The organism is Nocardioides astragali (assembly GCF_024436375.1).
Lineage (GTDB): Bacteria > Actinomycetota > Actinomycetes > Propionibacteriales > Nocardioidaceae > Nocardioides > Nocardioides astragali.
Window position 1 is genome coordinate 276,311 of sequence record NZ_JAFMZM010000001.1, and the last position, 55,281, is coordinate 331,591.

Here is a 55,281-nt window from a genome sequence, read left to right on the forward strand (position 1 = left end):
GCCTGCCTCATCGGTGTGGGTGCCGCGATCCTCGCCGGCGCGGTCAACGCCTTCTTCGTCGTCGTCATGGACGTCTCGTCGTTCGTGGTGACCCTGGGCACCGGCACCCTGCTGGCAGGCATCGCCCAAGCCATCTCGGGCACCAACATCGTCTCGGTCAACAGCCCCGCCCTCGCGAGCTTCGCGACCCAGGACGTGCTCGGCATGCCCATCTCCTTCTACTACGGCATCGCGCTGGCCCTTTTCCTGGCCTACGTCCTGGCCTGGACGCCGATCGGTCGCAGCATGGTCTTCGTCGGCTCCAACCGGGAGGTGGCCCGACTGGCCGGCATCCGGGTCCAGCGGATCCGCTTCGGTGCCTACATCGCCGGCGGCCTCCTCGCCGGGCTCGCCGGCCTCCTCCTGGTGGCCACCGTCGGTGGCTTCGACTCCGCGTCCTCGGCCAGCTACCTGCTGCCCGCCCTGGCCGCGGTGTTCCTCGGCACCGCCGTCGTGCAGCCGGGTGCGTTCAACCCGATCGGCACGATCGTCGCGATCTACTTCCTCACGACCGGCATCTTCGGACTCCAGCTCCTGGGCTACCAGGGGTGGATCCAGAACGCCTTCTACGGCGCCGGCCTGGTCGCCGCCGTCACCCTCGCCAAGGTCGTCCGCGACCGCTCGAAGAAGGGCTGAAGCGATGCACGAGACCCGCGCCCACATCGCCGCGTCCGCGGCGGCGCTCCGGGACGAGCTCGTCCCGAGCGACGACCTGAGCCGCCTCAGCGACCGAGCCGCGGACATCCTCCGCGAGTCCGGCGGCATGCGGTTGCTCCAGGCCAAGGACCTCGGCGGCTTCGAGGAGCACCCCAACGAGTTCTTCGACTGGGTCATCCAGGTGGGCACCGAGCACCCATCGGCCGGCTGGATCGCCGGGGTCGTGGGTGTCCACCCATGGGAGATCTCGATCATGCACCCACTCGTGCAGGAGGAGATCTTCGGCAACGACCCCGACGCGCTCACCGCCTCGCCGTACGCCCCCTTCGGTCGCGCCGTACGTGTCGACGGTGGCTTCCGGTTCTCCGGACGCTGGCCCTACTCGACGGGCACCGACCACGCCGGCTGGATCATCCTCGGCGGCATGGTCGCCGACGAGTCCGGCGTCCCCCTCAGCCCGCCCGACGTACGCCACTTCGTGCTGCCCAAGGGCGACTGGACCATCGTCGAGGACTCCTGGGACGTCATGGGCCTGCGTGGCACCGGCAGCAAGGACGTCGTCATCGACGACGTCTTCATCCCCGACCACCGCGTCAGCGAAGCACCGAAGATGTACGACGGGAGCTACGCCCGTGAGCGTCGCCCCGGCTCGCCGCTCTACCAGATGATGTTCGGCCTGATGTTCCCCGCCGCGATCGCCGCCGGCACCTTCGGGGTGGCCCGGCACGCCATCCGGGCCTTCGGCGACGCCATGGCGGGCAAGGTCTCGGTCACCGGCAACGCCGCCCGGACGAGTGCCATCCAGCTCGAACGGCTAGCGTGCGCCGAGGCCGACATCGAGGCGAGCGTCGCGCACTTCCGCGCGTCCATCGCCGACCTCTACGCCTTCGTCGACGACGGTGGCGAGATCACCCTCGACCAGCGTCACCGCTTCCGCCGTGACCAGGTGCGAGCCACCGGCCGCTGCGTCGAGGCGATCGACCGGCTCTTCCTGCACTCGGGCTCAACCGCGATGGGCGACGCCCACCCGGTCTCCCGGGCATGGCGGGACCTCCACGTGGCCAGCACCCACGTCTGCAACAACAGCGAGCTGACCTACCAGGCGTGGGGCGCTCACCGGTTCGGCGGGCCCATCCCGCCGGGCGTCGCGTTCTGACACCCACCCGACCAGCCAACAAGCCAGAGAAGAAGGAGGAGAGCCCCATGCACGAGGTTCTCGAGAACATCAGCGAGTCCGCCAAGGTCCTGGCCGACGAGGCGGTGCCGAGCGACACGCTCGGCCGACTGACCGACACGATGGCCACCACCCTGAAGGAGACGGGCTTGGTGCGTCTGCTCCAGCCCGTCGAGCACGGTGGCTACGAAGCGCATCCCTGCGAGTTCCTCGAAGCCGTGATGAACGTCGGCGTCGCCGCTCCGTCTGCGGGCTGGGTCGCCGGGGTCGTCGGGGTCCACCCCTGGGAGCTCGCCATGATGGACCCGCGTCTGCAGGAGGAGATCTGGGGCGAGGACCCGGACACCTGGACCGCGTCGCCCTACGCGCCGTTCGGGCGAGCCACCCGCGTCGACGGCGGCTTCCTCTTCACCGGCCAGTGGCCCTACTCCACCGGCACCGACCACTCCGAGTGGGTGATCCTCGGCGGCTTCGTGCTCAACGAGGACGGCGAGATCGGCGGTCCGCCGGACATGCGCCACTTCGTGATCCCACGCTCCGACTACGAGATCGTCGAGGACTCGTGGAACGTGATGGGCCTCCAGGGCACCGGCTCCAAGGACGTCCGCATGACCGACGTCTTCGTCCCCGACCACCGTGTCGTCGAGGCCATGAAGATGGTCGAGGGCGTCTACGAGGACCGCCAGGCCGGCAAGCCGCTGTACGGCGTCAAGTTCCCGATCATGTTCTCCGCGGCCATCGCCGCCGGTACCCAGGGCATCGCCCAGGGCGCGCTCGCGGTCTACCACGACTACATGACCACCCGCGTGTCGGTCGCCGGCAACGTCGCCAAGAACGACGCCGCTCACCTCGTCGTCTATGGCGAGACAGCCGCCGACGTCGCCGCCAGCCGGTCCCACCTCCTCAACTCGATGAGCGAGCTTTTCGACCACGTGTCCCGGGGCGGTGAAGTGACCTACGACCAGCGGCTCGTCTTCCGGCGCGACCAGGTCCGCGCCTCACGCCGGGCCGCGGACGCCATCGACCGGATCTACAAGATCAGCGGCGCAAGCGGCATCCGCACCGACTTCCCCAACGAGCGCTACTGGCGCGACCTCCAGGTTGGCCTGAGCCACGTGTGCAACGTCGCCGAGAACATCTACGCCGCCTGGGGTGCCCACGACCTCGGTGGCGAAGCCGCCCCTGCCCTCTACGTCTGACCCCCACCACCGAAGGAGATTGCCATGATCAAGTCACTGGCCTACGTGGGAGTGAACTCCCCCCGAGCCGAGGAATGGCGCCGCTTCGGCACCGGTTTCCTCGGCGGCGAGCTCGCCCCCGACGGCCCCAACGGCGCCGTACGAGTGCGCGTTGACGACGCCGCCTGGCGCCTCGAGATCCGTCCCGCCGAGCAGGACTCGGTCGCCTTCTTCGGCTGGCAGGTGGACCACGAGGAGGACCTCGACGTCGTCGTCAGCATGCTTTCGGTCGCGGGCGTCACTGCGGAGCGCGGGTCGAGGGAGCTCGCGGACGAGCGCAACGTCGACCGCATCATCACGTTCACCGACCCGTGGGGCTTCCCCCACGAGGTGATCTGGGGCCAGCACCTCTACCCCTCGACGTTCCGCCCCGGCCGAGCCAGCTCGGGCTTCGTCACCGGCGACCAGGGGCTGGGACACATCCTGCTGCTGATGCCCGACATCGAGGCCGGCCACGAGTTCTTCTCCGGCGTCCTCGGCTTCGAGCTCTCCGACAAGATCATCGTGCCGGGGGCGCTGAACTCGCGGTTCTACCACGTCAACAAGCGCCACCACACGCTCGCGCTGGGCCAGTGCCCGCCCGGCGTGGCCGGCTTCAACCACCTGATGCTGCAGGTCAAGGACATCGACGACGTGGGCATCGCCTATGACATGCTGGACGAGTACGACGTCCCGCTGACGCTGTCGCTGGGGCGCCACACCAACGACAAGACGTTCAGCTTCTATGCCGCGACGCCGTCGCTGTTCAACGTCGAGGTCGGCTACGACGGCATCGAGGTGGACGGCGCCTGGGTCCCGCAGGTCTACAACCAGACCGCCATTTGGGGCCACAAGCTCGACCCCGAGGCCAAGAACCGGCCGCCGGGCATCATGCACCCGCTGGCCGACTGACGGCTGACGAGAACCGCCCCGGAGGATCTCCTCCGGGGCGGATTCTGTGTGTGGGCAAAGCTCGCATCAGGCTCACATCGGGAAGTCGGCGTCGTACCAGGCCCGGTAGTCGCGCAGAGCGTCCCGGCCTCCCGCAGAAAGCTGTCGCTCGACTGCCCGAGCCGACTGCTGGACCGTCGCGATCCACGCCTCGACCTGGGCCCCAGTCGCCTCCTCGGGAAGCTGCGTGACGCGCAGGACCATCGAGATGTCCCCCTCGGGGTTGCGCACCGGCACGACGATGCCGCCGACCCGGTAGTCCTCGGTGGGCACCAGGTCCCGGTCTTGGAAGAAGCACGCCGTGTTGGCCAGCAGGCTGCGGAACTCACGCTCACGAGCGGGAGTGAGCTCGCCGGTGCCGTACTCGCGAAGGGCGGCGCCGAGCTGTTCGTACTCCACCGGACCGTCGCCACCGAGGAACGAGATGCCTGCGCCACGCCTCTCGACCGAGGCCAGACGCGTGCGGTACTGCTCGACCAGCTCGGGGTCCTTCGGGTTGACCTTGGAGAGCCAGTGCTCGACGACCTCGGGGGCCGCGCCGGCGACGTACGCCTCACCGATTGGCGGGATGAGCGGGATCCGCTGTCCGAGCGCCTCGACCATCTCCGCCGTGCCGCCGTAGGCGCTGAAGGCGGTGGTGAGCTCGTCCGGGCCGACCCCGACGAGCACCGCCGCCTCGCACCTCAGTCGCCGCGCCAGGCGCTCGACCTCGTGGCGGGCAGTGTCGGTCAGCCGCAGGGCCGCGATCAGGTCGGCATCGCCACGGGCGGCCATGCCGGCCGGTGAGAACCCGCCGTAGCCACCCTGGAAGAACAGCAGGGGAGTGACCGGCCGGGCGACCTCCAGGCCCTGCACGCGGCACAGCACGATGTAGTGGTCCCCGGCCTCGATCTCCTGCTCGGGCGTGCAGTGCACCTGCGCCACGGCGTCGTCAAGAACGGGCGCGCCGATGTCGGAGCGGTGCCACGCGACACCTGCGAACTTGTCGTCACCCGGCGTGGCCATGGTCCGGCAGAGGTCCTGCTGGTCGTGGGCCAGCACGTTGATGCAGTACGCCGTCGCGCCGGCGAGGCGGGCGTAGGTGCCCGACCCGGTGGTCGGCATGAACGCCACCAGGGGCGGGTCGAGGGACACGGCGGTGAAGGTGCCGACGACCATGCCGATCGGTTCGTCCTCGACCAGGGCCGTCACCACGGTGACGCCGGTGGGGTAGTGGCCGAGCACCTCGCGGTAGAGCGCGGGATCGATCTCGGGAGCGGCGGTGAGCGCGGTCGGACTGGTCATGACTCGATGATGCGCTGTGCCGGACCGCCCGGGAACCGATGTGTTCCGGTCACCGGGAAGCCGGGTGATCGTGCCACCGTGCGGCACCGGCCGCTGTGCTGCCAAGGCGCTGCTCGGAGAGGGTGTCGCCATGACCTCCACCAAGACGGTTCCTGCCCGGGCCTTGGCCGAGGCGGCCGCCCGTCTCCGTGCCGCGCAGGAGACCGGCACGCCCTGTGCCCCCGTGCGTGATCTGATCGGCGACGACACGACGGCGGCGTACGCCGTGCAGCGGGCCGCCATCGCGCGCCGCGTCGAGGCCGGCGCCACGATCGTCGGCCGCAAGGTCGGCCTGACCTCCCCGGCCGTGCAGGCCCAGATCGGCGTCGACCAGCCTGACTTCGGCGTGCTCCTGGACGACATGGGGCACCCTGACGCCGCGACAGTCCTCACGCACGGGCTGCTCCAGCCGAAGATCGAGGCCGAGGTCGCGTTCGTGCTCGGCGCCGACCTGGCCGAGGGCGAACTCGACGAAGCGCAGGTGCGATCGGCTGTGTCGCAGGTCGTGCCCGCCCTCGAGATCGTCGACAGCCGAATCGCCGGCTGGGACATCACCTTTGCCGACACCGTCGCCGACAACGGATCGAGCGCCCGCTACGTGCTGGGTACGGCGTCGAAGACCCTCGACGAGGTCGAGCCGGTTGACGTCGAGATGAGCATGACCCGCAACGGCGCGGTCGTCTCGATCGGCAACGGCGCCGCCTGCCTCGGCGACCCGCTCAACGCGCTGGCCTGGCTGGCGCGCACCGCTCGTGATCTCGGCGAGCCGCTCCGAGCCGGGCAGGTCATCCTCTCCGGCGCCCTCGGCCCAATGGTCGCCGTCACCGCCGGCGACACGTTCGCGGCCGAGATCACCGGACTTGGCTCGGTGTCCGTCTCCTTCGCCCCCACCTCCGACGTAAGGACCCCCGCATGAAGACCAAGGTGGCCGTCATCGGCTCCGGCAACATCGGCACCGACCTGATGATCAAGGTCCTTCGCCTCTCCGAGACCCTGGAGATGGGCGCGATGGTCGGCATCGACCCCGAGTCCGACGGACTCGCCCGAGCCGCCCGCCTCGGCGTGCCGACCACCCACGACGGAGTCGACGGACTCATCGCGATGGACGGCTTCGACGACATCGCCATCGTCTTCGACGCCACCTCGGCCAAGGCCCACGAGGCCAACGCCCGCAAGCTGGCTCCGTACGGCGTCGTGATGGTCGACCTCACCCCGGCCGCGATCGGTCCCTTCGTGGTGCCGGCGGTCAACCTCGACGACCACGAGGGTGCGAGCAACGTCAACATGGTCACCTGCGGCGGCCAGGCCACCATCCCCGTGGTGGCGGCGATCTCCCGGGTCACCGCGGTGCCGTACGCCGAGATCGTGGCGTCCATCGCCTCAAGGTCGGCTGGGCCTGGGACCCGTGCCAACATCGACGAGTTCACCGAGACCACCTCGAAGGCGATCGAGGACGTCGGGAGAGCGACCCGCGGCAAGGCTGTCATCATCCTCAACCCGGCCGAGCCGCCGCTGATCATGCGCGACACCGTGTTCGCCCTGATCGGCGATGCCGACGACGCCACCCACGACCGCATCCGCGCCTCCGTCGAGGAGATGGTCGCCGCGGTGGCGGCATACGTCCCGGGCTACCGGCTCAAGCAGTCTGTGCAGATCACGCCCGTGCCCGAGGACCAGCCCGTCCACACGCTGGCCGGCGACGCACCGGTCACGCACCAGGTGTCGGTGTTCCTCGAGGTCGAGGGCGCCGCCCACTACCTCCCGGCCTACGCCGGCAACCTCGACATCATGACCTCGGCCGCCCTGCGGACCGCCGAGCGTCTCGCCACCACGACTCCTCGAGAGGCCCTCGTATGACCACGCAGCTGTTCATCCAGGACGTGACCCTGCGCGACGGCATGCACGCCGTGCGGCACCGGATCACCCCCGACAACGTGGCACGTATCGTGCGAGCCCTCGATGCCGCCGGCGTCGACGCCATCGAGGTCGCGCACGGCGACGGCCTCGCGGGGGGGTCCCTCAACTACGGCCCGGGCTCCCACACCGACTGGGAGTGGATCGAAGCCGCGGCGCAGAACATCTCTCGTGCCCGACTGACCACGCTCTTGCTGCCCGGGATCGGCACGATCGAGGAGCTCAAGCACGCTTGCGGGCTGGGCGTGCGCTCGGTCCGGGTCGCCACGCACGCCACAGAGGCCGACGTCTCCGCGCAACACATCACCACAGCCCGCGAGCTCGGCATGGACGTCTCGGGGTTCTTGATGATGAGCCACATGGCTCCGCCCGCCGAGCTGGCGAAGCAAGCCAAGCTCATGGAGTCGTACGGCGCGCACTGCGTCTACGTCACCGACTCCGGCGGCCGGCTCACCATGAATGGAGTCCGAGAGCGCGTCACGGCCTACCGCGACGTCCTCGACGACACCACCGAGATCGGCATCCACGCCCACGAGAACCTTTCGCTCTCCGTGGCGAACTCGGTCGTGGCTGTCGAGGCCGGCGTGACCCGGGTCGACGCATCCCTCGCTGGGCACGGGGCAGGGGCGGGCAACTGTCCCATCGAGCCGTTCATCGCGGTGGCCGATCTCCAGGGCTGGAAGCACGGGTGCGACCTCTTCGCCCTGCAGGACGCCGCCGATGACATCGTCCGCCCGTTGCAGGACCGACCGGTCCGGGTCGACCGCGAAACGCTCACCCTCGGCTACGCCGGCGTCTACTCCAGCTTCCTGCGTCATGCAGAGACCGCCTCGCAGCGGTACGGCGTCGACGTACGCGACATCCTCGTCGCAGTGGGGGAGCGCGGGCTTGTCGGCGGGCAGGAGGACATGATCGTCGACATCGCCCTCGACCTCGCGTCCACCACCCAGCCCGTTGTCTGACGCAGAGGTCTGATCGCGGACGCGCCGAGTGCCGGTCAGAGGTGCGCCTGCCACGTGCTCGCCTGAGTGCCCTGGGTGAGCGCGTATGGCCGAGAACCCAGCGGATACCACTAAGTCAGCAGAAACGAAGTCCGAAGACCGTCGAGATGTTCCGATGCGATGAGGTAGCGTCGACGGCCAGAAGCGATCAGATCCCTTGCAGGGCTGCAGATCGAGCGGTCTTGGGTCGAGAGCCATCGAGATTCGTCGAGGACTCCGGGAGCCCCGTCCTTCAGAGAAGGTCAGTGGTTCGGATCCCCTCAGCTCCACCACAGTGATCTCGCATGAGATCCCGGACAGCCCGGACCCACTTCAGGGTCCGGGCTGTTGCTCATTTCCGGGGTCGGACGGGTCGGAGCCCGTCACATCAGACGTCGGCGACTGCCAAGGGGTGCGGCGGTTCTGGGTACGCGCGCGTCGCGCCTGTCTGCGCGTCGGGTTCTCCGACGCGCCCTGCGTGCCGCCGAGCGGGCCATGTCGGCCGCGCCGATGAAGCCGGCCTCCGGCCCCAGCGCCGCCACGACGATTTCCGGTTCGGTCCGGTGGCCGCGTCCAGTGAGTGCCTTTGAGAAGGCCAGACGAGTAGGACCCAGCAGCAGGTCGCCGGCATCGGACAAGCCGCCGCCGATGACGATGCATGACGGGTCGAACGCCGCAGTCAAGCCTGCCAGTCCCACGCCCAGCCACTCCCCGATGTCGCTCAGCAGCTCGAGCGACAGCGGGTCACCGTTGCGCGCCTCCTGGGTGACCTGCGGACCGGTGAGTCGGGCAGGGTCGCCGTCGACGAGCTCCCGAAGCCGGTGAGCGAGCGGCGAGCCGTTCGAGATCAGCTCGCGTGCGTCGCGCAACAAGGCCGTCCCGGAGGCGTACTGCTCCCAACACCCGCGGTTGCCACATTCGCAGCGGTGTCCGGTGGGCACCATCTGCATGTGGCCGAACTCTCCGGCCATCCCGTTGCTGCCCCGGAACACTTTGTTGTCGATGATCAGTGCGCCCCCGATGCCCGTGCCGAGCGTGATGCACACCACGAATCGATGGCCCCTGGCAGCCCCGTAGAGGCACTCGGCGACCCCGGCCGTGTTCGCATCATTGTCGACCACGACGGGAAGACGTACTCGCTCCGCGATAGCAGATTGGAGGGGCTCGCGGCGCCAGTTCAGGTGGGGGGAGAACATGACCACCCTGCGAGTCGCGTCCACGAATCCAGCGGCACCGATGCCCACCGCTGCGATCTCGTGCGTACGCCGAAGGTCCTGGACGACGGACACGATCGAGTCTTCGACCAGCTGGACGTCGTGGCCCGGCGTGGGAACCTGGCGCCTCGCCAGCACCTTCCCGTGGGGGTCGACGACGCCCGCGAGGATCTTCGTCCCCCCGATGTCCACCCCGATGGTCGACGCCTCCGCGCGGAACAGGATGGATCGGCGAGGAGGGGTCTCTGGCACGGCGATCAGCCTAGTCCGCACGCTCGCGCGGCGCTCAGCGCTCGACCAGGGTCACCTCGAACGAGTACGACTCCGGGCGGTAGCAGTGGTCGCCGTACTCGATGGCCAACCCGGAGTCGGCGTACGCCGTCCGCTGCATCGTCAGCACCGCGTCGTTCTTGCGGCGGCCGAGCAACCGCGCCTCGTGCGTCGTCGCGCCGCGGGCGCCGATCCGCTGTCGGGCGATCTGGACGTGCGTCCCGGCGTCCCGGATGAGCTGGTAGAGCCCGCCGCCCTCGAGCTCCTCATCGGTCGGCGACACCACGTTCGCGGGGAGCCAGTTGCGGAGCACCGCCAGGGGCTCGTCGTCGGCCAGTCGGAGCCGCTCCAGGTGGAGCACCTCATCGCCCTCGGCGATCCCGAGCTCGTCGGCGACCTCGGCCGCGGCCGGCTCCAGCACGTTGAGCAGCACCTTGGTGGCGGGCTGCTGGCCGGAGGTCCGCAGGTCGTCGTACAGGCTGGTGAGCTCCAGCTCTCGGTGCACGCGGCCGTGGACGACCTGGGTGCCCACCCCTCGCTTGCGGACCAGCAGCCCCTTGTCGACGAGCTCCTGGATCGCGCGCCGCATCGTGGGTCGGCTGAGCCCGAGCTGGTCGGCCAGGGAGATCTCGTTGTCGAGCTTGAATCCGGGCGACACCTCACCGCTCGCGATCGCCTCCTCGAGCTGCTTGGCGACCTGGTAGTAGAGCGGGACTGGGCTGCGTCGATCGACCGTCAGCCGCAAGTGTTCAGCCATGGCGCTGATCCTACCGAGCGAGCGACCGAATGTCGGAAAGACAGAATGTCAAGACAAAGTGTTGACAGCCCTGCGAGCCGAGGACTAGAAAGAGCCTTGTAACCCCCATCACATCTGGAAAGGTCCATCCATGCGGATTGGATTCCTCGGCGTGGGGCGGATCGGTGCCAGTCACGCCGCCGTCGTCGCCCGTCACGAGCTGGTGACGTCCCTGGTCGTCGCTGACGCCGACTCGGCCCGAGCGCGCGCCGTCGCCGACGAGCTGGGCGCGGAGAGCGTGGCCGACGCGGCCGCGGTCCTCGCGGCCGGCGTCGACGCGATCGTCGTCGCGACCGCCACCGACAGCCACGCCGAGCTGATCGCCGCCGGCGCGCGCGCCGGGGTCCCCGTCTTCTGCGAGAAGCCGGTGGCGCTCGACGTGCCGGGCACCCTCCGGGTGTTGGACGAGGTGCGCGCGGCAGGCACTCCGGTTCAGATCGGCTTCCAGCGCCGGTTCGACGCGGGTTATGTCGCCGCGCGTGACGCGGTGCAGGGCGGCCGCCTGGGCGAGCTGCGCAGGGTGCACGCTGTCACGGCCGACCCGGCGCCCCCGCACGCGTCGTACATCCCCACGAGCGGTGGGATCTACCGCGACTGCCTGATCCACGACTTCGACATCGTCCGCTGGGTGACCGGCCGTGAGGTGGTCGACGTGACCGCTCGCGGCGTCAATCGGGGGGCGAGGTTCTTCGGCGAGGCCGGTGACGTGGACGAGACGGTCGCGATGCTGACCCTCGATGACGACACCCTTGTGACCTTGCACGGTTCGCGCTACAACGGCGCCGGATACGACGTGCGGATGGAGATCGCCGGCACCGACGCGACGATCGCGGTCGGACTCGACGATCACACCGCGCTGCGTTCGGCCGAGCCGGGCGTCGAGTTCCCGCCCGGCACTCCCAACCCCACGTTCTGGGAGCGTTTCGCCGACGCCTACGTGGCCGAGATCAACGCATTCGTCGAAGTGGTCCGCGGCGAGCGTCCGAGCCCGTGCTCGGTCGAGGAGGCCCTGGAGGCGTTGTACGTCGCCGAGGCCGCGACCCTGTCGCGGCTCGAGGGCCGGCGCGTCGAGATCGCGGAGGTGCGCAAGTGACCACGGCACTGCAGTCCCGCATCGCGGGGGCGCCGATCTCCTGGGGAGTGTGCGAGGTGCCCGGGTGGGGGCACCAGATGGCACCGGACCGGGTGTTGCGCGAGATGGCCGACCTCGGCCTCGCCGCCACCGAGTTCGGACCCGACGGCTTCCTGCCGGCCGACCCGCAGCAGGCGGCCGACCTCCTCGCCGCCCACGGGATGCGTGCCGTCGGCGGCTTCGTCCCGGCCGTGCTGTTCGACGCTGCACGCGATCCACTGCCCGAGGTCGAGCGGGCCCTGGCCCACTTCCGGGCCGCTGACGCGACCAGCCTGGTGCTGGCCGCAGCCTCTGGCGCCGATGGGTACGACGCCAGGCCAGTCCTCGACGAGGCGCAGTGGGAGGTGCTCGTGACCAATCTCGACCGGATCCGGGACGTCGCCGGCGAGCAAGGGATCGAGGCCACCCTCCACCCGCATGTAGGGACGATCGTCGAGAACGCCGAGGAGGTCGACCGAGTGCTCAACGGGAGCACGATCGGTCTCACCCTGGACACCGGCCACCTGCTCGTGGGTGGCGCCGACCCCGTCGCGATCACCCGGACAGCCACCGACCGCATCCGCCACACCCACCTCAAGGACGTGCGCGCGGACGTCGCCGAGCGCGTCCGCAAACGTGAGCTGACCTACACCGACGGAGTGCGGCAGGGCCTGTACGTGCCGCTCGGACAGGGTGATGTCGACGTCGCCGCGATCGTCCGGACCCTCGAGGACGCCGGCTACCAGGGCTGGTACGTCATGGAGCAGGACACGATCCTCGACGCCGAGCCGCAAGCTGTCGCCGGTCCGGTCGCCGACGTGCGCACCGGCTTGGACTTCCTCACCGGAGTGACCGCGTGAACCACGAGGTCATCACCATGGGCCGGGTCGGCGTGGACATCTACCCCGAGCAGATCGGCCTGCCGCTGGAGGACGTCGTCTCCTTCGCCAAGTACCTCGGTGGCAGTGCCACCAACGTCGCGGTGGCCGCAGCCCGGCACGGCCGGCGTTCGGCGGTCATCACGCGCACCGGCGAGGACGCGTTCGGCCGCTTCGTGCACAAGGCACTCGCAGGCTTCGGCGTCAGCGACGAGTACGTCACGGCGGTCCCGACCTGGCCGACGCCGGTCACGTTCTGCGAGATCTTCCCGCCCGACGACTTCCCTCTCTACTTCTACCGGACCCCCACCGCGCCCGACCTCCAGATCCGCGCCGACGAGCTCGACCTCGACGCGATCCGGGACGCCGACCTCTTCTGGGTCACCGTCACCGGCCTCTGCCAGGAGCCGAGCAGGGAGGCGACGCTGGCCGCGCTCGAGGCACGCGGCCGACGCGGCATCACGGTGCTCGACCTCGACTACCGGCCGATGTTCTGGGCCAGTCCCGAGGAGGCCACCGAGCAGGTCGCCCGCGCCCTCGAGCACGTCACCGTCGCCGTCGGCAACCGCGAGGAGTGCGCAGTTGCCGTGGGCGAGACGGAGCCGGCGGCCGCCGCCCAAGCGCTGCGGGACCGCGGGGTCGACGTGGCGATCGTGAAGCAGGGGCCCAAGGGCGTTCATGCGGTGGATGACGACGGACCGGTCGACGTACCGCCCGTCCCAGTCGAGGTGGTCAACGGCCTCGGGGCCGGCGACGCCTTCGGCGGCGCGCTCTGCCACGGCCTGCTCTCTGGATGGCAGCTGGGCCGGACCATCCGGTTCGCCAACGCGGCCGGGGCGATCGTGGCCGGCCAGCTGGCGTGCTCGGACGCCATGCCGACGACCAGTGAGGTCGAGGCTGTTCTCGGGGAGGTTCTCGATGTCTGACTACATGACCGCGACCAGCGAGGAGCTGGTGCGGGCGGTGACGTCCACCCGGCTCCAGGATCCCGGGGCGATCGCGGCGGCCGCGGCCGGGCGCACGCGTCGCGCCTCGCTGGTCGGCGAGAGCGGGCGGCTGATGATCATCGCAGCCGACCATCCCGCCCGGGGTGCGCTGCGCGTGGGCGAGGACCCCCTCGCGATGGCTGACCGGGGAGAGCTGCTGCGCCGGCTCGCCATCGCCCTCAGCCGCCCCGGCGTCGACGGCTTCCTCGGCACGGCCGACATGGTCGACGACCTGCTGCTGATGGGAGCGCTCGACGACAAGGTCGTCCTCGGCTCGATGAACCGCGGTGGCCTCGCCGGGACGGCCTTCGAGATCGACGACCGGATGACCGCCTACGACGCGGCGACCATCTCCGCGATGGGCTACGACGGCGGCAAGATGCTCACCCGCATCGACCCCGACGACCCCGCCACCGTGGCGACCCTCGAGGCGTGCGCTCGCGCCGTCACCGACCTGGCGTCGCACCACCTGATGGCGATGGTCGAGCCGTTCATCTCGCACCGGGTCGGGGGGCGGGTGCGCAACGACCTCAGCCCGGAGGCCGTGATCCGATCGGCCACCGTGGCCGCCGGGCTGGGCACGACGTCAGCGCACACCTGGCTCAAGCTGCCGGTCGTGGACGACATGGAGAGGGTTGCCGCGGCCACCACGCTCCCGGTGATGCTGCTCGGCGGTGAGGCGAGCGTCGACCAGCCGGAGACGTTCGAGCGCTGGCAGCGTGCGCTCAAGCAGCCCACGGTGGTCGGCATGATCGTCGGCCGTGCGCTGCTCTACCCGCCCGACGGCGACGTCGCCGCCGCGGTCGACCGGACCGTGGAGCTGCTGTGAGTGCGCGCCACCTCCCTGCGGCCACCGCCGTGAGCCCCGCCGACGCGGGCTGGACCTACAGCGGTCTCCGCGTCGTCTCCTTGGCGCGGGGCGAGCACCACACGCTCGCCACCGGCGAGGAGGAGATGCTCGTGCTGCCGCTGTCAGGCGGCTGCGTCGTGGAGTGCGACGGCGAGATCATCGAGCTCGAGGGGCGCACGAGCGTGTTCAGCCGGGTCAGCGACTTCGCGTACGTCCCCCGGGACGCCGAGGTGACGGTCCGCTCTGCCGCCGGCGGCCGGTTCGCCCTCCCGTCCGCGCGGTGCGAGCGCCGCCTGCCGGTGCGGCACGCGAAGGCGGAGGACGTCTCCGTCGAGCTCCGCGGCGCCGGCATCTGCAGCCGTCAGGTCAACAACGTCGCCGCGGCCCACACGTTCGAGTGCGACCGCCTGATCGTGGTCGAGGTGCTCACGCCGGCGGGCAACTGGTCGTCGTACCCGCCCCACAAGCACGACGAGGACCGGCCCGGCGTCGAGAGCGTGCTCGAGGAGATCTACTACTACGAGGTCGCCGACGGCCCGGACGGACCGGGGGTGGCCTACCAGCGCGTGTACGGGACGGACGACCGGCCGGCGGACCTGCTCGCAGAGGTGCGGACCGGCGACGTCGTCACCATCCCGCACGGCTGGCATGGGCCGTCGATGGCGGCGCCCGGCTACGACCTCTACTACCTGAACGTGATGGCGGGGCCGGCCGCCGAGCGCGCCTGGCTGATCTGTGACGACCCGGAACATGCCTGGGTGCGCGACACCTGGGAGGGCGCGGCGGTCGACCCGCGCCTCCCACTGACCACGACCGACGAGAGGATCACACGATGAGCCGCAAGGTGCGACTGACCGTCGCGCAGGCCTTGGTGCGGTTCCTGGGCGCGCAGTACTCGGAGAGGGACGGCGTCGAGCACCGCTTGGTCGAGGGCTGCTTCGGGATCTTCGGCCACGGCAACCTCGCGGGCGTCGGCGAGGCTCTGCTCGAGGAGGAGCTGCGCGCGCCCGGTCGACTGCCCTACTGGACCGGGCGCAACGAGCAGGGCATGGTGCACGCGGCCGTGGGCTACGCCCGGATGCGCAACCGGCTGTCGACGCTCGCCGTCACGGCGTCCGTCGGCCCCGGCGCGACCAACATGGTCACCGGCGCCGCCCTCGCCACGATCAACCGGATCCCCGTGCTGCTCCTGCCCGGCGACGTGTTCGCCACCCGGGCCGCGTCCCCGGTGCTGCAGGAGCTCGAGCTGCCTGCGAGCGGCGACGTCTCGGTCAACGACGTCTTCCGTCCGGTGTCGAAGTACTTCGACCGGGTGTCGCGCCCCGAGCAGCTGCCCGCGGCGATGCTGGGTGCGATGAGGGTGCTGTCCGACCCGGTCGAGACCGGCGCGGTGACGCTGGCCCTGCCGCAGGACGTGCAGGCGGAGGCGTACGACTGGCCGGAGGAGCTGTTCGACGAGCGGGTGTGGCACGTCGCCCGGCCGCGGCCCGAGGACGCGCTCGTCTCCCGTGCCGCGGAGCTGCTGCGCGGTGCCCGCCGTCCGTTGATCGTCTCCGGCGGCGGCACGATCTACTCGGGGGCGACCGAGGAGCTTCGTGCCTTCGCCGAGGCGTCCGGCATCCCGGTCGCCGAGACCCAGGCGGGCAAGGGATCGCTGCCCTACGACCATCCCCTGGCGCTCGGCGCCGTGGGTGCGACCGGCACGACCGCAGCCAACGCGATCGCCCGCGAGGCGGACATCGTCCTCGGGATCGGGACCCGCTACAGCGACTTCACCACCGCGTCGCGCACCATCTTCGCCGACCCCGACGTCCGGTTCGTCAACCTCAACGTGGCCGGCCTGGACGGGCACAAGCAGGCCGGTCTGCCGCTGGTGGGAGACGCCCGCGAGGGCCTGGTGATGCTCAGCCGGGCCCTCGCGGAGCACCGGACCGACGACGAGTACCGCGAGCGGGTGCGGGCACTGGCGGCGGACTGGGACGCCACCGTCGAACGGGCCTACCACTTGGGACACGGCCCGCTGCCCGCGCAGTCGGAGGTCATCGGCGCCGTCAACGACGTCGCCGACCCGAGGGACGTCGTCGTGTGCGCCGCCGGTTCGATGCCCGGCGACCTGCACAAGCTGTGGCGCACCCGGGACCCGAAGGGCTACCACGTCGAGTACGGCTTCTCGTGCATGGGATACGAGATCGCCGGGGGACTCGGCGTCCGGATGGCCGCGCCAGACCGGGACGTCTTCGTCATGGTCGGCGACGGCTCCTACCTGATGATGGCCTCCGAGCTCGTCACCGCCGTCCAGGAGGACATCAAGATCATCGTCGTCCTCGTGCAGAACCACGGGTTCGCCTCGATCGGCGCGCTCTCCGAGTCGCTCGGCTCGCAGCGCTACGGAACGGCGTACCGCCGACGGAACCCGGCGACCGGGCGGCTCGACGGCGACAAGCTCCCGGTCGACCTCGCGGCCAATGCCGAGAGCCTCGGCGCCCAGGTGTACCGCGTCAGCAGCATCGACGAGCTGCGCCAGGCGCTGCGCAAGGCGAAGTCGGACGCGACGGGGCCCGTCGTGATCCACGCCGAGACCGACCCGCTGGTGCCCGCCCCGAGCAGCGACGCCTGGTGGGACGTCCCGGTCGCAGAGGTCTCCGAGATCGACTCCACGACCGAGGCCCGGGCACGGTACGACGCCGCGAAGCGCGACCAGCGGCCCCACCTCTGACCACCCACTGCCCACGAAGGAAAGAGAAACCGCTGTGAGGACGATCGAACACTGGATCGGCGGCAGGCCGAGCAACCCCGGCTCGAGCCGTACGAGTCCCGTCTGGAACCCCGCTACCGGTGCCCAGCAGGCCGAGGTGCTGCTGGCCTCCGCGGCGGACGTGAACGACGCCGTCGCCCTGGCTCGGACGGCCTTCGACGGCTGGTCACAGACCTCGCTGAGCGCGCGGACCAAGATCCTGTTCCGGTTCCACCACCTGGTCGAGACCAACATGGACCGACTGGCAGCGGCGATCACCGACGAGCACGGCAAGGTGCTCTCCGACGCTCACGGGGAGGTGCAGCGCGGCCTGGAGGTCGTCGAGTTCGCATGCGGCATCCCGCAGCTGCTCAAGGGTGACTACTCCGACCAGGTGTCGAGCGGCGTGGACGTGTTCTCCTTCCGCGAGCCGCTCGGCGTGGTCGCCGGGATCACGCCCTTCAACTTCCCGGCGATGGTGCCGATGTGGATGTTCCCGGTCGCGATCGCCTGCGGGAACACGTTCGTGCTCAAGCCCAGCGAGCGGGACCCCTCGGCGTCCCTGCTCCTCGCCGAGCTCTGGGCAGAAGCCGGGTTGCCCGAGGGCGTGTTCACCGTCGTGCACGGCGACAAGGAGGCGGTCGACGCGATCCTCGACCACCCGGACATCGCGGCGGTGTCGTTCGTCGGATCCACGCCGATCGCCCGCTACATCCATCACCGCGCCAGCGACAACGGCAAGCGGGTCCAGGCACTCGGCGGAGCCAAGAACCACGCGATCATCCTCCCGGACGCCGATCTCGACTTCGCCTCCGACCACCTGGTGGCCGCGGCCTTCGGGTCGGCGGGCGAGCGATGCATGGCGATCTCGGCCGCGGTCGCGGTCGGCCGCTCGGGCGACGCCCTGGTCGAGGCCGTGAACGCCAAGGCTCGCGCGATCGTGGTCGGCTCCGGCCGGGACGCCGCCAGCGAGATGGGCCCTGTGGTCAGCCCGGTGGCCCGCGACCGGATCATCAGCCTGATCGACGCCGGCGAACGGCAGGGCGGACAGGTCACGGTCGACGGGCGCGGTCTCGTCGTCCCCGACCACGAGGACGGCTTCTTCGTCGGGCCGACCGTGATCGACGGTGTGACGCCGCAGATGGACTGCTACACCGAGGAGATCTTCGGACCCGTGCTGTCGGTGCTCCGCAGCGACGACATCGACGAGGCGATCGCCCTGATCAACGCGAACCCCTACGGCAACGGCACTGCCATCTTCACGTCGAGCGGCGAAGCCGCGCGACGGTTCCAGCGCGGCGTCAAGGTCGGGATGATCGGGATCAACGTCCCCGTCCCCGTCCCGATGGCCTACTACTCCTTCGGCGGCTGGAAGGACTCCCTCTTCGGCGACAAGCACGTGCACGGCCCAGAAGGGGTGTCGTTCTACACCCGCGCCAAGGTGGTCACCTCGCGGTGGCCCCAGCCGAGCGAGGCATCGCTCGCAGCCTTCCAGTTCCCGACCGCCCGATAGTCGGGCCGTACACAGAAAAGAGTCACATCGATGAAGAAACTCCACGTTGCCGGTGCCATGGTCGTCACCGGACTGCTCCTCACCGCGTGCAGTGGCACCGGCAAGGAAGAGAGCGGGGACACCCCGGACGCTGATCTCACCTATGCGGTCATCACCCACAGTGGTCCCGGGGACGCCTTCTGGGACCGGGTGAAGTCCGGCGCCGAGCAGGCTGGCGAGGACTACGGCGCCTCGGTCGAGTACTCCTCTGACCCCGATCCCTCCAAGCAGTCGGAGCTCATCGACGCCGCCGTCGCTGACGACGTCGCCGGAATCGTGGTCTCGATGGCCAACCCCGACGGCCTGCAGGACAGCATCGAGGCGGCCGTGTCGGCGGGCATCCCGGTCGTGACGATCAACTCCGGCTACGACCATTGGCAGGGCTTGGGCGCGATCACCCACATCGGCCAGAGCGAGACGATCGCGGGTCGGGAAGTGGGTGAGCGGCTCAAGAGCGAAGGGTTCAGCAACGTCCTCTGCGTCATCCAGGAAGCAGGCAACGTCGCCCTGGAGGAGCGGTGTGGAGCGGTCGCCGAGACCGCAGGCGGGAAGGTCGAGAACCTGCAGGTCGACGGCACCGACGACAACGCCGTGACCTCGACGATCACCTCCAAGCTCCAGGCAGACGACTCGATCGACGTCGTCCTCACCCTCGGGGGCCAGTACGGCATCGACGCCGTGGCCGCCGTCGAGCAGGCCGGCAGCAGCGCCAAGATCGCGACCTTCGACCTGAGCGAGGACGTCATCAACGAGATCAAGGCCGGCACCATCCTGTTCGCCGTCGACCAGCAGCCGTACGTCCAGGGCTACATCGGCGTCACCACGCTCTACCTGAAGTCGATCAACGGCAACGACGTGGGCGGCGGCCAGGCCATCAACTCCGGCCCGGCCTTCATCACCACCGACAACGCCGACGAGGTGCTCGAGTTCGCCAAGAACGGCACCCGCTGAGTCGAGGGTGGGCCCGCCCGTGCGGGCCCACCCTGGCTCCCACGAAAGGGAATCAGCACATGACCACCACTGCCACCGCGGACGAACGGATCGTCCGCACCTCTCGTGTCGGCCGCGTGATGAAGCGCCCCGAGATCGGCGCGCTCCTGGCAGCCGCCGTGATCTTCGCCTTCTTCGCCATCACGACCGACACCTTCGCGACCGCACGGGGCGCCAGCACCTGGCTGGACTCGGCCTCGACGATCGGCATCATGGCCGTCGCGGTCGCGCTGCTGATGATCGGAGGCGAGTTCGACCTCTCCGCCGGCGCGATGACCGGATTCACCGGCCTCGTGGTCGGCGTCCTGACGACCGAGTACGGCCTCAACATCTGGGCCGCGATCCTGGTCTCGCTCGGCCTGGCCCTCGGAGTCGGGTTCCTCAACGGCCTGATGGTGATGAAGACCGGGCTGCCGAGCTTCATCGTCACCCTCGGCACGTTCTTCGTCCTGCAGGGCATCGACCTCGCAGGGACCAAGGCGCTGATCGGTCAGGTCGCCATCCAGGGCATGCGCAACGTCCCCTACTACGACCAGCCGCAGAAGCTCTTCGGGTCGTCCTTCGACCTCTTCGGCGGCACCGTGGTCGTCTCGATCCTGTGGTGGATCGCAGTCACCCTGGGCGCCACGTGGGTGCTGCTGCGTACCCGGGTCGGCAACTGGATCTTCGCGGTCGGCGGGGCACAGCAGTCCTCCCGCCAGGTCGGCGTGCCGGTCGTCTCCACCAAGATCGGGCTGTTCATGACCACCGCCGGCTGCGGCTGGCTGGTCGGGATGCTGCTGCTGTTCAGCAGCTCCACGGTGCAGAGCAACACCGGCGTCGGCCAGGAGTTCATCTACATCATCTGCGCCGTCGTCGGCGGGTGTCTGCTGACGGGCGGCTACGGCTCGGCGATCGGCGCGGCGTTCGGCGCGCTGATCTACGGCATGGCCAACCAGGGCATCGTCTACGCCGGCTGGGACAACAACTGGCTGAAGGCGTTCCTCGGCGCGATGCTGCTGGGAGCGGTCCTGCTCAACGAATGGGTACGCAAGCGGGCGGAGGAGACACGATGAGCGAGGACGAGAAGGTGAGCGCGACCGGCAAGCGGATCGGCCGGGTCGCCCGCGACTACGCGACGCAACAGGCCAGGGAAGCGGCGCACAAGAAGGAGCAGGAGATGGACGAGCCGACGACCACCGGCAGGGGTCCGGCGATTCCCCCCCGAGGAACCCCGATCATCGAGGTGACGGACATCGGCAAGTCCTACGGCCGGGTGATTGCGCTGGCGGAGGTGACCACGTCGGTGAAGGCGGGGGAGGTCACCTGCGTGCTGGGCGACAACGGCGCGGGCAAGTCGACGTTCATCAAGATCCTCGCCGGTGCGCACCAGCACACGGAGGGGAAGTTCGTCGTCGACGGCGAGGAGCGCCACCTGTCCAGCCCGCGCGACGCGCTGGCCCTCGGGATCGCGACCGTCTACCAGGACCTCGCGGTGGTTCCCCTGATGCCGGTCTGGCGCAACTTCTTCCTCGGCTCGGAGCCGGTCAAGGGCATCTGGCCGGCCCGCCGGCTGGACGTCGAGTTCATGAAGGAGACGACCCGCACCGAGCTGCTCGCGATGGGCATCGACCTGCGCGACGTGGACCAGCCGATCGGCACCCTCTCGGGCGGTGAGCGGCAGTGCGTCGCCATCGCACGCGCCGTCTACTTCGGGGCCCGGGTGCTGATCCTGGACGAGCCGACCGCTGCGCTCGGCGTCAAGCAGTCCGGCGTGGTGCTGAAGTACATCGCCAAGGCCCGTGACCGGGGTCTGGGGGTCGTGTTCATCACGCACAACCCGCACCACGCCTACCCCGTCGGAGACCGGTTCATGCTTCTGCGGCGCGGCCGCAGCATGGGCGACTTCCCGAAGGCCGAGCTGACCGTGCAGGACCTGACGTCGATGATGGCCGGCGGCGCGGAGCTGGAGTCCCTGGCTCACGAGCTCGAGCGCACGATGGGCTCGTCGAACGAGATGGTCGCGGAGCTCAAGGCCGAAGTCGAGGCGGAGGCACAGTGACGGTCCGCATCGCTCTCGTGGGCGCCGGTCGCATCGGCGCCCACCATGCAGAGCTCATCGCCCGGCACGTCCCCGGCGCGACCCTGGTCGCTGTCGCGGATCCGCGCCCCGGGGTCGCGTCATCCCTGGCCGAGCCGCTCGGCGCCCGGGCCGAGACCACTCCCGGCTCGGTGTTCGCGGCGACGGATGTCGACGCGGTCGTGATCGCCGCGTCGTCGGTCGCCCACGCCGGCCTGATCCGTGAGGCGGCCGAAGCCGGAAAGCACGTCTTCTGCGAGAAGCCGGCCGGGATGGACCTGGCCGAGATCGACGCGGGACGACAGGCGACGTCGACGGCCGGCGTGGCGTTCCAGGTGGGCTTCAACCGCCGGTTCGCTCCGGACTTTGCCGCGGCGCACGACGCCATCGCGGCCGGTCGGGTCGGCGACGTACGGCTGATGCGCTCTCTCACCCGGGACCCGGGGGACGGGCTCGCCGACCCCGGCGCGATCCCGCCCTGGACGATCTTCACCCAGACGCTGATCCACGACTTCGACACGCTCAACTGGCTCAACCCAGGAGCCCGGGCCGTGGACGTCTCTGCGACGGCCGATGCCCTGGTCGCGCCGGACTTCAAGGACGCGGGCCTGCTCGACACCGCCGTGGTCGTCATCCGCTATGACAACGGCGCGATCGCCACCGCCGAGGCGAACTTCGCGGCGACGTACGGCTATGACGTCCGTGGCGAGGTCTTCGGCTCACGCGGGATGGTGACCATCGGTGACGGGTCACGCACCTCGATGCGCCTGCACGACGCCGAGGGCCGCCTCGCCTCGACCGCGCGGAGTGACACCGATCTCCTCCGGGACGCCTACCTCGGCGAGTTCACCGAGTTCGTGGCCGCGATCCAACAGGGCCGTGCGCCGAGCGTCGGTGCCGACGAGGCGTGGGCGGCATTCGCCATCGCCGAGGCGGCGATCGAGTCCTGCCGCACGGGTGAGCGGGCCGCGGTCGCCGCCCCCGTCCTGGCTGACGATCGAGGAGCTTCGCGATGACGTTCACGTTGGCGGTGTGCTCGGAGATGGTCTACCTCGACGAGCCGCACCTCGACCGGGTCAAGCGCATCCACGACGCCGGCTTCGCGGTCGAGATCTGGGACTGGACGGCCAAGGACGCTGCAGCCCTGGCCGCCACCGGTGCACGCTTCACGTCGATGACCGGTTACGTCAGTGGGGACCTGACAACGCCCGCCGGGAGCGAGGCGCTGCTCGCGTCGGCGGCGGAGTCGATCGAGTTCGCCCGCATCATCGGTGCCCCAGCGCTCAACCTGCATGGCACCGGTCTCGGGGAGGGTGGCCTCCCCGTCGCGCCTGTCGACGTCGTGACGGGTGAGATGTGGCTGGCCGCGCTGCGGACGCTCGAACGGGTGGCCGAGCTGGGTGAGCTGCACGAGATGACGTTCGTGCTGGAGAACCTCAACACCGAGGTGGACCACCCGGGCACGCCGTTCGCCCGCGCAGCGGACACGCTGGCCCTGGTGCGGGCCGTGGGGAGTCCGCACCTTCGCATGAACCTGGACCTCTATCACGCGCAGATCGGCGAGGGGAACCTGATCGAGCTGATCCGCAGTGCAGCGCCCTACGTCGGTGAGGTGCAGGTCGCCGACGTGCCTGGCCGCTGTGAGCCCGGCACCGGCGAGGTCGCCTGGTCCGCGGTCGCCCGGGCCCTGGCCGACACCGGGTACGACGGGGTGGTGGCGTTGGAGGCGTTCGCCAGTCGTCCCGGAATGGCAGGTTCGGATGCAGCGCTGTCCGCTTTCCGGGAGACCTTCACGGTGTAGCTGGCCCAGCCCGTTCAGGCGGCGTCGTCGGGGTCGTCCGCCTCGGCCAGCGTCGCCTCGGCGGCCCGCACCTCCTCGACCTCCCCGAACGGGTTGCCGCCGAGCGACAGGAACCGCTCCTGGTGCCGCCGCTCCCGCGGGACGTCGAGCGTGCGCAGCACGCCCGCGACCGCCTTCATGTAGGGCGCCGGGCCGCAGCAGAAGCTCGTCCGATCGGCGTACGGCGCGGCGAAGGTATGCAGCTGCGCCTCGGTGGGCAGGCCCTGCACCGACTCGAGCCAGTGCACGACCTGCAGCCGGTCAGGGTGCTCGGCCGCCAGCGCGGCGAGTGCGTCGGCGAAGATCACCGACCGCTCGTCGCGGTTGGCGTAGAAGAGGGTGAGGCGGTTGGAGTGGCCGGCCAGTGCGGTCCGGACGATCGACATGATCGGCGTGATCCCGGAGCCTCCCGCGAAAAGGAGAAGGTCTGCCGACCAGTCGTGGGGCGTGAAGATGCCCGAGGGTGGCAGCACGCGCACCGTGCTGCCCACGGCGAGGCGGTCGTGGATCCAGCCCGATGCGTAGCCGTCGACGGTGCGTTTGACCGTCACTGTCAGTGGCTCACCCGGAGGCGTGCAGATCGAGTAGCAGCGCGCTGCCAGGCCGGTGAGGTCCGAGGGCACGCCGAGGGTGAGGTACTGCCCGGGAGCGAAGGCGAACACGTCGGCGAGCTCGCCAGGCACCGCGAAGGTGATCGACCTGGCATCGGGGGTCTCGTCGACGATCGCGGACACTTCGAGCAGGTAGGACTCGGAGGACAACTTTCGGGCTCCCATCGTGGACGGACGCGGTCGTAGCCAGGTCCGGGATCGCTCCCCCAGCCGGGGACCCTACTCATCGCAGGTCCGGGCTGGCGTGGCCGATCGCTGGGTGGACGTGACGTGCCCTGACCCTGTGCCGGAATCACGGCCCGGACCGGCGCCTCGGCCGCGACTGCGCGAGGATGGCGCGGTGGAGATCACAGATGCCCTGCTGCGCGCGCAGGAGGCCGCCGCCCCCGAAGTCGGTCGCGGCCGGCTGGCCGAGTACATCCCCAGCCTGGCGGGGGTGGACCCCCACCAGTTCGGGATGGCGATCGCGTCCTGCGACGGCGAGGTGCACGTCATCGGCGACGCCGACGTGCGCTTCTCGGTGCAGAGCATCAGCAAGGTCTTCACCCTCGCGATGGTCGTCGCCGCCGAGGGGGAGAAGATCTGGGAGCGGGTGTCGCGCGAGCCGTCGGGCAACCCGTTCAACTCGTTCCTCCAGCTCGACCAGGAGGCCGGCCGCCCGCGCAACCCCTTCATCAACGCCGGCGCCCTCGTCGTCACCGACCGGTTGCACGCACTGACGGGAGACGCGAGCGGAGCCCTGCGCGACCTGATGCGCCGCGAGAGCGGGCGCGCCGACGTGGACAGCGACCCGGAGGTGGCCCGCTCGGAGCTCGAGGCGGGGCACCGGACGCTCGCGGTCGCGCACCTGCTCGCCAGCTACGGCAACCTCGAGGGGTCGGTGGAGCAGGTCATCGACCAGTACGTCGCGCAGTGCGCCCTCTCGATGACCTGCCGCGAGCTGGCGCTCGCCGGCCTGTTCCTCGCCCGCGACGGGGTCCTCGCCGACGGGAGCCAGCTGCTCACCGCCCGGCAGGCGAAGCGGGTCAACGCCGTCATGCTCACCTGCGGGACGTACGACTCGGCCGGCGAGTTCGCCTACCGAGTGGGGCTGCCGGCAAAGAGCGGCGTCGGCGGCGGCATCCTGGCCGTCATCCCTGACCGGGGCGTCGCCTGCGTGTGGAGTCCGGCGCTGGGTCCCTCCGGCAGCTCCGCGGCCGGCCTGGCCGCGCTGGACGCCTTCACCACGTTCTCCGACTGGACGGTCTTCTGAGGGCCTCCGGCACGCGGCGTCACTCGGAGCCGGTCGTGCCCTCGCCGAGGTCGCTGATCATCCGATCGGCCACGACCCGCAGCTTGGTGTTGCTCGTCGAGGACAGGCGCGCGAGGAACGCGAAGGCCCGGGCCTCGTCCAGGCCGTAGCGCTGCATCACCACGCCCACTGCCTGGCCGATCCGCTGCCGCGTCTGGGCCGCCTCCTGGAGCTGGGTGATCTGCCGTGCGTACTCGAGAGCCATGGCGGCCTGGTGGGAGAACAGCTCACCCACGGCGCCCAGGTCCTCGAAAGCACCCGCCTCGAGGGCGTAGAGGTTCAGCGCCCCGTTGGAGTGTTGCGCGTCGAAGAGCCGGAGGCCGGCCTGCGCCTGGATCCCCGCCGCCACGGCAAGCGGGGCGTAACGCGGCCAGCGCCGGTCCTCGGCAAGGTGCGGCGCCGTGACGTGCACGCTCTCCACCGCTGCCTCGTAGCACGGGCCCTCCTGGAAGCGGTACTGGGCAGCGTCGACGTCGAAGATGAGGTCGTCGGTGGGCGCCACCGTCTCGAGTCGTCCGTCGGCGTGCTTGATCGTGATGCTCGCGTACGCCACGTCCGGCAGGGCCTGCACCGCTGCCGCCGTGATGTTGGCGAGGGTCTCGTCGAGGTCCGCGGGCGTCAGCGCGTCCCTCAGCTGACGGCTCAGCTCGACGAACTCGCTCCCGGTCATGAAGTCAAGGTACCCCGAAATCGCGGGCGGCCTAGCGCTCGGAGTCGTGGAGCTCGATGATGACTCGGGCGAGCTTCCCGACGGGCACGCCGGCCCGCGCGGCCGACTCCTCGAGCTGCGCTCGGGCAGCGTCGACAGGGACCTGGCGCGCGGCAGCCAGGATGCCGGTGGCGGCTGAGACCAGCGCGTCCTCGCGAAGCCGCGCCGGTGCCTGCTCCGCGACCTGTCGGGTCGAGAAGGAGAGGTCGGCGTTCGCCACCGCGCCAGGGGCCCAGGCGCTGAAGACCGTGGCGAGCAGCCCGTGCTTGCCCTCGAAGGTGTTCTCGGTGCGTCCGTAGAGGTTGACGGTGCCCGTCACCCGTTCGCCCTCGAGGATCGGGAAGGTCAACGTGCTGCGCACGCCCGCGGCAGCCGTGGCCCGGGCGAAGGCACTCCAACGGGGCTCGCTGAACAGGTCGTCGGAGGTCGTGGCGATGCCGTGCTCGTCGTCCATCGCGTCCACGCAGGGCCCGCTCGTCAGGTACTGGACTCCGTCGAGTGCCGCGATCTCGTCGTCGGTGGCGACCAGGGTGAACGTGATGCCGTGCTCGTGGGCGGCGATGCTGAAGCCGACGAGGTCCGGCGCGAGCCCTCGGGCCAGCTCGGCGCTCCGTTGCAGCTGGTCGCGGATCGTGTCGTCGTCGAGGTGAGGATCCAGCTCGTCGAGTGCCTCGACCGTCTCCGGGATGGGTTCCATGGTCTGTCGCCAGTACCCGGATGTCCGATCGCGATACGCAGGCGTCGATTCTCGGGGCGCGATTGCGCGCGGTCAGGACTCGCCCGCGGTCGGCTGATGAGCACCGGGGGCTGGGTCCCTGCAGAGAACCGAGGTTGCTGCTGCGCAGAGCCTAGGCGGCTTCAGCCGACTTGTCCCGAGAATCCAGAGGTCGGGACGGCTGCAGCTCCGGGCAGCCTGCCGGTGTCGACCACGTGCTGGGCGACGTGGAAGAGCTTGACGTTCTGCTGGGAGGAGAGGCGCTTCAGCACGTCGAACGCCCGGTCGGAGGAGAGGTCGAACCGCTCGCGCAGCATTCCGGTCGCCTCACCGATGACCTGGCGACTGCGCATCGCCTGCTGGAGCTGGTCCAGCTCGAGGGACGCGGCCATGGCGACTGCTGCCTGGGCCGCGACGACCAGCCCGTCCACCATGTCGTCGTGGTCGAACGCATCGGGCTTCTTGGCGTACAGGTTCATCGCGGCGAAGCTCTCGCCCTCGGTGAAGAGGCGGAAGCCCATGGCCGAGCGGATGGCGAGGTGCTCGGCGATGTGGGAGCCCCAGCGGGGCCAGCGCGGGTCGGTTGCCACGTCGACGACGGTCACCACGTCGGCCTTCCGCAGGGCATCCACGCAGGGGCCCTCGCCGAGCTTGTGCTGGAGCTCGTCGATCAGCCGGACGTCCTCGTGATTGGCGGCCGCGGTGTGCATGCCGTCCGGGCGGAACACCGACAGGCCGGCGAGGTCGCAGTCCTCGATCAGGTCGACGGCCGTCTGGACGACGCGTTCGAGCGTCTGCTCGGTGTCAGACTCCTCAGCGATGCCGCGCGCTGCCTCGGCCAGCTGCTGGTTGAACTCGTAGCGATCCATCCCCGGCTCCTCCCTCAAGGCCCCGGCCTGATCCTAGGTCGAAAGCGGAGAGACGTACGCCGAACGACGCGGGGCGCTCAGCGGCCGTTGCCGAAGCAGACCACGTGGCGCTTGCCGGCCTTCCATCCGGACTCGCTGACCCGCCACCACACTAAGCGGGTGTCGGATCCCTTCAGGGTGCTCGGGCAGCGGCGCCGGGCCACGGCGTCCTGTCGATCGACGGAGTACGGGCCTTCGGCACCGTGACGAGGCCCCGGGAGATCCACGCGTGGCGGCTCGCGCAGGAGACGACGAACAGCTTGGCGTTCCGGCACTTGCGGTCCACGCGGTCGATGTTGCCGTCGACGAACGGCGTCGTGCTGGGCAGGTTGCCCAGCTTCTCCCCGTCGAGGATGTTCACGTCGCAACGGATCCAGCGGGCGCCCAGCTCCAGCTGGGACCTCGTCGGCGTGAACCAGGAGGAGGTGTAGGCGTCGAGGTGACTCTGCGCGTGCGTCGTGCCGATCGCGTTGCGCCACGCGGGCCGGCACGTCTCGTGGGCGAATCTGTTGAGCTGCGCGTTGGGCCTGCCCCGACAAGTCGTACTTGCTGGGTGCGATCAGTCACGACATTCCCCGACCGCCGGTGCCCCGGCGAGGGGGTCACCCGCCGTCGCCCCGGGCTGGGCTGCCGCCGGAAGGGTCGCTGCTGCGGACAGCAGCGTGACAAGAGCCGTCGCGACGACGGACCACACCGATCGGGTCATGTGAGTGGCACCTTGCGCGCGCGACGTGACCCCGCCCGGGCTGGATCGGGCGGGGTCAGCGCAGAGGTGTCAGCCCTTGCGTGGTCCGAACAGGAGCCCGCGACGTGGCTTGGCCTTGGCCTCGCGCGGCTCGGGGATGGCCGGTGCCGGCCACCAGTCCACCTCGGGGTAGCCGGCGCGGTTGAAGCCCTCGCGGTAGACGAAGTTGTCTCCGCACGAGCAGACCCACCGCTCGCCGAGCTCGTGCTCCTCGTCCGCGGACGGCGCGGCCTCGGTCTGCAGACATACGTGGATCATTGTCGGATCCATGGCGCACCCTCCTTGCGTCGGCCCCGGTGGCCCCGTCGTCCCATCGTGGTCTGCCACTACGTCGAACACCATGGGCGACCGGCCGACTTCGGGGCTTCTTGATCGAACCTCGGGTGAACCTGTCCACTTGGGCCGGGCCGGTCTGGGCCGGTTGGGCCGGTGTCAGATCCAGCGCTGGAACCAGATACGGGCGTCCCACTCCGACTTGGTCAGGAGCTCGTCGGTCCAGATGGGCCAGAACCACGCGAAGGCGACGAGGGCAAGGACCGTGTAGCTCCCGGCGACGACCACCCCGAACGTGCGACGCCGCGTCGGCACGTCGGAGGCGCCGATCAGGTGCCCCATGGCCAGGGCGACGGAGAGCACCATGAAGGGGAGGGAGGTGATGGCGTAGAAGAAGAAGATCGGCCGGTCGTCGTGGAGGAACCACGGCAGCCAGGTGCTGGCCAGGCCCACCACGGCGACGCCGTGCCTCCAGTCGCGGGCGCCGACCCACAGCAGCAGCGAGGCGACCATCGCCAGGCATCCGCCCCACCAGACGACCGGGTTCCCGATCAGCAGGACCTGCCGGATGCACGTCGACCCGCTCGGGGCCTCGCACCCCTGCGACCCCGGCTGGATGTCGGTCTGGGCGTCCACCCCCACCGGTCGGCCCATCACCAGCCAGGTCGACGGCTTGGAGGCGTAGACGTGGGTGGAGTCATTGAGGAAGTGGCTGTGGAAGGTGAAGACGTCCTGGTGGTAGGACCAGAGCGACCGCAACGACTGGGCGACCTCGCCGAGGCCGTCGGCATCGGGCTCACCGGGGACGCAGTCCGCGCTCGGCGGTGAGGGACATTGCGCGGTCGGCCACGCCTCGCCCCCGCCGTACGTCGTGTACTGGGTGTTGCTGAAGGCGACCTCGTAGGCGTCGGCGTGCATCAGCCAGCCGGTCCAGCTGGCGACGTAGGTGACCAGTGCGACCCCGACCAGGGCGAGGAACGCGGGGATGCCGTCGAGGACGATCGAGCGCAGCAGCGGCCGGCGCTGCCCGAACGCGCGCCGGGCGCCGGCGCTCCACAGCCACACCAGCAACCCGAAGACGGCGAGCGTGTAGAGCGCCGACCACTTCGTGCCGCACGCGAGGCCGAAGCTCACCCCGCCCGCCAACAGCCACGGACGCCACCAGCCGAGCCATCGCGAGTGCTCTTCGCCGGACGCGAGACGGTCGCGCAGCCACTGGCGGTCGGCGACCACGCAGTGGACCCCGCAGAGGAGGAAGAAGGCCAGGAAGATGTCCAGCAGGGCCAGCCGCGAGAGCACCAGCTGCAGGCCGTCGACCGAGAGCAGCAGTCCGGCGACGAGGCCCAGGACCGTCGACCCGGTCACCCGCCGGACGAACCGGCACATCAGCAGCACCATCAGCGCGCCGACGATGGCAGACGCCATCCGCCAGCCGGCGGGATCCATGCCGAAGACCTTGATGCCGCCCGCGATCAGCCACTTGCCCACCTCGGGGTGGACGATCATCGAGGGACCGTCCTGCCACAGGCCCATGACGTTGCCGTTGAGGATGGTCTTGTCGGCGTCCTCGACGTAGCCACGCACGTAGCCGAAGTTGAGCAGCGACCAGGCGTCCTTGGCGTAGTAGGTCTCGTCGAACGAGAACTGGTGGGGGGTGCCGAGGTGCCACCGCCGCAGGAAGAAGGCCAGGCTCGCGAGGCAGATCGCGCCGACCCAGCCGAGGACGGGATCCTCCGACTGCCAGCGCGGACGATTCCGCTCGGCGGCACTCGGGGTCACGACCGGAACTCTAACCAGAGCCCGGAGCCGCGTCGGGCACGCGCGCGTGGCCCGGGCGACGCCGCCTGCCATGATCGACCCCATGGCTGGCGTCCTGGTCCTTGCGGGCACCCCGATCGGCCAGGCCGGTGACGCTCCGCCCCGGCTGGCCGCCGAGCTCTCCGGTGCCGACGTGGTCGCCGCGGAGGACACCCGCCGGCTCAAGCGGCTCTGCACCGACCTCGACATCACGCTGTCGGGGCGGGTGGTCTCCTACTTCGAGGGCAACGAGCGGGCCCGCACGCCCGCGCTGCTGGAGGCTCTGCTCGCCGGCGACCGGGTGGTGCTGGTCACCGACGCCGGGATGCCGAGCGTCTCCGACCCCGGCTACCGGCTGGTGGCCGCCGCGGTCGAGCACGACGTACGCGTGACCGCGGTCCCCGGACCCAGCGCCGTCCTCACCGCCCTCGCCGTCAGTGGCCTGCCGGTCGACCGGTTCTGCTTCGAGGGCTTCCTGCCGCGCAAGGCCGGTGAGCGCGCCCGCCGCCTCGCGGCCCTCGCCGCGGAGGAGCGGACCATGGTCTTCTTCGAGGCGCCCCACCGCACCGCGGATGCCCTCGCGGCGATGGCGGAGGCGCTGGGGGAGGACCGCGCGGCCGCGGTGTGCCGCGAGCTCACCAAGACCCACGAGGAGGTGCGCCGCGGCCCGCTCGCCGAGCTCGTCACGTGGGCCGGCGAGGGCGTACGCGGAGAGGTGACCATCGTCGTCGAGGGCTCGGCCGGCGCGCCCGCCGTGGACACCGACCCGGGCTCGCTGCGTACGGCCGTGGCCGGGCTCGAGGCATCGGGCTCCACGCGCAAGGAGGCGATCGCGGAGGTCGCCCGGCGTGCTGGACTGCCCAAGCGGGAGGTGTACGACGTTGTCCACCGCTGAGGACCCGGCGGGCCCGACCCGCAGCCGGGCGGCGACCGAGGAGAGGACCGGCGCCCGCCGCGACCGCGAACGACCGCCGGCGCCGGAGCCGCTCCCGCACCCGGTCGTGGACAGCCACTGCCACCTCGACATCGCCGACGGCGACTGGCTCTCCACCGAGGACGCGCTGTCCGCCGCCGCTGCGGTCGGGGTGCCGCGGATCGTCCAGATCGGCTGCGACCTGCCCGGTGCCCGCTGGGCCGTGGCCGCCGCGGCCGAGCACGACGCGCTGGTCGCCGGTGTCGCGCTGCACCCCAACGAGGCGCCGCGGCTCGCTGCCTCGGGCGACCTCGAGGCCGCGCTGGAGGAGATCGAGCGGCTCGCCACCGCGCACGACAAGGTCCGCGCGATCGGCGAGACCGGCCTCGACCGCTTCAGACATGCACAGAGTCGGACGGGGGAGGGGGGCTGGGCCGCGCAGGAGGAGAGCTTCCGCCGCCACATCGACCTGGCCAAGCGGCTGGACCGGACGCTGGTCGTCCACGACCGCGACGCCCACGACGACGTGCTGCGTGTCATCGACGAGGAAGGGGCGCCCGAGCGCTGGGTGATGCACTGCTTCTCCGGCGACGACGACTTCGCCCGGCGGTGCCTCGACCGAGGCGCCCACCTCAGCTTCGCCGGGACGGTCACGTTCAAGAACGCCGCGCCCCTGCGCAACGCGCTCGCCGTCACGCCCCGCGACCGGATCCTGGTCGAGACCGACGCGCCCTTCCTCACCCCGACGCCCTACCGCGGCCGCCCCAACGCGTCCTACCTCGTGCCGCTGACGATGAGGGCGATGGCGGAGGTGCTGCAGGCCGACCTGGAGGAGCTCTGCCGGGCCGTGGACGCCAACACCGAGGCCGCCTTCGGGGGCTCCTGGTAGCGCTCCGGACGCGGCTCCGCACGCCCGGCCGACGCGCTGGCGAGGCACTCCTGCGTGAGCAGCGTCTCGCCCGGATCTATGCTGCCGAGTTTGCGTCATGGCCCATCGTCGTTATCGTCTTGTGATTGTTGGCCGGGATCGGGAGCGATTTCGGCAGCACGAAGGACCGGCTCGGGTTGGTCCTGCGAGACCCCCGCTCGCACGTCGTACGGCTCCACCGGCTGATCGAGAACTGGTCGGACGTGGCTGCTGCGCACGCTGGGTGGGGGGTGCTGCCACCCGAGGCCCGGGGAGTACGACGTTCGGAGAATCGTGCGCTCTCGTCTCGCGCAGCTCAGCAAGTCCAAGGCAGTCCTGGCGACCCTCGTGGGGGTGGTGGTGGCAGCCGTCGCAGCGACGACGGTCGGCTATGCCGCACTCAGCAAGGACGTGACCCTCACCCTCGACGGGCGCACCACCCACGTGAGCGCCATCGGCGACACGGTCGGTGAGGTGCTCGCCGCCGAGGGCATCGACGTCAGCGACAAGGACCTGGTCGCTCCCGCGGTCGACGAGACCGTGACCGACGGCACGGCGATCGCCGTCCAGTTCGGGCGCCCCCTGGAGCTCTCCGTCGACGGCGAGTCCCACACCTACTGGGTCAACTCCACCGACGTCGCGAGCGCCCTGGGCGAGATCGGCCGCCGCTTCGACGGCGCCGACCTGTCCGCGAGCCGCAGCTCCTCGATCGGTCGCACCGGTCTCAAGCTCGAGGTCGTGACCCCCAAGGTCGTCCGCATCAAGCTCGGCGCCAAGGACCTCAGGAAGCACAGGGTCACCGCGCTGACCGCGGCCGACGTGCTGAAGTCGATGGACTTCGACGTCGACAAGCACGACCAGGTCAAGCCCTCGTTGAGCACCGAGATCACCGACGGCGACAAAGTCGTCGTCACCGACATCCGGATCGCGACCAAGAAGGTGAAGCGCGAGGCCATCGACGCCGGCGTCATCGAGCGCGAGGACCCCACCATGTACGAAGGTGAGGAGGAGGTCGTCCGCTCCGGCAAGGACGGCGCCCGCAACGTCACCTACCGCCTGCGCTTCGTCAACGGCGAGCTCGTGGCCCGCAAGGTCGTGACGTCCTCGGTCCGGACCAAGGCCGTCCCGGCGATCGTCAAGGTCGGCACCAAGGAGAAGCCCGAGGTCACCACCAGCAACTTCGCCGGCGGCAGCACCGTCTGGGACTCCCTGGCGCAGTGCGAGTCCGGCGGCAACTGGGCGATCAACACCGGCAACGGCTACTACGGCGGTCTCCAGTTCAGCCTCAGCACGTGGCGCGCCTACGGCGGCACGGGCTACCCGCACCAGGCCTCCCGCGAGACCCAGATCGCCGTCGCCACCCGGCTGCGCGACGCCACCGGTGGCTACGGCTCCTGGCCGGGCTGCGCCGCCAAGCTGGGCCTGCCGACCTGACGCACAGCCGTCACGAGGCCACGAAGTGCCCTACTAGGCTCATCACATGACCACGTCCCCGGCCGGCCCGAGGCTCCTCGGGCCGGCCGAGGTGCGTGCGCTGGCGGCCGAGCTCGACCTGAGACCGACCAAGCAGCGTGGGCAGAACTTCGTCATCGACGCCAACACCGTGCGCCGGATCGTGCGCGAGTCGGGCGTCACCGCCGACGACGTCGTGGTCGAGGTCGGACCGGGCCTCGGCTCGCTGACGCTGGCCCTCCTCGAGGTCGCCGGACGCGTCATCGCGATCGAGGTCGACCCCCTCCTCGCCGAGCGGCTGCCCGCCACCATCGCGGCGTACGCACCGGGACAGGTCGACCGCTTCGACGTGGTGCTGGCCGACGCCATGCGCGTCGAGTCGGTGCCGGGCCCTGCCCCGACCGCCCTGGTGGCCAACCTCCCCTACAACGTCTCCGTGCCGGTGCTCATCCACCTGCTGACCCTGCTGCCCTCGCTCGAGCGCGGGCTGGTCATGGTGCAGGCCGAGGTCGCCGACCGACTCGCGGCCGGGCCGGGGTCGAAGACCTACGGCGTGCCCAGCGTGAAGGCCGCGTGGTTCGCCGACGTACGCCGAGCCGGCTCGATCGGCCGCAACGTCTTCTGGCCGGCGCCCAACGTCGACTCCGGCCTCGTCGCCTGGACCCGACGCGAGCCGCCGCAGACCACGGCCAGTCGCCAGGAGGTCTTCGCCGTCGTTGATGCCGCCTTCGCCCAGCGGCGCAAGCAGGTCCGCGCCGCGCTGCGCGGTCTGGCCGGATCGGCCGACATCGCCACCGCCGCCTTGGAGCACGCTGGGGTCGACCCCACTGCCCGCGGCGAGGTGCTGACCGTCGAGGACTTCGCCCGGATCGCCGAGGGTCTCGCCGCACAGGACGTCCCGCCGTCGGTCGAGGAGGTCGTGCAGCGACCGTCACGAGACCCGGACCCCGCATGAGCATCACGGTCCGGGCGGCCGCGAAGATCAACCTCCACCTCGGGGTCGGCCGCGTCCGCGAGGACGGCTTCCACCCGCTCGACACCGTCTACCAGGCCGTCTCGCTCTACGACGACGTCACGGTGTCGCAGGGCACCGAGGAGTCCGTCTCGGTGTCGGGCTCGTCCTCGATCGACGTCCGCGACGTGCCCACCGACACCTCCAACATCGCGATGCGCGCGCTGGCCGAGGTGCCCTGCTCCTCGCGGCACGTCGTCCGCATCGACAAGGCCATCCCGGTCGCGGGCGGCATGGCGGGCGGGTCCGCCGATGCGGCGGCGGCACTGCTGGCGCACGACCGGCTGCACGGCCTCGCCCAGCCCGACGCCGTGCTCCTCGAGCAGGCGGCCCGGCTCGGGAGCGACGTACCGTTCTCCCTCGTCGGCGGTACGGCGCGGGGCCGGGGCCGTGGCGAGGTCGTGGAGCCGATCGCGGACGAGGGTGCCTGGTGGTGGGTCGTCGTGCCCTCCGGCGTCGGCCTGTCGACCCCGGACGTCTACCGCCACTTCGACCGTCTTTTCCCCGATGCGCCGCCGCAGCCCGACGAGCCCACTGAGCTGCTCGCCGCACTGGCGAGCCGTGAACCGCTCCGGCTCGCCCGCGCGCTGCACAACGACCTCCAGGAGCCAGCGGTCGACCTGCGTCCCGAGCTCGGCGTCCTCATCGCCCTGGGCGAGGTCGAGGGCGCGCTGCGCGGGCTGGTCAGCGGCTCCGGCCCGACCGTTGTCTTCCTCTGCGAGTCGGCGGACGGCGCCCGGGCGACCGCGGCCGGCCTCGCGGGAGCAGGACACGACGTCGTCCTCACCGCCACCGGCCCTGTCGCCGGCGCACACGTGGTGTCCTGACCGGCTTGCCGACCCGCAGGTGTGCGGGCCGCGGATCGGGGAAAGATGGCGATAGTCGGGGAAGCATGCCGATAGGTTGTGCGCGACATTCGCGTCATCGGGGGACTGGGGGAGGCAGGCGTGACTGTGTTGTTGGTCGTCGGCGCGGCCGGCGTCGTGCTGCTCCTCGTCGCCCTGCTCGTCGGTGATGTCCTCGACGGCGCGCTCGAAGGCCTGAGCGCAGGCTTCTTCTCGACCGAGGCGCTCGCCGGCTTCCTCGGCGCCCTCGGCTTCGGCGGTGCCATCGCGCTGGAGGTGACCGGCTCCACGTCGATGGCCGTGGTCATCGGTCTCGCACTGGGCGTGCTGCTGGGTGCGGCAGCGGCCAAGGCCTCCCGCTTCCTCGGCAGCGGCGAGTCCGACACGGTCCGCACCTCCGACATGGTCGAGAAGATCGGAATCGTGGTCAGCGCCATCCCCGAGGAAGGCTTCGGCGTCGTGTCCATCAGCGTGGGTGGCCACATCACCCGGCTCAACGCCCGCTCGAGCGTCGCCGTGCCTGCGGGCACCCAGGTGAGCGTCACCTCGACCATCTCGCCCACGGCCGTCCAGGTCGAGCCGCTCTTCCTGCCCTGAACCCCTCCGCCCACGCCCTACCTGCCTCCAAGGAGCACTGCACATGTTCGATCTCTCCCCGGTCGTCACCTCCGTGATCGGCCTCCTCGTCCTCCTGGTGCTGCTCGTGCTCCTGGTGACCACGCGCTACAAGGTTGCTGGCCCCAACGAGTCGTTCATCATCACCGGGCGCAAGGGCAAGGGCGAGGTGCGCAACCCGGAGACCGGCGAGATCTCCACCGACCTCTCCGGCCAGAAGGTCGTCATGGGCGGCGGCGTGTTCGTCATCCCGTTCGTGCAGCGGCTGGCCACGCTCGACCTGTCATCGCGCCGGATCTCCGTCCAGATCCGCGGCGCGGTCTCCGGGCAGGGCATCAAGCTCAACCTCGACGGGGTGGCGCTCGTCAAGGTCGGTGGCAACGAGGACTCGATCCGGGCCGCCGGCCAGCGCTTCCTCAGCCAGCAGGCCGACATCGAGACCTTCACCCAGGAGGTCCTTGCCGGTGCACTGCGCTCGATCGTCGGCTCGATGTCGGTGGAGCAGATCATCCGCGACCGCGCTGCCTTCGCGCAGCGGGTGGCGGAGGAGTCCGAGTCCTCGCTGACGGGCCAGGGCCTGGTGCTCGACACCTTCCAGATCCAGGACATCACCGACGACGGCTCCTACCTCGCCGACCTCGGTCGCCCCGAGGCCGCCAAGCTCAACCAGCTCGCGTCCATCGCCGAGGCCAACGCCCGTCAGGCGGCCGAGCAGGCCCGGATCGCCGCCGAGCAGGAGATCGCGATCACCCAGCGGGCGCTGGCCCTCAAGAACGCGGAGATCAAGGCGGAGACCGACGCCGCCAACGCCCAGGCGGCGGCCGCCGGCCCGCTGGCGCAGGCCGACCGCGACCAGGCCATCCTGCTCGAGCAGGAGAAGGTCGCGGTGCACCAGGCAGCCCTCAAGGAGCGCCAGCTCGACACCGAGGTCCGCAAGCCGGCCGACGCCGAGCGCTACCGCGTCGAGACCGAGGCCCAGGGACGCCGCAGCTCCGCGATCCTCGAGGCCGAGGCGCGCAAGGCAGCGTCGATCGCCGACGCCGAGGCGGAGGCCGAGAAGGCGCGCCTGACTGGTGAGGGTGAGAAGTCCCGCCGTTCCGCGCTGGCCGAGGCGGAGGCGATCGAGGGTGCCAAGCGCGGCGAGGCCGAGAAGGCCCGCCGTGTCGCCGAGGCCGACGCCCTGCGCGCCGAGGGCGAGGCGCAGGCAGCGGCGATCCTGGCGGCCGGCCAGGCCGAGGCCGAGGCCATGGACAAGAAGGCCGCCGCCTTCGCCGGCTACAACGAGGCCGCCGTGCTCCAGATGCTGATCGAGGTCATGCCCAAGGTCGCCGCCGAGCTCGCCCGCCCGATGGGCGACATCGACAAGCTGACCGTCATCTCCTCCGACGGGGCCGGCGAGCTGCCCAAGCAGGTCACCAAGAACTTCGTCCAGACCATGGAGCTGCTGAAGACCACCACCGGCCTCGACGTCGAGACGCTGATCCAGAAGTACGCCGGGACGACGGCCGCGAGCCTGCCCACGAAAGCGCCGGTCGCGACGCCGCGCGACGGAGTGACCCCAGCGGCCGACTGACGCCTCCCGGTGCGCCCCTCGTGGCACCTCACGCGGGTGCACCTCTCCTGGGTGCGCCCCGAGTGGGGCGTACCTGAGAGGATCGCCACGACATGGCGAACCTCATCAACCTCGAGCGGGTCTCGAAGTCCTACGGCGTCCGGCCTCTGCTCGACAACGTGTCCCTCGGCATCTCGGTCGGGGAGCGGGTCGGGGTGGTCGGTCGCAACGGCGACGGCAAGACCACGCTGCTCGAGGTGATGACCGGCCTCGAGGAGCCCGACTCCGGCCGGGTCTCGCGCACCCGCGGGGTCGAGATCGGCTACCTCCACCAGGGCGACGAGCTCGTCGACACCCACACCGTGCGCGAGGCGGTGCTGGCCGGCCGAGCCGACCACGAGTGGGCCGCGGACCCGACTACGCGACAGGTGGTCGAGGAGCTGCTCGCGGGCGTCACCCTCGACCGTGCGGTCGTCGGGCTGTCCGGCGGCGAGCGTCGCCGCTGCGCCCTGGCGGCGCTGCTGCTGTCGCGCCACGACCTGATCGTCCTCGACGAGCCCACCAACCACCTCGACGTCGAGGCGGTCGCGTGGCTCGCGTCCCACCTGATCAGCCTGCCCAGCGCGCTCATCGTCGTGACCCACGACCGGTGGTTCCTCGACGAGGTGTGCCAGACGACGTGGGAGGTCCATGACGGCGCGGTGGACTCCTACGAGGGCGGCTACGCCGCGTACGTCCTGGCGAAGGCCGAGCGGCAGCGCCAGGCCGCGGCGAGCGAGACCCGTCGGCAGAACCTGGCTCGCAAGGAGCTCGCGTGGCTTCGGCGCGGTCCGCCGGCGCGTACGTCGAAGCCGAAGTTCCGCATCGACGCGGCCAACGCGCTGATCGACGACGTCCCACCGCCGCGCGACCCGATGGAGCTCCAGCGCTTCGCCAGCCAGCGGCTCGGCAAGGACGTGATCGACATCGAGGACGTCGACCTCGCCCGCGGTGACCGGGTGCTGCTCACGCACGCGACCTGGCGGATCGGGCCGGGCGACCGGGTCGGCATCGTCGGCGTCAACGGCGCCGGCAAGACCTCCCTGCTCTCACTGATCACTGGTGCGCTCCCTCCCGACGTGGGCAAGGTCAAGCGAGGACGAACGGTCGAGATGCAGCACCTCACCCAGGCCCTCGACGAGATCGACCCCGCGGCTCGGGTGCTGCCGACCGTCGAGTCGATCCGTCGCGTCACCAAGACCCTGGACGGGCAGGAGCTCACCGCGACGTCGCTGCTGGAGCGCTTCGGCTTCACCGGCGACCGGTTGACGGCGCGGCTGGGGGACCTGTCCGGTGGCGAGCGACGTCGCTTCCAGCTGCTCAAGCTGCTGCTCACCGAGCCCAACGTGCTGCTGCTCGACGAGCCCACCAACGACCTCGACATCGACACCCTCAACGTGCTCGAGGACTTCCTCGACAGCTGGCCCGGCACGCTCATCGTGGTGTCCCACGACCGCTACTTCCTCGAGCGGGTGACCGACTCGATCTGGGCGCTGCTGGGCGACGGCCAGGTGTCGATGCTCCCGCGCGGGGTGGATGAGTACCTCGAGCGGAGAGTCGCGCAGCACTCCTCGGGCAGTGGCACCCAGCCGCTCGGCGCCGAGAGTGGGGGCGTACGTCACTCGGTCGAGGCCGCGTCCGGCGAGGTGCCGTCCGAGTCAGTGCCCCCGGTCGCCGCGCCAGCCGCGTCCCCCAAGGCCCGGCCCGGCAGCGCGGAGGACCGCGCCGCCCGCAAGGTGCTCGCCCGGGTGGAGAAGCAGCTCGAGCGGATCGCCGTACGCGAGGCCGAGCTGCACGTCGAGATGGAGGCCAACCTCACCGACTACGCGCTGCTGGCGCGGGTGGGCGAGGAGCTGGGCGTGCTGGCCGCGGAGAAGGACGAGCTCGAGATGGAGTGGCTCGAGGCTTCCGAGGCGGTCGAGTAGACGCGCGGACAATGCTCCGCGCCACCCATCGGCGCAGGCGTAGCCCTCACGGCCTCCGGGGACCAATGTCCGCGTGTCTACGGCGTGGGGGAGCCGAACGGCGCGAGGAGCGATCGCAGCAGCGCGGCCAGCTTGGTGCGGTCGCGGTCGGGAAGGTCGGCGAGCAGGTCGGCCTCGGCCGCCAGCAGCGCCTCGAAGGCGCCGTCGACGGCGGCCTTGCCCTCGAGCGTCAGCCGGACGAGCACGCCCCGTCGGTCGCGGGGGTCAGGCAGGCGCTCGACCAGCCCGCGCGCCGTGAGTCGGTCGACCCGGTTGGTCATGGTGCCGCTGGTGACGAGGGTCTCGCGCAGCAGGCGGCCGGGGGAGAGCTCGTACGGCGCGCCCGCGCGGCGCAGCGCAGCCAGCACGTCGAACTCCCAGGACTCGATGCCGTGGGCTGTGAAGGCGTCGCGGCGGGCGAGGTCGAGGTGGCGGGCAAGGCGGCTGATGCGGGAGAACACCTCGACGGGAGCGAGGTCGAGGTCGCCGCGTTCGCGCCCCCAGGCCTCGACCAGGTCGTCCACCTCGTCCCGCATGCCGCCATCCTGCCAGATCAATCGAGAATCTTGACATCGAGATGGTTTGCGGCGACTCTGGGAAGTATCTCGACATCAAGACATATCACCCTTCCTCCACGTCGCTCGCTCCGATAGTCCGCTGCATTCGTCCGGTCTCCGGGTAGCCACGACCGGCCTTTGCAGCGGACTACCGTCCGGGCACAGTGGATGGAGGAGCGAACGCGACGAGGAGAACACATGAGCCAGATGAGCCACAGCTGGGACCCTGACCGCTACCTGACGTACGCCGACCAGCGCGGGCGGCCGTTCGCCGACCTGCTGGCGCGCGTGCCGGCCGAGAAGCCGAGGACCGTCGTCGACCTGGGCTGCGGCCCGGGCAACCTCACCGCGCTCCTGGCCGACCGGTGGCCCGACGCGGCCGTGACCGGAATCGACAGCAGCCCGGAGATGATCGCCGCCGCGCGTGAGATCGCGGGCGTTCGGTGGGAGGTCGCCGACCTGCGCGACTGGGTGCGCCCCGACCCGCTCGCGCTGCGAGCGCCCGTCGACGTACTGGTCTCCAACGCCACCCTGCAGTGGCTGCCCGACCACATCGAGCTGCTGCCGCGCCTCGTGGACCGGGTCGCCCCGGGCGGTTGGTTCGCCTTCCAGGTCCCGGGCAACTTCGACGAGCCCAGCCACACCATCCGCACCGACATCGCCGAGCGCACGCCGTACGCCGAGCACGTCCGCGACGTCGCGGTGCCCTCGAGCCACGAGCCCGTCGACTACCTCCGGGTGCTGCTCGGCCTGGGGTGCGAGGCCGACGTGTGGGAGACGACGTACCTCCACGTGCTCACGGGCCCGGACCCCGTCTTCGACTGGGTGTCGGGCACCGGCGCCCGGCCCACGATCCAGGCGCTCCCCGAGGAGCTGCGGGGCGAGTTCGAGGACGAGTTCAGGAGGCTGCTGCGCGAGGCCTATCCCGCGGATCCGTCCGGCCGGGTCGTCCTGCCGTTCCGCCGGATCTTCGCGGTGGCCCGCACGGCCGCGTCGTGAGGCTGCACCACGTGCAGGTCGCCTGCCCGCCGGGCGGCGAGGACGCGGCGCGCCGCTTCTATGCCGACGGCCTCGGCATGACCGAGGTCGACAAGCCGGCGGACCTCCAGGCCCGCGGCGGCTGCTGGTTCCGGGGGTACGACGACTCGGGCGCCGTGACCGCCGAGCTGCACGTCGGCGTCGAGGAGCCGTTCGCGCCGGCGCGCAAGGCGCACCCGGCGTTCGTCGTGGACGACCTCGAGGAGGTCGCGGACCGGCTGCGTGCGCTGGGCGTCGAGGTCGACGACAGCCAGCGGGAGTCGTTCCCCGGCCACGTGCGGTTCCACACGTTCGACCAGCACGGCAACCGCGTCGAGGTCCTGGCTGCGGCCCGCTGACGGTTTCCCCGCGTACGCGGGTAATCCGGCGGCGCGAGGGGTTTGCAAACCCCCGGTGGTGACAGTTTCCCCGCGTACGCGGGGAAACCAACAAAGTTACCGGCTGGTAGTATCACGCCATGCCTGCCGTCCTCGACCTCTGGAAGAAGACCTCCGCGCTGCCCCTGGGCGACCGGATCTTCTCGTTCGCCTTCAGCCAGAAGGCCCCCTACTTCGCCACCATCCGCCCGCGCTTCACCGTGGTCGAGCCCAACCGGGCCGAGCTGGTCATCCGCAAGCGCCGCGGCGTGCACAACCACATCAAGACGGTGCACGCGATCGCGCTGTGCAACGGGCTCGAGGCGGCGATGGGCGCGCTGGCCGAGTCGACCATCCCGCGGGACAAGCGCTGGATCCCCAAGGGGATGGAGGTCGCCTACACCGCCAAGGCCGACTCCGACATCACCTGCATCGCCGAGACCGACCCGGAGCAGTGGACGTCCGGCGACCCCGACCTGCCCGTGCGCGTACGCGGTGTGCGCGCCGACGGCACCGTCGTGGTCGAGGGAGTCATCCGGCTCTGGGTGACGCCCAAGAGCTAGGCGATCGGCGCGTTCCGCTCCGACCGCACCTCACCGACCATCGGGACGAACAGCTCCTTCTTCTCGCCGACGAGGCGCTTCTGCACCATCGTGGCGATGAGAGTGAGGACGAGGTTCACCGCGACGTACAGCGCCGTGATCACGATGGCGGTGGGCACCTGGTTCCTGAACTCGAGGTAGATCGGCTTGCCGACCGCGGTGAGGCCGGGCGCGAGGATGTAGTAGCCGAGGCTGGTGTCCTTGAGCGCGACGACCATCTGGCTGATGATCGCAGGGAGCATGATCTTGACCGCCTGCGGGAGCAGCACAGAGGCCATCACCTGCGACTTGCGCATGCCGATCGCGTAGGCCGCCTCGGACTGCCCGATCGGCACGGCGTTGATGCCGGCGCGGAAGACCTCGGCGAGCACGGACCCGTTGTAGAGCGTCAGTGAGATGACCACGCACCAGAACGAGCTGAGCGGGCCACTGCCGATGGAGAGCAGGAAGAAGGCGAACACCATCAGGAGCAGGACCGGGACCGCGCGGAAGAACTCCACGACCAGCCAGGCCGGCCAGCGGACCACGGCGTGGTCGGAGAGCTTGGCGACGCCGAACACGAGCCCGAACACGACGGCGAAGATAATCGAGAAGAACGCCATCTTGAGCGTCTCGAGCAACCCGTCGATGAGGATGTACTCGATGTAGGCGGGTGAGACGAACGGCTCCCAGAGCTCGTACTCCAGCTGGCCGCGGTCGTAGAGCGTCCAGACAGCGAAGGCGACCAGGCCGGACAGGGCCAGCAGGCTGATGACGGAGTAGACGCGGTGCCGGGCGACCGTCTTGGGGCCGGGGGCGTCGAAGAGGATGGATGCGCTCATCGGGCCACCTTGACCTTGCGCTCGATGGCGTGGGAGGAGAGCGACACGACCTCGACGATGATGATGTAGCCGATCGCGAAGGCGAGGAAGATGCCGGTGCGCTGGTCGGCGTTGTTGTTGGTCAGAGCCCGCATGGTGGCCACTGCCTCCGCCATTCCGAATGCAGCCGCGACCGAGGTGTTCTTCACCAATGCGATCTGCACGCTGGTCATCGGCGGGATGACGGCCCGCATCGCCTGGGGGAGGACCACGAGCTTCATCGACTGAGCGAAGGTCAGCCCGATCGCCCGGCCGGCCTCGGCCTGGCCCAGCGGCACGGCGTTGACGCCTGAGCGCACCGCCTCGCACACGAAGGCGGAGGTGTAGAGGGTCAGCGCAATGGTCGAGCGGACGAAGAAGGCCGAGACGTTGTAGCCGGCGATCTCCCAGTCCTCGACGAAGGTGAAGTTGTAACCGAGGACCGGCATCGCGATCGCCATGAAGATGAAGATCATCAACAGCGGGGTGTTGCGGAAGAGCGTCACGTAGACGGCCGCCGCCTTGTTGAGGATCGCGACCGGCCCGACGCGGAAGACCGCCAGGATCGTCCCCCAGATCAGTGAGAGCAGGCCGGAGACGAGGAAGAGGCCGATCGTCAGGGCGAACGCCTTGAGGTACTCGTCGAAGCTCGACAACACCGCTTCCATCCGCGGCTCCTCTCTGCAAGGGCGCCGGCGGGCCTCGTCGGCCCGCCGGCGTCCCGGGTCAGGTGGTGTTGGTGCGGGGGCGTCAGGCGGCCGGGCACTCGTCCATAGCCGGGGGCTCCGGCGTCTCGACGCCGGACTGTCCCAAGGTCGCCTCGAAGGCCTCGGCCCAGGTCCCCTCCTCCTGCGCCTCAGTGAGGGTCTCGACGATCCACTCGCACATCTCGGGGGTGTCCAGGCTGTAGCCCACGCCGTAGCGCTCCTCGGAGAACGGCTCCACGACGACCTTGAGCTCCTCGGGGTTCTCCGCGGCATAGCCCAGCAGGATCGCGCCGTCGGTGGTCATCGCGTCGACGGTGCCGCTGAGGACCTGGTCGACGCACTCGGAGTAGGTGTCGAAGCCGCGCGGCTTGGCACCCTCGGCCTTGATGTTCTCCAGCGAGGTCGAACCCGTCACCGAGCACACCTCCGTGCCCTTGACGTCCTCGAGCGTCTCAATATCACTGTCGGACTTCACGAGGAGCTGTTGACCGGTGACGTAGTAGGGACCGGCCTGGCCGACGACCTCGCGACGCTCGTCGGTGATCGAGTAGGACGCGATGACGAGGTCGACCTGGCCCTCCTGGAGGAAGGGCTCGCGGTTGTCGGAGATGGTCTCCTCCCACTCGATGTCCTCGGGCGCGATGCCGAGGTCACCCGCGAGGATCTTGCCGATCTCGGGGTCGAAGCCCTTGGGCATGTCGTCCGTGGCGCCCTTGAAGCCGATGCCGGGCTGGTCGTACTTGACCCCGATCTTGATGGAGCCGGACTCGGCCAGCTCCTTCATCTTGGAGCCGTCCTCGAACTCGTCGGCGGCGTTCTCCGCCACGTCGACGTCGACGCTCTCACCGCCCTCCTCGCCCGCGTCGCCGCATGCAGCCAGCGAGAGAGCGAGACCGGTGACGGCCAGTGCCGCCTTGGTCCTGATGAATCTCATCCTTGATCTCCTTCGGTTACCGGCCCGATGCCGTCTGTGAGTTTCTGGGGATGTGTGGTCGCGTGAGGTCAGTGCTTGAGGATCTTGCCGAGGAAGTCCTTGGCGCGATCGGACTTCGGGTTGGTGAAGAACTCCTCGGGCGTGCCCTCCTCGACGATCGCGCCATCGGCCATGAACACGACCCGGTCTGCGGCCGTGCGGGCGAAGCCCATCTCGTGGGTGACCACGATCATCGTCATGCCCTGCTCGGCGAGGTCGACCATGACGTCGAGGACCTCTTTGATCATCTCCGGGTCGAGCGCGGAGGTCGGCTCGTCGAACAGCATCACCTTGGGCTCCATGGCCAGGGCGCGGGCGATGGCGACGCGCTGCTGCTGGCCACCGGAGAGCTGGGCGGGGTACTTCTCGGCCTGGTGGCCGACACCGACCCGCTCGAGGAGCTCCCGCGCCTTGGTGTCGGCCGCCTCCTTCTTCATCCCGCGGACCTTGATCGGCCCAAGGGTGACGTTCTCGAGGATCGTCTTGTGGGCGAAGAGGTTGAAGCTCTGGAACACCATGCCGACCTCGGCGCGCAACGCCGCCAGCGCCTTGCCCTCCTGGGGGAGTGGCTGACCGTCGAGGGTGATGGTGCCCTCGTCGATGGTCTCAAGGCGGTTGATCGTGCGGCACAGCGTCGACTTGCCCGAGCCCGACGGTCCGATGACCACGACGACCTCGCCACGGGTGACGGTGAGCTCGATGTCCTTCAGGGCGTGGAGCTGGCCGAAGTGCTTCTGGACGTCGCTCAGCACGACGAGGGGCTCGCCCCGGCCGGCGCTGACGGGTGCCGTTTCCTGCTGCGCGGTCATAGGCGCAACCTATCCGCACGTGGGCCGTTCGGGCTACGAGGCATGGCCCGAACGGGTCATTACAGTTCGCGCACGATTTCGGCCTCGGGATCCCAACGACGGATCATCGTCATCCGCAGACTCGCGTCGTCGTGGCCCAGCACCTCGAGTGCGGCCGGCACGTCGGAGCGACTGATCCGCCTCGCGAGCGTGACGTGTGGCAGCCAGCCGGGGTGCTGCACATACGGCACGTCGGCGCGCAGGTCCAGGACGGCTCGGGCGAGCTCGTCCGGCACGTCGACCACCCGCACCAGCGTCACGCGGTTGCCGCCGAGCAGGGCGATGCCGGCGACCCGCACCTCCGTCGGCAGCAGCGTGCCGATCAGCTCCGTCGCGCGCTCCTCGTCCTGCGGTCCCAGTGCGGGCGCCGCGACGAGGGTGACGTGCGGGGTGTTGGTCGCCCCGCGGTCGAGCCACGAGGGGAGCCCGGCGTCGCGCAGCGCCTGCCACTCACGGCGTACGACGTCGCACCCGGCCGCGTCGGGCACCAGCTCGATCGCGTGTATGCGGGGCATGCAGGGAGCCTAGGACCGCCTCACGAGGCCTTGCGTCACGAGGCCTTGCGTCACGAGGCCTTGCGTCAGGAGGCCTTGCGGCCCGCAGTGACGCGCGACGCCTGCCGGGAGCTGGCGTCGAAGACGCGCACCCAGTCGACCTGCGCGGTGTCGGCGTGCTCGTCCGCGGTCAGCTCGCCGAGCTCGTAGTCCGAGGTGAGGTTCGAGAGCACCAGGTACTGCTGTGCCTGCGACACCGCCTTCGTCTCGCGGTAGTACTCGCGACCGTCGACGCGGAAGACGTACTCGGTGGGGGTCCACTCGACGGAGAAGACGTGGAACTCGTCCCACCAGTCGCGGCGCTGGCCCAGGGCGAGACGGGTCGCGGGGAAGGCGTCGCCGAGGCTGACCTTCTCCCATCCCGGCTCGTAGTAGTGGATGTGGGCGCCGACGGCCTCGTTGCCGCGGCCGTTCTCGCCGAAGAACTCCATCACGTCGATCTCGGTGCCGGACGCCGGGTCGCCGTCGACGTACGTCGTGCCGACCGGGAGCAGCCACATGCCCGAGTGCATCCCCTTGGCGCGCTGCGGCTTGATGCGGGCAGCGATGATCCCGTGCTGGAAGGAGCGGGTGAACTCGGTGGCCACCTGGCTGTTGAGCATGTAGGGGCTGGTGCCCGACGAGCGCGGGCTCGTGTAGTTGCACGGCAGGCCGAGGCGCGCGGGGTCGGCCGCGACCCCCAGGTGCAGCACGCCGCCCTCGACGCGCCGCGCGGCCGGGTCGACCCGCGCACACGTGCGGGGGGCGTAGACGCTCTCGTGCTCGCGCTTCTGGTCGTTCCAGACCGAGGTGTCGAGGGTCGTGCCCGAGAACGTGTCCTCGAACGTCGGACGCCAGCGCGAGGTGGTCATGGTGCCGGTGACCCAGGTGCGGCCACCGGTGGTGGTCCGCGCGCGGTAGGTGCCGCTGCTCGGGGAGAACGTCGCGGCCCCCCACGCGTCCTCGGCGCCGGTGGCCACGGTCTTCCACCCGCCACGCACCTGACGCTCCAAGGTGACCCGGCGTCCGGGGTCGGCGGGGGTGAAGGTCGCGACCAGGATCCCGGCGCTCTGGGGGGCGGCCGCAGAGGTGCCGGGCTGCGCGATCGGCGGCAGTGAGGCGAGCGTGCCGCGGACGGAGCCGGAGCGCTGCTTCGATCCCGGCTTCGCGCTCGATCCCTCTGCGTGGGCGGTGCCGGGAGCCAGGCTCAGCAACAGGACGGTAACGATGAGCACACACAACGACAGGGTGGCGGTCGTGGCCGTCCTGGGCCGATCAAGGGAGCTGGCGAGCATGGCTTCTTCCCGAAACTGTGGGCTTTCACCAGGAACCGTCAAGATCGTCGGGTTCTTGGTGTTACCTGTTTGTGGATTACTCGGCCGATCTTGTGTGTTTCTCGTAGGGAAATTGAGCGTACTCATCGGTAACCACCCGAAGACGACTCGGAGGGGGTCCGAATGGGCTAGACCCCTCCCCGCCGAGTGGTCCCCGCAGTCGTGGGTGGACCCCTCGCCCTCGTGATTGCTCGCGCCCCAGCCGGCCGCCGTACCCTTGACCCGTCATGAACGCACCCGCCGAAACCGCGCACGACGTCGCGCGCACTGCCGTCGACGCACGCACCTACGAGGTCAAGACCCACGGGTGCCAGATGAACGTCCACGACTCCGAGCGGCTCAGCGGGCTGCTGGAGGGCGCGGGCTACGTCCGCGCGGACGCGGGCGAGCAGGCCGACGTCGTCGTCTTCAACACGTGCGCGGTGCGGGAGAACGCCGACAACAAGCTCTACGGCAACCTCGGCCAGCTCGCGCCGGTCAAGGCGCAGAAGCCGGGGATGCAGATCGCCGTCGGCGGCTGCCTGGCGCAGAAGGACCGCGACACCATCACGAAGCGCGCGCCGTGGGTCGACGTCGTCTTCGGCACCCACAACATCGGCTCGCTGCCGGTGCTGCTCGAGCGGGCGCGCGTGGCCGAGGAGGCCCAGGTCGAGATCCTGGAGTCGCTCTCGGTGTTCCCCTCGACGCTCCCGACCAAGCGCGAGTCCGCCTACGCCGCGTGGGTGTCGATCTCGGTCGGGTGCAACAACACGTGCACGTTCTGCATCGTGCCGGCGCTGCGCGGCAAGGAGAAGGACCGTCGCCCGGGGGACATCCTCGCCGAGGTCGAGGCGCTGGTCGCGGAGGGCGTCACCGAGGTGACCCTGCTCGGGCAGAACGTCAACGCCTACGGTGTGGAGTTCGGTGACCGCCAGGCGTTCTCCAAGCTGCTGCGCGCGTGCGGCGAGATCGAGGGGCTGGAGCGGGTCCGCTTCACCTCCCCACACCCTGCGGAGTTCACCGACGACGTCATCGAGGCGATGGCCGAGACGCCCAACGTGATGCCGTCACTGCACATGCCGCTGCAGTCCGGGTCCGACAAGGTGCTGCGCGACATGCGCCGCTCCTACCGCCGGTCGAAGTACCTCGGGATCATCGAGCGGGTACGCGCCGCCATCCCCGACGCGGCGATCACGACCGACATCATCGTGGGCTTTCCCGGCGAGACCGAGGAGGACTTCCAGGCCACGCTCGACGTCGTACGTGCCGCCCGCTTCTCGTCGGCGTACACCTTCCAGTACTCCAAGCGCCCCGGGACGCCGGCCGCCACGCTCGACGACCAGGTCGCGCCGGAGGTCGTCAAGGACCGCTACCTGCGGCTCGCCGCGGTCGTCGACGAGGTCGCCTGGGCCGAGGCCAAGACACTGGTCGGGCGCACCGTCGAGCTGATGGTGTCGGAGGGCGAGGGCCGCAAGGACGCCGCCACCCACCGCCTCTCCGGCCGGGCCCGCGACAACCGGCTCGTGCACTTCGCGGCCGACTTCTCCTCCGTCGACGCCGACTCGGTACGCCCCGGTGACATGGTCACCGTGGAGATCACCTACGCCGCCCCGCACCACCTCGTCGCCGACGGCGCGATCCGGTCCGTACGCCGCACGCGCGCGGGCGATGCGTGGGAGCGGCGTACGTCCGCGCCTCCCGCCCCGGCCGGCGTCGGGCTCGGCATGCCGACGGTCGGCATCCCCGCCCCCCTGCCCCCGGGTCCTGCCTGCGGCTGAGGGGGCGTCGGAATCCCCGGATATCCGGGGAAACCGACAGGATCGTGGAGCTCACGAGCCACCACGTGACTCAGGAGCTCCACGGTCCAGTGAGCTCAGGCAGGCGGCTCGACCGAGCCGTCCTCGGCCTCCTGCCCGGCGTCCTGGTCCTCCGTGGTGGCGCCGGCCTCGGCGTCGTCGGCCTTGCCCTCGGGAGCCTGCGGCTTGTCGTCGGGCTCGGAGACCGCGTCGGGGAGCACGTCGTCGACCGCTGGGTTGTCGTCGGGGTCGAGGTCACGGCCCAGGCCGTTGTCGGCGGGGTCGTCGGGGAGTGCGTCCACGCCACCGGGCACCAGCTCGGGCTCCTGGGTGAACGGGGTCGGCATCGGGGGCAGTTCTTCCTTGCTCATGGGTTCCCTCCCATCGGTGGATCGGTCGATCGTGTCGTGCTGTTCGCCGCGGGACCACCCCCGAGTGGGCGGGACGCTTCCTCCCACCCGTACGTCAGGTAGCCGGCGCCGCTGCCGAGGTGCGCCAGTGCGTGCGCCTCGTGGGGCACCATCGGCTCGGGCAGCCGGTCGAGCGGGCACCACCGGAGCTCCGCGCACTTCTCCGGCTCGACGACGCGTGGCTCGCCGGTCCACGACCGCGCGGTGAAGAACCAGTCGACGCGCTCGTCGATCGCGTCGGCGTGCTGCGTGCGGTGCATCGTGAACGCGAACTCGAGGTCGATGCCGGTGATGCCGAGCTCCTCGACCGCTTCGCGCCGCGCGGCGTCGTACGCCGTCTCGCCGAGCTCGACGTGGCCGGCGGCGGCCGCTGCCCAGTGGCCGTCCATGTAGGGCGTGCCGCGGCGCAGCTGGAGGAGGACCTCGGTCCCGTGCTCGCCCTCGCGCAGCAGGTAGACGTAGGAGGCGGGGACGAGGACGAAGCGGTCGGTCACGCGGGCAAACCTCAAGGGGGGTCAGCGGGCGGGGTCCGCCGGCGGGATGTCGTCGTCCTTGCCGTCGAGCTTGTCCAGCGCGTCGCGTGCCTTGCCGGTGGCTTGGTCGATCTTGGCCGCGTGCTTGCCGCCGGTCCTCTCGTTGACGGCCCGGCCCGCCTTGTCGATGCCCTCGGCGATCTTCTCGCCGTGCTGGTCGACGGTCTGGGTGAGCTTGGCCTTGGCCTTGTCCAGGAAACCCATCAGTTCCTCCTCGAGGAGAGCCGGCCCGTCCGGAAGGGCGGTGACTCCGGCACCTCCGAGACTAGGGCCTCCGCCACAATGGACCCATGCCTCCACCCGTGGTCGCCCTCGTCGGCGCCACGGCGTCCGGCAAGACCGGCCTGAGCCTCGACCTGGCCGAGCGGCTGGCCGGCGAGGTGGTCAACACCGACGCGATGCAGGTCTACCGCGGGATGGACATCGGCACCGCCAAGCTGCCTCTGGAGGGCCGGCGCGGCATCCCGCACCACCTCCTCGACCTGCTCGAGGTGACCGAGCCGGCGACCGTCGCGCTCTTCCAGGGCTGGGCACGCGAGTCGATCGCCGACATCCGGCGCCGCGGCGCGACCCCCGTCCTCGTCGGCGGGTCCGCGCTCTACACCCGCGCGATCGTCGATCGCTTCGAGTTCCCCGGCACCGACGACTCGCTGCGCGGCGAGCTGGAGGCCGAGCTCGAGCGGGTCGGCAGCCAGGCGCTGCACGAGCGGCTGGCTGGTGTCGACGCCCAGGCGGCGGCGCAGATCCAGCCCGACAACGGACGCCGCGTCGTACGCGCCCTGGAGGTGATCGCGCTGACCGGCCGTCCCTACAGCGCCAGCCTCCCGCGCCTGGAGTACGCCGACCCGCTGACGGTCCAGATCGGTGTCGACATCGACCGGCCGACGCTCGACGAGCGCATCGGGCGTCGGGTGGACGAGATGTTCGCCTCGGGTTTCGTCGAGGAGGTGGAGGCCCTGCTCGCCCGCGGGCTGGCCGAGGGCCGGACGGCCAACCGGGCGATCGGCTACCGCGAGGTCGTCGGATTCCTCGCCGGCGACCGCACCCTGGCCGAGGCGATCGAGCAGACCAAGACCGCCACCCGCCGCTTCGCGCGTCGCCAGGACTCCTGGTTCCGCAAGGATCCGCGCATCGTGTGGGTGGGTCACGACGACCCCGCGCGCATCGAGGTCGCCCAGCGCGCGGTCGAGGCGCTCGTCTGACAGGGTCGGCGGCCGTCAGCCCGTGGCAGTCAGCTCGCGCACGGGTCGTACGACGCCCGGGCGGGCCGCGTCGGCCGCACCGAGGTCGGCGGCACCGCGGATCCACTCGGCGATCTGCGCCTCGCTGCGACCGCGGACGTCGGCGTACCGGGTGAGCTTCGTCGGCTTGATCCCGCAGAACTCCATGGTCCGGCCCTTGACCTGCTTGACGGTGCTGTCGCCCACGAGCGGGAGGTACCACCGCGGCGAGTCCGAGGTCACCACGAGGCGTCCGGTGCGGCCGGCGAGCAGGCCCTCCGGCATGCCGTTCTCCTTGTAGCGGAAGGCCCAGCCCCGCTCGAGGGTGCGGTCGAAGAATCCCTTGAGCAGCGCGGGGACCGATCCCCACCACAGCGGCGCGAACACGGCGACGTGGTCGGCCCACTCGAGGAGCTCCTGGGCCCGGACGAGGTCGGGCTCGAGGTCCTGCGACGAGCGGTATCCGTTGTGGAGGGAGAGGTCGAAGTCGAGGTCGCGCAGGACTAGCGGGACGCCGTGGTCCCCGGCGCCCGCGACGTACGACGTGGCGAGCTGGGCGGTGAGGGACGCGGAGTCTGGGTGGCCGTCGATGACGAGGACGTGTGCCATGAGATGCTCCATCTGGTCAGTGTCAAGAATGTGGACAATGACCAGATTGGGCTATGATGTTGCTCATGTCAAGATCCACGGGCGGCTATCACCACGGGAACCTCCAGGCCGCCCTCGAGGACGCCGCGCTCGACCTGCTCGAGACCACCTCCGCGGCGAAGATCAGCCTCCGCGAGGTCGCCCGTCGCGCCGGCGTGAGCCACAACGCGCCCTACCACCACTTCGGCGACCGGGCCGCGCTCCTCCGCGCGCTCGGCGTACGGGGGATGGCCGCGCTCCTCGCCGCCCAGGAGGAGGCCGTCGCGGCCGCAGACGGCCCGGTCGAGCGGGTCCGGGCGCTCGGCCTCGCGTACGTCCGCTATGCCGCCGCACACCCCCAGGCGTTCGCCCTGGTCTTCGACCCCGACTACTGTGCCGCCGGCTCACCCAGCGCGGAGATGTCGCCGCTCATCGCCCGCAACGAGGACCTGCTCGGCGGCGAGGTGGAGGCGCTGGTCCGCGAGCCCGGCTACGAGGGTCGCGACCCGGTGGCCCTGTCGGCGGCCCTGTGGTCGACCGTGCACGGCATGGCCCAGCTGGTCACCCTCGGCCACCTGCCGCTCGAGGCGGCCGAGCCCGCGCTCGACGCCCTGGTGCAGTAACCGGGGCAATTTCGATCAGGCGGACCGTCCCCGGTCGCTGGCATGGTGGGGACATGGCGACGATCTACTACACCGGATGCACCCTCGACGGCTTCATCGCGACCGACGACCACTCCCTCGACTGGCTGACCTCGCGCGACAACGACCAGGAGGGCCCGATGGCCTATCCGGCGTTCCGTGAGCGGATCGGAGCCTGCGTCATGGGGGCGACGACCTGGCAGTGGATCCTCGACCACGACGAGGAGCCCTGGGGACCGCTGCCCACGTGGGTCATGACCCACCGCACGTTTCCCGAGGCGCCGGCGAGCGTCCGGTTCGACCGGGACGACGTACGCCGGGTGCACGCCGAGATGACCGAGGCTGCCGACGGCAAGGACCTCTGGGTGGTCGGCGGGGGAGAGCTGGTCGGGCAGTTCCACGACGCGGGTCTGCTCGACGAGGTCTGGATCCAGTACGCCCCCGTGACCATCGGCAGCGGCGCGCCGGTGCTGCCGCGACACGTCGAGCTGCGGCTCGAGGAGGTCGCGCGCAACCGCGACTTCGCCTGCCTGCGCCACAGCGTGGTGCGCTGAACGGGTCGGCCGGCTCAACACCCGGACGGGCGTGGACAAGTCCCTCGGGCGAGCGGCAGGGTGGCGGGACGTCTCTCGGGAGGAACCACCATGCCCCACTTCTCCAGCAGGATCGCCGCCACCGCGTCGGCGGCGAGCAGTCTCGCCGTCGCAGCCGCACTCCTCGTCCCACCGGTCACGAGTGCGGCGAGCGCCGCACCGTCCGCCTCCGACGAGCGCGCCCGCCCCACCGCGAAGATCCCCACCGCGGTCGGCACCGGCGGCGCCATCAGCACCGTCGACCCGGAGGCCAGCGCCGCGGGCCTCAAGGTGCTGCGCCAGGGCGGCAACGCCGTCGACGCGGCGGTCGCGGCCGCGGCAACCCTCGGTGTGACCGAGCCCTACAGCGCCGGCATCGGAGGTGGCGGCTACTTCGTCTACTACAACGCGCGCACCGGCAAGGTCCGCACCATCGACGGTCGCGAGACCGCTCCGGCGACGATGCCCACCGACGCCTTCATCGACCCGGCCACCGGGAAGCCGTGGAACTTCACCCCCGAGCTGGTCACCAGCGGCGTCTCGGTCGGGACGCCCGGCACCCCCGCCACCTGGGACCGCGCCCTCGACCGGTGGGGCACGCTGACCCTGGACGAGGCCCTCCGGCCGGCGATCAAGGTCGCCACCCGCGGGTTCGAGGTCGACGAGACCTTCCGCCAGCAGACCCTCGACAACGAGATCCGCTTCCGCGCCTTCAAGGCCACCCGCAAGCTGTTCCTCCCCGGCGGCGACGCGCCCCAGGTCGGAAGCGTCTTCAAGAACCCGCAGCTCGCCCGCACCTACACGCGCCTCGGCCAGCAGGGCCTTCCCTACTTCTACCGCGGCAAGCTGGCCGCCCTCATGGTCGACGTGGTCCGCCACCCACGTACGACCAGCACCACCAAGCTTCCGGTGCCCCCTGGCCACCTGAGCCGCAAGGACCTCCGCACCTACTCCGTCAAGGACCAGCGGCCCACGAAGATCAGCTACCGCGGCCACGACATCTACGGCATGGCGCCCTCGTCCTCCGGCGGCACGACAGTGGGCGAGGCCCTCAACATCCTCGAGCGCTACCCGCTCGGCACCCTCGGCACGACGTCCGCACTGCACCACTACCTCGAGGCGAGCGCGCTCGCCTTCGCCGACCGCGGCAAGTACGTCGGCGACCCGGCCTTCGTCGACGTGCCGACCAAGCAGCTCCTCGACGACACGTACGCCGCCGAGCGTGCCTGCGCGATCAACCCCGCCAAGGCGATGCCCAAGCCGACCGCGGCCGGCGACGTGACGTCGTACGACGGCGTGTGCGCCCCGGCGACCACGAAGGGCGCCGTCGATGCCGACACCGAGAACATCTCGACCACCAACCTCACCGTCGCGGACAAGTGGGGCAACGTCGTGGAGTACACGCTCACGATCGAGCAGACCGGCGGCTCGGGCCAGGTCGTGCCGCGCCACGGCTTCCTGCTCAACAACGAGCTGACCGACTTCTCCACCGTGTACGACGCCGCCGACCCCAACCGGATCCAGCCGGGCAAGCGACCGCGCAGCTCGATGTCGCCGACGATCGTGCTCAAGGACGGCAAGCCCTTCCTGGCGCTCGGCTCACCCGGCGGCTCGACGATCATCACGACCGTGCTGCAGATGGTGATGAACCGGATCGACCTCGGCATGAGCATCGAGGAGGCGATCGCGGCCCCGCGTGCCACCCAGCGCAACGGCGTCAACACGACCGCCGAGCCGGCGTTCATCAGCGCCTACGGACCGGCCCTGTCCGCGCTCGGTCACACGCTGGTCCCGGCCGGTGACGCGTTCACCAGCGCCGCCGAGATCGGGGCC

General features: G+C 70.5%; 56 protein-coding genes and 1 pseudogene (2 of these 57 only partly in view). 36 read left to right on the plus strand and 21 right to left on the minus strand.

Going from position 1 to position 55,281, the window contains the following annotated elements:
- The 4 genes in view from J3P44_RS01450 to J3P44_RS01465 are tightly spaced (at most 47 nt apart) and all read left to right on the plus strand, a layout consistent with a single transcriptional unit that may run on beyond the window.
- A protein-coding gene (locus J3P44_RS01450) for an ABC transporter permease (protein ID WP_255888448.1) crosses the window boundary here: on the plus strand, window positions 1-675 show its 3' portion. It extends 354 nt beyond the left edge of the window; only the last 675 of its 1,029 coding nucleotides appear in the window; its start codon lies off the left edge, out of view; it ends in the stop codon at window positions 673-675.
- 4 nt (window positions 676-679) lie between these two features.
- Window positions 680-1,852: an acyl-CoA dehydrogenase family protein gene (locus tag J3P44_RS01455; protein ID WP_255888449.1), complete on the plus strand. Its 1,173-nt coding sequence runs from the start codon at window positions 680-682 to the stop codon at window positions 1,850-1,852.
- A 47-nt stretch (window positions 1,853-1,899) separates the two neighbouring features.
- On the plus strand, window positions 1,900-3,069 hold the full coding sequence (locus J3P44_RS01460) for an acyl-CoA dehydrogenase family protein (protein WP_255888450.1): 1,170 nt from the start codon (window positions 1,900-1,902) through the stop codon (window positions 3,067-3,069).
- A 24-nt stretch (window positions 3,070-3,093) separates the two neighbouring features.
- Window positions 3,094-3,999 (plus strand): VOC family protein, encoded by a 906-nt coding sequence (locus J3P44_RS01465; RefSeq protein ID WP_255888451.1) that lies wholly within the window; start codon window positions 3,094-3,096, stop codon window positions 3,997-3,999.
- A gap of 72 nt (window positions 4,000-4,071) precedes the next feature.
- Here the strand turns inward: J3P44_RS01465 and J3P44_RS01470 are convergent, their stop codons facing one another.
- Entirely contained in the window at window positions 4,072-5,322 is a 1,251-nt protein-coding gene (locus J3P44_RS01470; protein WP_255888452.1) for a flavin reductase family protein, read from the minus strand.
- Window positions 5,323-5,452: 130 nt separating this feature from the next.
- Here J3P44_RS01470 and J3P44_RS01475 point away from each other — a divergent pair, with 130 nt between their 5' ends.
- The 3 genes from J3P44_RS01475 to dmpG are packed head-to-tail and all read left to right on the plus strand — an operon-like array spanning window position 5,453 to window position 8,237.
- Entirely contained in the window at window positions 5,453-6,277 is an 825-nt protein-coding gene (locus J3P44_RS01475) for a 2-keto-4-pentenoate hydratase (protein WP_255888453.1), read from the plus strand.
- Entirely contained in the window at window positions 6,274-7,218 is a 945-nt protein-coding gene (locus tag J3P44_RS01480; protein WP_255888454.1) for an acetaldehyde dehydrogenase (acetylating), read from the plus strand. The genes J3P44_RS01475 and J3P44_RS01480 overlap by 4 nt, the downstream gene beginning before the upstream one ends.
- The gene (gene dmpG / locus J3P44_RS01485) at window positions 7,215-8,237 is read left to right on the plus strand and encodes a 4-hydroxy-2-oxovalerate aldolase (protein WP_255888455.1); all 1,023 of its coding nucleotides are present in this window, start codon (window positions 7,215-7,217) and stop codon (window positions 8,235-8,237) included. The genes J3P44_RS01480 and dmpG overlap by 4 nt, the downstream gene beginning before the upstream one ends.
- Before the next feature lie 401 nt (window positions 8,238-8,638).
- On the opposite strand, the gene J3P44_RS01490 is transcribed toward dmpG, so the two are convergent.
- Window positions 8,639-9,721, minus strand: coding sequence for an ROK family glucokinase (locus tag J3P44_RS01490; protein ID WP_255888456.1), 1,083 nt, complete (start codon window positions 9,719-9,721; stop codon window positions 8,639-8,641).
- 34 nt (window positions 9,722-9,755) lie between these two features.
- Window positions 9,756-10,496, minus strand: a complete 741-nt coding sequence (locus J3P44_RS01495) for a GntR family transcriptional regulator (RefSeq protein WP_255888457.1) — start codon at window positions 10,494-10,496, stop codon at window positions 9,756-9,758.
- 130 nt (window positions 10,497-10,626) lie between these two features.
- On the opposite strand from J3P44_RS01495, the gene J3P44_RS01500 reads away from it, so the two are divergent.
- The 12 genes from J3P44_RS01500 to J3P44_RS01555 are packed head-to-tail and all read left to right on the plus strand — an operon-like array spanning window position 10,627 to window position 23,496.
- Window positions 10,627-11,628, plus strand: coding sequence for a Gfo/Idh/MocA family protein (locus J3P44_RS01500; protein ID WP_255888458.1), 1,002 nt, complete (start codon window positions 10,627-10,629; stop codon window positions 11,626-11,628).
- A complete protein-coding gene (locus tag J3P44_RS01505) occupies window positions 11,625-12,506 on the plus strand; it encodes a sugar phosphate isomerase/epimerase family protein (RefSeq protein WP_255888459.1) in 882 nt (293 codons plus the stop codon). Before J3P44_RS01500 ends, J3P44_RS01505 begins: the two co-directional genes overlap by 4 nt.
- 17 nt (window positions 12,507-12,523) lie before the next feature.
- Entirely contained in the window at window positions 12,524-13,450 is a 927-nt protein-coding gene (iolC, locus tag J3P44_RS01510; protein WP_372496480.1) for a 5-dehydro-2-deoxygluconokinase, read from the plus strand.
- The gene (locus J3P44_RS01515) at window positions 13,443-14,339 is read left to right on the plus strand and encodes a Cgl0159 family (beta/alpha)8-fold protein (RefSeq protein WP_255888461.1); all 897 of its coding nucleotides are present in this window, start codon (window positions 13,443-13,445) and stop codon (window positions 14,337-14,339) included. The genes iolC and J3P44_RS01515 overlap by 8 nt, the downstream gene beginning before the upstream one ends.
- Window positions 14,336-15,196, plus strand: coding sequence for a 5-deoxy-glucuronate isomerase (gene iolB, locus J3P44_RS01520; RefSeq protein ID WP_255888462.1), 861 nt, complete (start codon window positions 14,336-14,338; stop codon window positions 15,194-15,196). Before J3P44_RS01515 ends, iolB begins: the two co-directional genes overlap by 4 nt.
- Entirely contained in the window at window positions 15,193-17,076 is a 1,884-nt protein-coding gene (iolD, locus tag J3P44_RS01525; protein ID WP_255888463.1) for a 3D-(3,5/4)-trihydroxycyclohexane-1,2-dione acylhydrolase (decyclizing), read from the plus strand. Before iolB ends, iolD begins: the two co-directional genes overlap by 4 nt.
- A gap of 34 nt (window positions 17,077-17,110) precedes the next feature.
- The gene (locus J3P44_RS01530) at window positions 17,111-18,607 is read left to right on the plus strand and encodes a CoA-acylating methylmalonate-semialdehyde dehydrogenase (protein WP_255888464.1); all 1,497 of its coding nucleotides are present in this window, start codon (window positions 17,111-17,113) and stop codon (window positions 18,605-18,607) included.
- Between the two features lie 30 nt (window positions 18,608-18,637).
- On the plus strand, window positions 18,638-19,597 hold the full coding sequence (locus J3P44_RS01535) for a sugar ABC transporter substrate-binding protein (RefSeq protein ID WP_255888465.1): 960 nt from the start codon (window positions 18,638-18,640) through the stop codon (window positions 19,595-19,597).
- A gap of 59 nt (window positions 19,598-19,656) precedes the next feature.
- Window positions 19,657-20,691, plus strand: a complete 1,035-nt coding sequence (locus tag J3P44_RS01540) for an ABC transporter permease (RefSeq protein ID WP_255888466.1) — start codon at window positions 19,657-19,659, stop codon at window positions 20,689-20,691.
- The gene (locus J3P44_RS01545) at window positions 20,688-21,677 is read left to right on the plus strand and encodes an ATP-binding cassette domain-containing protein (RefSeq protein WP_255888467.1); all 990 of its coding nucleotides are present in this window, start codon (window positions 20,688-20,690) and stop codon (window positions 21,675-21,677) included. The genes J3P44_RS01540 and J3P44_RS01545 overlap by 4 nt, the downstream gene beginning before the upstream one ends.
- Window positions 21,674-22,711 (plus strand): Gfo/Idh/MocA family oxidoreductase, encoded by a 1,038-nt coding sequence (locus J3P44_RS25345; protein ID WP_255888468.1) that lies wholly within the window; start codon window positions 21,674-21,676, stop codon window positions 22,709-22,711. The genes J3P44_RS01545 and J3P44_RS25345 overlap by 4 nt, the downstream gene beginning before the upstream one ends.
- Window positions 22,708-23,496: a TIM barrel protein gene (locus tag J3P44_RS01555; protein WP_255888469.1), complete on the plus strand. Its 789-nt coding sequence runs from the start codon at window positions 22,708-22,710 to the stop codon at window positions 23,494-23,496. The genes J3P44_RS25345 and J3P44_RS01555 overlap by 4 nt, the downstream gene beginning before the upstream one ends.
- Before the next feature lie 14 nt (window positions 23,497-23,510).
- On the opposite strand, the gene J3P44_RS01560 is transcribed toward J3P44_RS01555, so the two are convergent.
- On the minus strand, window positions 23,511-24,296 hold the full coding sequence (locus tag J3P44_RS01560) for a ferredoxin reductase domain-containing protein (protein ID WP_255888470.1): 786 nt from the start codon (window positions 24,294-24,296) through the stop codon (window positions 23,511-23,513).
- 190 nt (window positions 24,297-24,486) lie between these two features.
- Between J3P44_RS01560 and J3P44_RS01565 the strand changes: the two genes are divergently transcribed.
- Window positions 24,487-25,398, plus strand: a complete 912-nt coding sequence (locus J3P44_RS01565) for a glutaminase (RefSeq protein WP_255888471.1) — start codon at window positions 24,487-24,489, stop codon at window positions 25,396-25,398.
- Between the two features lie 19 nt (window positions 25,399-25,417).
- Here J3P44_RS01565 and J3P44_RS01570 read toward each other — a convergent pair whose 3' ends face one another.
- The 6 genes and pseudogenes from J3P44_RS01570 to J3P44_RS01595 form a co-directional block, all read right to left on the minus strand.
- Window positions 25,418-26,107 carry a GAF and ANTAR domain-containing protein gene (locus tag J3P44_RS01570; RefSeq protein ID WP_255888472.1) on the minus strand — a complete coding sequence of 230 codons (690 nt, stop codon included), beginning with the start codon at window positions 26,105-26,107 and terminating at the stop codon, window positions 25,418-25,420.
- Between the two features lie 31 nt (window positions 26,108-26,138).
- Window positions 26,139-26,843 (minus strand): hypothetical protein, encoded by a 705-nt coding sequence (locus J3P44_RS01575; RefSeq protein ID WP_255888473.1) that lies wholly within the window; start codon window positions 26,841-26,843, stop codon window positions 26,139-26,141.
- A gap of 161 nt (window positions 26,844-27,004) precedes the next feature.
- Window positions 27,005-27,730 carry a GAF and ANTAR domain-containing protein gene (locus J3P44_RS01580; RefSeq protein WP_255888474.1) on the minus strand — a complete coding sequence of 242 codons (726 nt, stop codon included), beginning with the start codon at window positions 27,728-27,730 and terminating at the stop codon, window positions 27,005-27,007.
- A gap of 172 nt (window positions 27,731-27,902) precedes the next feature.
- A pseudogene (locus J3P44_RS01585) lies at window positions 27,903-28,280 on the minus strand (hypothetical protein); the annotation flags it as partial.
- 264 nt (window positions 28,281-28,544) lie between these two features.
- Entirely contained in the window at window positions 28,545-28,772 is a 228-nt protein-coding gene (locus tag J3P44_RS01590; protein ID WP_255888475.1) for a hypothetical protein, read from the minus strand.
- Window positions 28,773-28,946: 174 nt separating this feature from the next.
- Window positions 28,947-30,566, minus strand: coding sequence for a dolichyl-phosphate-mannose--protein mannosyltransferase (locus J3P44_RS01595; protein WP_255888476.1), 1,620 nt, complete (start codon window positions 30,564-30,566; stop codon window positions 28,947-28,949).
- 70 nt (window positions 30,567-30,636) lie between these two features.
- Between J3P44_RS01595 and rsmI the strand changes: the two genes are divergently transcribed.
- The 8 genes from rsmI (at window position 30,637) to J3P44_RS01640 (ending at window position 39,844) form a co-directional block, all read left to right on the plus strand.
- Window positions 30,637-31,479, plus strand: coding sequence for a 16S rRNA (cytidine(1402)-2'-O)-methyltransferase (gene rsmI, locus J3P44_RS01600; protein WP_372496447.1), 843 nt, complete (start codon window positions 30,637-30,639; stop codon window positions 31,477-31,479).
- Complete coding sequence (locus J3P44_RS01605; protein WP_255888478.1) at window positions 31,466-32,386, plus strand: TatD family hydrolase; 921 nt, start codon at window positions 31,466-31,468, stop codon at window positions 32,384-32,386. Before rsmI ends, J3P44_RS01605 begins: the two co-directional genes overlap by 14 nt.
- Before the next feature lie 312 nt (window positions 32,387-32,698).
- The gene (locus J3P44_RS01610) at window positions 32,699-33,838 is read left to right on the plus strand and encodes a resuscitation-promoting factor (protein ID WP_308212206.1); all 1,140 of its coding nucleotides are present in this window, start codon (window positions 32,699-32,701) and stop codon (window positions 33,836-33,838) included.
- 46 nt (window positions 33,839-33,884) lie between these two features.
- The gene (rsmA, locus tag J3P44_RS01620) at window positions 33,885-34,811 is read left to right on the plus strand and encodes a 16S rRNA (adenine(1518)-N(6)/adenine(1519)-N(6))-dimethyltransferase RsmA (RefSeq protein WP_255888479.1); all 927 of its coding nucleotides are present in this window, start codon (window positions 33,885-33,887) and stop codon (window positions 34,809-34,811) included.
- A complete protein-coding gene (locus tag J3P44_RS01625; protein ID WP_255888480.1) occupies window positions 34,808-35,695 on the plus strand; it encodes a 4-(cytidine 5'-diphospho)-2-C-methyl-D-erythritol kinase in 888 nt (295 codons plus the stop codon). Before rsmA ends, J3P44_RS01625 begins: the two co-directional genes overlap by 4 nt.
- Before the next feature lie 120 nt (window positions 35,696-35,815).
- The gene (locus J3P44_RS01630; protein WP_255888481.1) at window positions 35,816-36,310 is read left to right on the plus strand and encodes an NfeD C-terminal domain-containing protein; all 495 of its coding nucleotides are present in this window, start codon (window positions 35,816-35,818) and stop codon (window positions 36,308-36,310) included.
- Between the two features lie 43 nt (window positions 36,311-36,353).
- On the plus strand, window positions 36,354-37,901 hold the full coding sequence (locus J3P44_RS01635) for a flotillin family protein (protein ID WP_255888482.1): 1,548 nt from the start codon (window positions 36,354-36,356) through the stop codon (window positions 37,899-37,901).
- Window positions 37,902-37,993: 92 nt separating this feature from the next.
- A complete protein-coding gene (locus tag J3P44_RS01640; protein ID WP_255888483.1) occupies window positions 37,994-39,844 on the plus strand; it encodes an ABC-F family ATP-binding cassette domain-containing protein in 1,851 nt (616 codons plus the stop codon).
- Between the two features lie 77 nt (window positions 39,845-39,921).
- On the opposite strand, the gene J3P44_RS01645 is transcribed toward J3P44_RS01640, so the two are convergent.
- Window positions 39,922-40,419 (minus strand): MarR family winged helix-turn-helix transcriptional regulator, encoded by a 498-nt coding sequence (locus tag J3P44_RS01645; protein ID WP_255888484.1) that lies wholly within the window; start codon window positions 40,417-40,419, stop codon window positions 39,922-39,924.
- 219 nt (window positions 40,420-40,638) lie between these two features.
- On the opposite strand from J3P44_RS01645, the gene J3P44_RS01650 reads away from it, so the two are divergent.
- The 3 genes from J3P44_RS01650 (at window position 40,639) to J3P44_RS01660 (ending at window position 42,397) form a co-directional block, all read left to right on the plus strand.
- Entirely contained in the window at window positions 40,639-41,439 is an 801-nt protein-coding gene (locus J3P44_RS01650) for a trans-aconitate 2-methyltransferase (RefSeq protein WP_308212207.1), read from the plus strand.
- Complete coding sequence (locus J3P44_RS01655; protein WP_255888485.1) at window positions 41,436-41,816, plus strand: VOC family protein; 381 nt, start codon at window positions 41,436-41,438, stop codon at window positions 41,814-41,816. The genes J3P44_RS01650 and J3P44_RS01655 overlap by 4 nt, the downstream gene beginning before the upstream one ends.
- Before the next feature lie 119 nt (window positions 41,817-41,935).
- On the plus strand, window positions 41,936-42,397 hold the full coding sequence (locus tag J3P44_RS01660) for a hotdog fold domain-containing protein (protein WP_255888486.1): 462 nt from the start codon (window positions 41,936-41,938) through the stop codon (window positions 42,395-42,397).
- On the opposite strand, the gene J3P44_RS01665 is transcribed toward J3P44_RS01660, so the two are convergent.
- The 6 genes from J3P44_RS01665 to J3P44_RS25350 form a co-directional block, all read right to left on the minus strand.
- The gene (locus J3P44_RS01665; RefSeq protein WP_255888487.1) at window positions 42,394-43,257 is read right to left on the minus strand and encodes an amino acid ABC transporter permease; all 864 of its coding nucleotides are present in this window, start codon (window positions 43,255-43,257) and stop codon (window positions 42,394-42,396) included. The two genes, J3P44_RS01660 and J3P44_RS01665, sit on opposite strands and share 4 nt — an antisense overlap.
- A complete protein-coding gene (locus J3P44_RS01670) occupies window positions 43,254-43,943 on the minus strand; it encodes an amino acid ABC transporter permease (protein WP_255888488.1) in 690 nt (229 codons plus the stop codon). The genes J3P44_RS01665 and J3P44_RS01670 overlap by 4 nt, the downstream gene beginning before the upstream one ends.
- Before the next feature lie 82 nt (window positions 43,944-44,025).
- Complete coding sequence (locus J3P44_RS01675) at window positions 44,026-44,916, minus strand: glutamate ABC transporter substrate-binding protein (protein ID WP_255888489.1); 891 nt, start codon at window positions 44,914-44,916, stop codon at window positions 44,026-44,028.
- 68 nt (window positions 44,917-44,984) lie between these two features.
- A complete protein-coding gene (locus J3P44_RS01680; protein ID WP_255888490.1) occupies window positions 44,985-45,764 on the minus strand; it encodes an amino acid ABC transporter ATP-binding protein in 780 nt (259 codons plus the stop codon).
- Window positions 45,765-45,823: 59 nt separating this feature from the next.
- Window positions 45,824-46,318 (minus strand): 2'-5' RNA ligase family protein, encoded by a 495-nt coding sequence (locus J3P44_RS01685; RefSeq protein WP_255888491.1) that lies wholly within the window; start codon window positions 46,316-46,318, stop codon window positions 45,824-45,826.
- Window positions 46,319-46,383: 65 nt separating this feature from the next.
- Window positions 46,384-47,571: a glycoside hydrolase family 16 protein gene (locus tag J3P44_RS25350; RefSeq protein WP_255888492.1), complete on the minus strand. Its 1,188-nt coding sequence runs from the start codon at window positions 47,569-47,571 to the stop codon at window positions 46,384-46,386.
- Window positions 47,572-47,897: 326 nt separating this feature from the next.
- On the opposite strand from J3P44_RS25350, the gene miaB reads away from it, so the two are divergent.
- Window positions 47,898-49,427, plus strand: coding sequence for a tRNA (N6-isopentenyl adenosine(37)-C2)-methylthiotransferase MiaB (gene miaB / locus J3P44_RS01695; protein WP_255888493.1), 1,530 nt, complete (start codon window positions 47,898-47,900; stop codon window positions 49,425-49,427).
- Window positions 49,428-49,522: 95 nt separating this feature from the next.
- Here the strand turns inward: miaB and J3P44_RS01700 are convergent, their stop codons facing one another.
- Genes J3P44_RS01700 through J3P44_RS01710 form a run of 3 tightly spaced genes read right to left on the minus strand, consistent with a single transcriptional unit; the run spans window position 49,523 to window position 50,592 of the window.
- Complete coding sequence (locus J3P44_RS01700) at window positions 49,523-49,816, minus strand: hypothetical protein (protein WP_255888494.1); 294 nt, start codon at window positions 49,814-49,816, stop codon at window positions 49,523-49,525.
- Entirely contained in the window at window positions 49,813-50,349 is a 537-nt protein-coding gene (locus tag J3P44_RS01705) for an NUDIX hydrolase (protein WP_255888495.1), read from the minus strand. The genes J3P44_RS01700 and J3P44_RS01705 overlap by 4 nt, the downstream gene beginning before the upstream one ends.
- Before the next feature lie 21 nt (window positions 50,350-50,370).
- Window positions 50,371-50,592, minus strand: coding sequence for an antitoxin (locus J3P44_RS01710; protein ID WP_255888496.1), 222 nt, complete (start codon window positions 50,590-50,592; stop codon window positions 50,371-50,373).
- 86 nt (window positions 50,593-50,678) lie between these two features.
- Here J3P44_RS01710 and miaA point away from each other — a divergent pair, with 86 nt between their 5' ends.
- The gene (gene miaA / locus J3P44_RS01715) at window positions 50,679-51,590 is read left to right on the plus strand and encodes a tRNA (adenosine(37)-N6)-dimethylallyltransferase MiaA (RefSeq protein ID WP_255888497.1); all 912 of its coding nucleotides are present in this window, start codon (window positions 50,679-50,681) and stop codon (window positions 51,588-51,590) included.
- 15 nt (window positions 51,591-51,605) lie between these two features.
- On the opposite strand, the gene J3P44_RS01720 is transcribed toward miaA, so the two are convergent.
- Window positions 51,606-52,229, minus strand: a complete 624-nt coding sequence (locus J3P44_RS01720) for an NAD(P)H-dependent oxidoreductase (protein ID WP_255888498.1) — start codon at window positions 52,227-52,229, stop codon at window positions 51,606-51,608.
- A gap of 53 nt (window positions 52,230-52,282) precedes the next feature.
- On the opposite strand from J3P44_RS01720, the gene J3P44_RS01725 reads away from it, so the two are divergent.
- The 3 genes from J3P44_RS01725 to ggt form a co-directional block, all read left to right on the plus strand.
- The gene (locus tag J3P44_RS01725) at window positions 52,283-52,858 is read left to right on the plus strand and encodes a TetR/AcrR family transcriptional regulator (protein ID WP_255888499.1); all 576 of its coding nucleotides are present in this window, start codon (window positions 52,283-52,285) and stop codon (window positions 52,856-52,858) included.
- A 53-nt stretch (window positions 52,859-52,911) separates the two neighbouring features.
- Window positions 52,912-53,430: a dihydrofolate reductase family protein gene (locus J3P44_RS01730; RefSeq protein ID WP_255888500.1), complete on the plus strand. Its 519-nt coding sequence runs from the start codon at window positions 52,912-52,914 to the stop codon at window positions 53,428-53,430.
- A 90-nt stretch (window positions 53,431-53,520) separates the two neighbouring features.
- On the plus strand, window positions 53,521-55,281 hold the 5' portion of the coding sequence (gene ggt / locus J3P44_RS01735) for a gamma-glutamyltransferase (protein WP_255888501.1). It continues 99 nt past the right edge of the window; only the first 1,761 of its 1,860 coding nucleotides appear in the window; its start codon is at window positions 53,521-53,523; the stop codon falls past the right edge of the window.

What these genes read in the sequence shown, in the direction of transcription:
- J3P44_RS01540 (WP_255888466.1), top strand. Translation starts at nt 19,657, where the DNA reads ATGACCACCACTGCCACCGCGGACGAACGGATCGTCCGCACCTCTCGT.
- J3P44_RS01590 (WP_255888475.1), bottom strand. Translation starts at nt 28,772, where the DNA reads ATGATCCACGTATGTCTGCAGACCGAGGCCGCGCCGTCCGCGGACGAG.
- J3P44_RS01455 (WP_255888449.1), top strand. Translation starts at nt 680, where the DNA reads ATGCACGAGACCCGCGCCCACATCGCCGCGTCCGCGGCGGCGCTCCGG.
- iolC (WP_372496480.1), top strand. Translation starts at nt 12,524, where the DNA reads ATGGGCCGGGTCGGCGTGGACATCTACCCCGAGCAGATCGGCCTGCCG.
- J3P44_RS01535 (WP_255888465.1), top strand. Translation starts at nt 18,638, where the DNA reads ATGAAGAAACTCCACGTTGCCGGTGCCATGGTCGTCACCGGACTGCTC.
- J3P44_RS01645 (WP_255888484.1), bottom strand. Translation starts at nt 40,419, where the DNA reads ATGCGGGACGAGGTGGACGACCTGGTCGAGGCCTGGGGGCGCGAACGC.
- J3P44_RS01730 (WP_255888500.1), top strand. Translation starts at nt 52,912, where the DNA reads ATGGCGACGATCTACTACACCGGATGCACCCTCGACGGCTTCATCGCG.
- J3P44_RS01500 (WP_255888458.1), top strand. Translation starts at nt 10,627, where the DNA reads ATGCGGATTGGATTCCTCGGCGTGGGGCGGATCGGTGCCAGTCACGCC.
- J3P44_RS01575 (WP_255888473.1), bottom strand. Translation starts at nt 26,843, where the DNA reads ATGGAACCCATCCCGGAGACGGTCGAGGCACTCGACGAGCTGGATCCT.
- J3P44_RS01555 (WP_255888469.1), top strand. Translation starts at nt 22,708, where the DNA reads ATGACGTTCACGTTGGCGGTGTGCTCGGAGATGGTCTACCTCGACGAG.
- J3P44_RS01580 (WP_255888474.1), bottom strand. Translation starts at nt 27,730, where the DNA reads ATGGATCGCTACGAGTTCAACCAGCAGCTGGCCGAGGCAGCGCGCGGC.
- J3P44_RS01480 (WP_255888454.1), top strand. Translation starts at nt 6,274, where the DNA reads ATGAAGACCAAGGTGGCCGTCATCGGCTCCGGCAACATCGGCACCGAC.
- J3P44_RS01710 (WP_255888496.1), bottom strand. Translation starts at nt 50,592, where the DNA reads ATGGGTTTCCTGGACAAGGCCAAGGCCAAGCTCACCCAGACCGTCGAC.
- J3P44_RS01725 (WP_255888499.1), top strand. Translation starts at nt 52,283, where the DNA reads ATGTCAAGATCCACGGGCGGCTATCACCACGGGAACCTCCAGGCCGCC.
- J3P44_RS01660 (WP_255888486.1), top strand. Translation starts at nt 41,936, where the DNA reads ATGCCTGCCGTCCTCGACCTCTGGAAGAAGACCTCCGCGCTGCCCCTG.
- rsmA (WP_255888479.1), top strand. Translation starts at nt 33,885, where the DNA reads ATGACCACGTCCCCGGCCGGCCCGAGGCTCCTCGGGCCGGCCGAGGTG.
- J3P44_RS01650 (WP_308212207.1), top strand. Translation starts at nt 40,639, where the DNA reads ATGAGCCAGATGAGCCACAGCTGGGACCCTGACCGCTACCTGACGTAC.
- J3P44_RS01495 (WP_255888457.1), bottom strand. Translation starts at nt 10,496, where the DNA reads ATGGCTGAACACTTGCGGCTGACGGTCGATCGACGCAGCCCAGTCCCG.
- J3P44_RS01670 (WP_255888488.1), bottom strand. Translation starts at nt 43,943, where the DNA reads ATGGAAGCGGTGTTGTCGAGCTTCGACGAGTACCTCAAGGCGTTCGCC.
- J3P44_RS01625 (WP_255888480.1), top strand. Translation starts at nt 34,808, where the DNA reads ATGAGCATCACGGTCCGGGCGGCCGCGAAGATCAACCTCCACCTCGGG.
- J3P44_RS01470 (WP_255888452.1), bottom strand. Translation starts at nt 5,322, where the DNA reads ATGACCAGTCCGACCGCGCTCACCGCCGCTCCCGAGATCGATCCCGCG.
- J3P44_RS01700 (WP_255888494.1), bottom strand. Translation starts at nt 49,816, where the DNA reads ATGAGCAAGGAAGAACTGCCCCCGATGCCGACCCCGTTCACCCAGGAG.
- J3P44_RS01570 (WP_255888472.1), bottom strand. Translation starts at nt 26,107, where the DNA reads ATGACCGGGAGCGAGTTCGTCGAGCTGAGCCGTCAGCTGAGGGACGCG.
- J3P44_RS01680 (WP_255888490.1), bottom strand. Translation starts at nt 45,764, where the DNA reads ATGACCGCGCAGCAGGAAACGGCACCCGTCAGCGCCGGCCGGGGCGAG.
- J3P44_RS01515 (WP_255888461.1), top strand. Translation starts at nt 13,443, where the DNA reads ATGTCTGACTACATGACCGCGACCAGCGAGGAGCTGGTGCGGGCGGTG.
- J3P44_RS01675 (WP_255888489.1), bottom strand. Translation starts at nt 44,916, where the DNA reads ATGAGATTCATCAGGACCAAGGCGGCACTGGCCGTCACCGGTCTCGCT.
- miaA (WP_255888497.1), top strand. Translation starts at nt 50,679, where the DNA reads ATGCCTCCACCCGTGGTCGCCCTCGTCGGCGCCACGGCGTCCGGCAAG.
- J3P44_RS01665 (WP_255888487.1), bottom strand. Translation starts at nt 43,257, where the DNA reads ATGAGCGCATCCATCCTCTTCGACGCCCCCGGCCCCAAGACGGTCGCC.
- dmpG (WP_255888455.1), top strand. Translation starts at nt 7,215, where the DNA reads ATGACCACGCAGCTGTTCATCCAGGACGTGACCCTGCGCGACGGCATG.
- J3P44_RS01475 (WP_255888453.1), top strand. Translation starts at nt 5,453, where the DNA reads ATGACCTCCACCAAGACGGTTCCTGCCCGGGCCTTGGCCGAGGCGGCC.
- J3P44_RS01635 (WP_255888482.1), top strand. Translation starts at nt 36,354, where the DNA reads ATGTTCGATCTCTCCCCGGTCGTCACCTCCGTGATCGGCCTCCTCGTC.
- iolD (WP_255888463.1), top strand. Translation starts at nt 15,193, where the DNA reads ATGAGCCGCAAGGTGCGACTGACCGTCGCGCAGGCCTTGGTGCGGTTC.
- miaB (WP_255888493.1), top strand. Translation starts at nt 47,898, where the DNA reads ATGAACGCACCCGCCGAAACCGCGCACGACGTCGCGCGCACTGCCGTC.
- J3P44_RS01640 (WP_255888483.1), top strand. Translation starts at nt 37,994, where the DNA reads ATGGCGAACCTCATCAACCTCGAGCGGGTCTCGAAGTCCTACGGCGTC.
- J3P44_RS01465 (WP_255888451.1), top strand. Translation starts at nt 3,094, where the DNA reads ATGATCAAGTCACTGGCCTACGTGGGAGTGAACTCCCCCCGAGCCGAG.
- J3P44_RS01545 (WP_255888467.1), top strand. Translation starts at nt 20,688, where the DNA reads ATGAGCGAGGACGAGAAGGTGAGCGCGACCGGCAAGCGGATCGGCCGG.
- J3P44_RS01685 (WP_255888491.1), bottom strand. Translation starts at nt 46,318, where the DNA reads ATGCCCCGCATACACGCGATCGAGCTGGTGCCCGACGCGGCCGGGTGC.
- rsmI (WP_372496447.1), top strand. Translation starts at nt 30,637, where the DNA reads ATGATCGACCCCATGGCTGGCGTCCTGGTCCTTGCGGGCACCCCGATC.
- J3P44_RS01460 (WP_255888450.1), top strand. Translation starts at nt 1,900, where the DNA reads ATGCACGAGGTTCTCGAGAACATCAGCGAGTCCGCCAAGGTCCTGGCC.
- J3P44_RS01720 (WP_255888498.1), bottom strand. Translation starts at nt 52,229, where the DNA reads ATGGAGCATCTCATGGCACACGTCCTCGTCATCGACGGCCACCCAGAC.